The 51317-nt window shown below is 70.1% G+C and carries 41 protein-coding genes; 11 read left to right on the top strand and 30 right to left on the bottom strand.

Translation table 11 applies throughout. From position 1 onward, the window contains the following. The first annotated feature begins 19 nt into the window (after positions 1–19). Together ACFWF2_RS18150 and ACFWF2_RS18145 are read left to right on the top strand one after the other, a co-directional pair. Positions 20–874, top strand: a complete 855-nt coding sequence (locus tag ACFWF2_RS18150; RefSeq protein WP_379308586.1) for a carbohydrate ABC transporter permease — start codon at positions 20–22, stop codon at positions 872–874. Continuing rightward, complete coding sequence (locus ACFWF2_RS18145) at positions 864–1676, top strand: carbohydrate ABC transporter permease (RefSeq protein WP_379308584.1); 813 nt, start codon at positions 864–866, stop codon at positions 1674–1676. The genes ACFWF2_RS18150 and ACFWF2_RS18145 overlap by 11 nt, the downstream gene beginning before the upstream one ends. Here the strand turns inward: ACFWF2_RS18145 and ACFWF2_RS18140 are convergent. The 3 genes from ACFWF2_RS18140 to ACFWF2_RS18130 are packed head-to-tail and all read right to left on the bottom strand — an operon-like array spanning position 1669 to position 4562. After that, entirely contained in the window at positions 1669–2526 is an 858-nt protein-coding gene (locus ACFWF2_RS18140; RefSeq protein ID WP_379308583.1) for a sterol desaturase family protein, read from the bottom strand. The two genes, ACFWF2_RS18145 and ACFWF2_RS18140, sit on opposite strands and share 8 nt — an antisense overlap. Positions 2527–2530: 4 nt before the next feature. Next, on the bottom strand, positions 2531–3319 hold the full coding sequence (locus ACFWF2_RS18135; protein ID WP_379308582.1) for a helix-turn-helix transcriptional regulator: 789 nt from the start codon (positions 3317–3319) through the stop codon (positions 2531–2533). Positions 3320–3350: 31 nt separating this feature from the next. After that, positions 3351–4562 (bottom strand): pyridoxal phosphate-dependent aminotransferase, encoded by a 1212-nt coding sequence (locus tag ACFWF2_RS18130; RefSeq protein ID WP_379308581.1) that lies wholly within the window; start codon positions 4560–4562, stop codon positions 3351–3353. Positions 4563–4655: 93 nt separating this feature from the next. On the opposite strand from ACFWF2_RS18130, the gene ACFWF2_RS18125 reads away from it, so the two are divergent. Further along, entirely contained in the window at positions 4656–5207 is a 552-nt protein-coding gene (locus ACFWF2_RS18125; RefSeq protein ID WP_379308580.1) for a winged helix-turn-helix transcriptional regulator, read from the top strand. 12 nt (positions 5208–5219) lie between these two features. Here ACFWF2_RS18125 and ACFWF2_RS18120 read toward each other — a convergent pair whose 3' ends face one another. The 20 genes from ACFWF2_RS18120 to ACFWF2_RS18025 form a co-directional block, all read right to left on the bottom strand. Beyond that, the gene (locus tag ACFWF2_RS18120) at positions 5220–5963 is read right to left on the bottom strand and encodes a hypothetical protein (protein WP_379308579.1); all 744 of its coding nucleotides are present in this window, start codon (positions 5961–5963) and stop codon (positions 5220–5222) included. A 22-nt stretch (positions 5964–5985) separates the two neighbouring features. Beyond that, positions 5986–7740: an asparagine synthetase B family protein gene (locus ACFWF2_RS18115; RefSeq protein WP_379308578.1), complete on the bottom strand. Its 1755-nt coding sequence runs from the start codon at positions 7738–7740 to the stop codon at positions 5986–5988. Next, positions 7715–8200: a hypothetical protein gene (locus ACFWF2_RS18110; protein WP_379308577.1), complete on the bottom strand. Its 486-nt coding sequence runs from the start codon at positions 8198–8200 to the stop codon at positions 7715–7717. The genes ACFWF2_RS18115 and ACFWF2_RS18110 overlap by 26 nt, the downstream gene beginning before the upstream one ends. Positions 8201–8212: 12 nt before the next feature. Further along, complete coding sequence (locus ACFWF2_RS18105; RefSeq protein WP_379308576.1) at positions 8213–9031, bottom strand: hypothetical protein; 819 nt, start codon at positions 9029–9031, stop codon at positions 8213–8215. Beyond that, entirely contained in the window at positions 9016–10044 is a 1029-nt protein-coding gene (locus tag ACFWF2_RS18100) for a hypothetical protein (RefSeq protein ID WP_379308575.1), read from the bottom strand. Before ACFWF2_RS18100 ends, ACFWF2_RS18105 begins: the two co-directional genes overlap by 16 nt. A 237-nt stretch (positions 10045–10281) precedes the next feature. Further along, complete coding sequence (locus tag ACFWF2_RS18095) at positions 10282–11571, bottom strand: MFS transporter (protein ID WP_379308574.1); 1290 nt, start codon at positions 11569–11571, stop codon at positions 10282–10284. Further along, positions 11568–12707: a cytochrome P450 gene (locus ACFWF2_RS18090; protein WP_379308573.1), complete on the bottom strand. Its 1140-nt coding sequence runs from the start codon at positions 12705–12707 to the stop codon at positions 11568–11570. Before ACFWF2_RS18090 ends, ACFWF2_RS18095 begins: the two co-directional genes overlap by 4 nt. A 70-nt stretch (positions 12708–12777) precedes the next feature. After that, entirely contained in the window at positions 12778–12900 is a 123-nt protein-coding gene (locus ACFWF2_RS18085; protein WP_379308572.1) for a hypothetical protein, read from the bottom strand. Positions 12901–13101: 201 nt separating this feature from the next. After that, positions 13102–14475 carry an acetyl-CoA carboxylase biotin carboxylase subunit gene (gene accC, locus ACFWF2_RS18080; protein ID WP_379308571.1) on the bottom strand — a complete coding sequence of 458 codons (1374 nt, stop codon included), beginning with the start codon at positions 14473–14475 and terminating at the stop codon, positions 13102–13104. Then, complete coding sequence (locus ACFWF2_RS18075) at positions 14472–15014, bottom strand: acetyl-CoA carboxylase biotin carboxyl carrier protein (protein ID WP_379308570.1); 543 nt, start codon at positions 15012–15014, stop codon at positions 14472–14474. Before ACFWF2_RS18075 ends, accC begins: the two co-directional genes overlap by 4 nt. Before the next feature lie 110 nt (positions 15015–15124). Beyond that, positions 15125–16813 carry an acetyl-CoA carboxylase, carboxyltransferase subunit beta gene (gene accD / locus ACFWF2_RS18070; protein ID WP_379308569.1) on the bottom strand — a complete coding sequence of 563 codons (1689 nt, stop codon included), beginning with the start codon at positions 16811–16813 and terminating at the stop codon, positions 15125–15127. Further along, a complete protein-coding gene (locus tag ACFWF2_RS18065; RefSeq protein WP_379308568.1) occupies positions 16810–18378 on the bottom strand; it encodes a PfaD family polyunsaturated fatty acid/polyketide biosynthesis protein in 1569 nt (522 codons plus the stop codon). The genes accD and ACFWF2_RS18065 overlap by 4 nt, the downstream gene beginning before the upstream one ends. After that, positions 18375–20360, bottom strand: coding sequence for a beta-hydroxydecanoyl-ACP dehydratase (locus ACFWF2_RS18060; protein WP_379308567.1), 1986 nt, complete (start codon positions 20358–20360; stop codon positions 18375–18377). The genes ACFWF2_RS18065 and ACFWF2_RS18060 overlap by 4 nt, the downstream gene beginning before the upstream one ends. Continuing rightward, on the bottom strand, positions 20357–26842 hold the full coding sequence (locus ACFWF2_RS18055; RefSeq protein ID WP_379308566.1) for a beta-ketoacyl synthase N-terminal-like domain-containing protein: 6486 nt from the start codon (positions 26840–26842) through the stop codon (positions 20357–20359). Before ACFWF2_RS18055 ends, ACFWF2_RS18060 begins: the two co-directional genes overlap by 4 nt. A 16-nt stretch (positions 26843–26858) precedes the next feature. Further along, positions 26859–28007 (bottom strand): RNA-guided endonuclease InsQ/TnpB family protein, encoded by a 1149-nt coding sequence (locus ACFWF2_RS18050; RefSeq protein WP_379308565.1) that lies wholly within the window; start codon positions 28005–28007, stop codon positions 26859–26861. 127 nt (positions 28008–28134) lie between these two features. Further along, entirely contained in the window at positions 28135–28743 is a 609-nt protein-coding gene (locus ACFWF2_RS18045) for an SGNH/GDSL hydrolase family protein (RefSeq protein ID WP_189023284.1), read from the bottom strand. Continuing rightward, a complete protein-coding gene (locus tag ACFWF2_RS18040) occupies positions 28740–29990 on the bottom strand; it encodes an NAD(P)/FAD-dependent oxidoreductase (protein ID WP_379308564.1) in 1251 nt (416 codons plus the stop codon). The genes ACFWF2_RS18045 and ACFWF2_RS18040 overlap by 4 nt, the downstream gene beginning before the upstream one ends. A gap of 142 nt (positions 29991–30132) precedes the next feature. Next, positions 30133–31800: an AMP-dependent synthetase/ligase gene (locus ACFWF2_RS18035; RefSeq protein ID WP_379308563.1), complete on the bottom strand. Its 1668-nt coding sequence runs from the start codon at positions 31798–31800 to the stop codon at positions 30133–30135. Between the two features lie 87 nt (positions 31801–31887). Then, complete coding sequence (locus ACFWF2_RS18030) at positions 31888–32811, bottom strand: LysR family transcriptional regulator (RefSeq protein WP_379308562.1); 924 nt, start codon at positions 32809–32811, stop codon at positions 31888–31890. Positions 32812–33009: 198 nt separating this feature from the next. Further along, the gene (locus tag ACFWF2_RS18025; protein ID WP_379308561.1) at positions 33010–33681 is read right to left on the bottom strand and encodes an O-methyltransferase; all 672 of its coding nucleotides are present in this window, start codon (positions 33679–33681) and stop codon (positions 33010–33012) included. Between the two features lie 235 nt (positions 33682–33916). Between ACFWF2_RS18025 and ACFWF2_RS18020 the strand changes: the two genes are divergently transcribed. Beyond that, the gene (locus tag ACFWF2_RS18020) at positions 33917–35224 is read left to right on the top strand and encodes a lipase family protein (protein ID WP_379308560.1); all 1308 of its coding nucleotides are present in this window, start codon (positions 33917–33919) and stop codon (positions 35222–35224) included. Between the two features lie 49 nt (positions 35225–35273). Here the strand turns inward: ACFWF2_RS18020 and ACFWF2_RS18015 are convergent, their stop codons facing one another. From ACFWF2_RS18015 to ACFWF2_RS18000, 4 genes are all read right to left on the bottom strand, one after another. After that, positions 35274–36995: an urease subunit alpha gene (locus tag ACFWF2_RS18015; RefSeq protein ID WP_379308559.1), complete on the bottom strand. Its 1722-nt coding sequence runs from the start codon at positions 36993–36995 to the stop codon at positions 35274–35276. 27 nt (positions 36996–37022) lie between these two features. Beyond that, positions 37023–37334, bottom strand: coding sequence for an urease subunit beta (locus ACFWF2_RS18010; RefSeq protein WP_379308558.1), 312 nt, complete (start codon positions 37332–37334; stop codon positions 37023–37025). 8 nt (positions 37335–37342) lie between these two features. Further along, positions 37343–37645, bottom strand: a complete 303-nt coding sequence (locus ACFWF2_RS18005; protein WP_379308557.1) for an urease subunit gamma — start codon at positions 37643–37645, stop codon at positions 37343–37345. Between the two features lie 115 nt (positions 37646–37760). Beyond that, positions 37761–39266 (bottom strand): alpha/beta hydrolase, encoded by a 1506-nt coding sequence (locus ACFWF2_RS18000; protein ID WP_379308556.1) that lies wholly within the window; start codon positions 39264–39266, stop codon positions 37761–37763. Positions 39267–39475: 209 nt separating this feature from the next. Between ACFWF2_RS18000 and ACFWF2_RS17995 the strand changes: the two genes are divergently transcribed. Further along, the gene (locus tag ACFWF2_RS17995; protein ID WP_379308555.1) at positions 39476–40048 is read left to right on the top strand and encodes an exonuclease domain-containing protein; all 573 of its coding nucleotides are present in this window, start codon (positions 39476–39478) and stop codon (positions 40046–40048) included. Position 40049: 1 nt separating this feature from the next. Here the strand turns inward: ACFWF2_RS17995 and ACFWF2_RS17990 are convergent, their stop codons facing one another. Next, positions 40050–40433 carry a PaaI family thioesterase gene (locus ACFWF2_RS17990; protein WP_379308585.1) on the bottom strand — a complete coding sequence of 128 codons (384 nt, stop codon included), beginning with the start codon at positions 40431–40433 and terminating at the stop codon, positions 40050–40052. A gap of 382 nt (positions 40434–40815) precedes the next feature. On the opposite strand from ACFWF2_RS17990, the gene ACFWF2_RS17985 reads away from it, so the two are divergent. Further along, entirely contained in the window at positions 40816–41328 is a 513-nt protein-coding gene (locus tag ACFWF2_RS17985) for a L,D-transpeptidase (protein WP_379308554.1), read from the top strand. Positions 41329–41378: 50 nt separating this feature from the next. Here the strand turns inward: ACFWF2_RS17985 and ACFWF2_RS17980 are convergent, their stop codons facing one another. Further along, a complete protein-coding gene (locus tag ACFWF2_RS17980; RefSeq protein ID WP_379308553.1) occupies positions 41379–42269 on the bottom strand; it encodes a MerR family transcriptional regulator in 891 nt (296 codons plus the stop codon). A 44-nt stretch (positions 42270–42313) separates the two neighbouring features. Between ACFWF2_RS17980 and ACFWF2_RS17975 the strand changes: the two genes are divergently transcribed. The 3 genes from ACFWF2_RS17975 to ACFWF2_RS17965 all read left to right on the top strand — a co-directional run bounded on the left by ACFWF2_RS17975 (position 42314) and on the right by ACFWF2_RS17965 (position 44467). Beyond that, entirely contained in the window at positions 42314–42919 is a 606-nt protein-coding gene (locus ACFWF2_RS17975; RefSeq protein WP_379308552.1) for a maleylpyruvate isomerase family mycothiol-dependent enzyme, read from the top strand. Between the two features lie 9 nt (positions 42920–42928). Further along, the gene (locus ACFWF2_RS17970) at positions 42929–43741 is read left to right on the top strand and encodes an AraC family transcriptional regulator (protein ID WP_379308551.1); all 813 of its coding nucleotides are present in this window, start codon (positions 42929–42931) and stop codon (positions 43739–43741) included. A gap of 99 nt (positions 43742–43840) precedes the next feature. After that, positions 43841–44467, top strand: coding sequence for a LysE family translocator (locus ACFWF2_RS17965; RefSeq protein WP_379308550.1), 627 nt, complete (start codon positions 43841–43843; stop codon positions 44465–44467). Positions 44468–44543: 76 nt separating this feature from the next. Here the strand turns inward: ACFWF2_RS17965 and ACFWF2_RS17960 are convergent, their stop codons facing one another. After that, on the bottom strand, positions 44544–46118 hold the full coding sequence (locus ACFWF2_RS17960; protein ID WP_379308549.1) for an MFS transporter: 1575 nt from the start codon (positions 46116–46118) through the stop codon (positions 44544–44546). 129 nt (positions 46119–46247) lie between these two features. Here ACFWF2_RS17960 and ACFWF2_RS17955 point away from each other — a divergent pair, with 129 nt between their 5' ends. Continuing rightward, complete coding sequence (locus tag ACFWF2_RS17955) at positions 46248–49478, top strand: BTAD domain-containing putative transcriptional regulator (protein WP_379308548.1); 3231 nt, start codon at positions 46248–46250, stop codon at positions 49476–49478. 191 nt (positions 49479–49669) lie between these two features. Further along, positions 49670–50182 (top strand): pyridoxamine 5'-phosphate oxidase family protein, encoded by a 513-nt coding sequence (locus ACFWF2_RS17950; protein ID WP_379308547.1) that lies wholly within the window; start codon positions 49670–49672, stop codon positions 50180–50182. Positions 50183–51317 lie beyond the last annotated feature (1135 nt).

Here is a 51317-nt window from a genome sequence, read left to right as displayed (position 1 = left end):
GCGCAAGGCCCCCCGGCTCATCGCGCCCTATCTGTATCTCGCGCCTGCCCTGATCCTGCTGGTGGTGTGGACCTACCAGCCGCTGGTGCAGGCCCTGCAGTTGTCCACGTATTCGTGGAACCTGCTGCCGACCGCGCCCATGACGCCGGTGGGCACGGCCAATTACTCCCGGCTGCTGGATCTTCCGGCGTTCTGGGGTTCGCTGGGCCGCACCGCCACCCTGATCCTCGGTCTGCTGCCGTTCACGGTGCTGCTGCCGGTGCTGATCGCGCTGGCCAGCAGGCGGGTGCACGGCCGGGCTCGCACGTTCTACCAGGCGCTGGTGTTCGCGCCGTTCCTCGTCGCCCCCGTCGCGGCGGCGGCGGTGTGGCGGTGGCTGTTGCATCCTGGTTCCGGATTCGTCGACCAGCTCGCCGGCACCGGCCACAACTGGGTCTACGACGCCTCGACCGCGCAGGCCGTGATCATCGTGATCACCGGCTGGCAGCTGCTCGGTTTCGCGGTGCTGGTGGTGTGGGCCGGGCTGGCGGGCATCAGCGGCGACTACAGCGAGGCCGCGCAGGTCGACGGGGCGACACCGGGCCAGATCCGGCGCTGGATCACCCTGCCGCTGCTGTCACCGACCCTGCTGTTCCTGGTGCTCACCACCGTGCTGCTCAGTCCCACCCTGTCGTTCCCGCTCATCGACTCGATGACCCAGGGCGGACCGTCGCAGGCCACGACCAACATCTACTACCTGCTCTGGGACTACGCGTTCCACAGCTTCGACGCGGGCCTGAGCGCCGCGGCGGGTGTGCTGTTGTTCGCCGGGTTCGGCGCGTTGGCCGCGGTGCTGGTCTGGATCTCGGAAAAGGTTGCCGTTCATGATGATTGACCGTCTCCGCCTGGCGGGCAGCCATCTGCTGCTCGCCGGGACGGCGCTGGTGTGCGTGTTCCCGATCTACTGGCTGTTCGCGACGGCGCTGCGCAGGCCCGAGGACGTCACCTCGCTGTCGCCGCTGCCGTGGCCGCTGTCGATCGACAACTACCTCGACGCGGCGAACAAGGTCGATGTCACCGGCCTGATCGTCAACACGTTCGTCGTGGCGATCCTGTCCGCGGCGGGTCAGCTGCTGATCGCGCTACTGGCGTCGTACGCGTTCGCGATGTACACCTTCCCGCTGCAGCGGCTGATGTATCTCGCGTTCGTCGGTGTCTGGCTGGTGCCGTTCCAGGTGACCATGCTGCCCAACTACATCCTGCTCAACCGGATGGGCCTGATCAACACACTCATCGGCTGTGTCCTGCCGACCCTGTGCTCGGCACTGGGCGTGCTGCTGTTGCGCCAGCATATGAACGCCTTCCCGAAGGAGCTCATCGCCGCCGCCAAGATCGACGGCCGCTCCTCCTGGGCGATCCTGTGGACGGTCGTGGTGCCCAACCTGCGCCCCGCCCTGGCCGCCCTCGGCATCCTGCTGTTCATCAACGCCTGGAACGAATACTTCTGGCCCGCAGTGGTTCTGCGTCAGTCCAACGATGTCCTGCAGCTGGGCCTGCGGAGTTTCATGGGCACCGAGGGCGACCAGTGGGGCCCGATGATGGCGCTGGCCAGCCTGGCTTGCCTGCCGGTCCTGCTGCTCTACCTGGTGTTGCAGCGCCACATCGTCAACGCCTTCGTGCGGTCGGGTCTCAAGTAAGGCGGCGGAAGGGCTCGATCAGCTGGTCCAGGTAGCCGACCGGATAGTCGGGATGCGCTGCCATGCCGAGCTGTTCGGAGGTGAACCGGCGCCGCGGATCGTAGCTGTAGGTGCGCAGCAGGTGATCCCAGAGCAGCGTGAACAGGCCGAAGTTGACGTCGCCGACGCCCGCCCATTTGAGGTGGTGGAAGCGGTGTCCCTCGTTGAGGGCGAGCACGTACTTCAGCGGACCGACGCGGTAGTCGGCGTTGGAATGCTGGAGCAGCAGCTGGATGGCCACGGCCAGGGCCAGCGCGGCGGCGACGTCGACCGGCAGGCCGATCAGGATCAGCGGGGCCACACCGGCGGCCATCTCCGCGGTCTGGTGCAGTGGGTGTTTCATCAAGCCGTTGAGTCCGTAGAACCGGGTGACGCTGTGGTGCACGGCGTGGAAGCGCCACAGCACGCCGATCTTGTGACTGGCCAAGTGCACCAGCGTGATTCCGGCGTCCGCGATCAGGATGGCGAGGACCACCTGGAGCGGGAACGTCCAGTCACCCGGCCACAGGCTCGGGGCGGGCACGATCGCGGCGAGCAGCGGGATCACCGCCACGCTCACCAGGATCAGCGTCTCGTTCACGACGGCGTGCACACGGTCGCGGACGCTGTCGGCCTTGGCACCGTTCCAGGCCGGTTCGTACGGGATGACGCGTTCGACCGCGAACGAGGTGGCGATCGCCACGGCGAGCACGAGCAGCAGCCAGGGTTTCGGTGCATGGGCTGCGGCGAGGGCGATGCCGATTCCGTTGAGCCCCACCAGCATCAACGGAACGTATCCGTAGCGGGCGAGGTGGCGCAGAGCGATGTTCATGCCCTCAGCGTGGGCGCCGCTCCCCCGTCGGCGCTTGAACGATTCGGCTGCCGCCGACGTCCCAGGCCACGGCACCGGTCAGGGCCGACGGTGGCAGACCGAAGATCTCCCGGCAGGTCCGGGTGAGATGCGCGCTGTCGGCGAAGCCCGCCGCGTGCGCGATCGTGGTCAGGTCCTGTCCGTCCCGGGCCAGGTGGACGGCGTTCATCAGCCGCAGCCACAGAATGTAGCGACGTAGCGGCAGCCCGACCTGGGCGGTGAACAGGTGGGTGAGCCGGCTCGCCGAGAGGCCGACCGCAGCGGCGACCTCGCCGGGGCGCACCGGCCCGCGGGCCACCATCGCGGGCAGCGCGGCCACCGCGCCCACGACCCCAGGATGCCGCACGGCGACGGCACCGCCACTCGCCGTCGCGAGCGTGCTCAGCAGTCCGTCGACGAAGTCCGCCGTCGAGGTGGCCGGGCGGGCGGGATCGCGCAGGGCGGGCCCACCGGACCATCCCGCGGTCGCCACGCGGAGCACCGCACCGCGACCGGCCGCGGAATCGGGGTCGAGGAACACGACAATCCCTGTCGCGCCGCCGGTTTCGACGAGGTGCTCGGTGTCGGGTGGGATGACGATCTCGGCCCCGGTGTGTGGTCGGCCGTCTCCGTCGAGCACGGTCACCGGTGCGTCGGCCACCACGATCTGCACGGCGTGGTGCGCGTGGCTTCGCGTGCCGCCGATCGTCCCGGTGAAGGCGAGGACGCCGGGACGGATCAATGCCCCGGCACCGCGCCACGCGGTCTCGCTCACGCCGGATCCCCGGCGCCGGGCACCCGAGGTGTCACTGCCGGTAGGTCGCCAGGAAGCGGCCGATGCGTTCGATGATGGCTTCGAGTTCGTCGGCGTGCGGCAGGGTGACGATGCGGAAGTGGTCGGGGCGTGGCCAGTTGAAGCCGGTGCCCTGCACGATGTGGAGTTTCTCCTGCAGGAGCAGGTCGAGGACGAACTTCTCGTCGTTGTGGATGGGGTACATGTCCAGGTCGATGCGGGGGAAGGCGTAGAGCGCGCCCTTGGGCTTGACGCAGGAGACGCCGGGGATGGCGTTGAGGGCTTCCCAGGCGCGGTCACGCTGTTCGCGCAGGCGCCCGCCGGGGAGGGTGAGGTCGTAGATGCTCTGGTGTCCGCCCAGGGCAGCCTGGATCGCTTGCTGCGCGGGCACATTCGCGCACAGCCGCAGACCGGCGAGCATGGTCAGGCCCTCGAGGTAGCTCGCGGCGTGCTGGGTGGGACCGGAGACCACCAGCCAGCCCGAGCGCAGGCCCGCGGCGCGGTAGTTCTTGGACAGGCCGGAGAAGGTCAGGCACAGCAGGTCGGGGGCGAGCGAGGCGACGGCGGTGTGCTCGAGGTCGTCGTAGTAGATCTTGTCGTAGATCTCGTCGGCGAAGACGACCAGATTGTGCCTGCGGGCGATCTCGAGGATGTCGCGCAGTACCTCCGGCGGATACACCGCACCGGTGGGGTTGTTCGGGTTGATCAGCACGATCGCGCGGGTACGGTCGGTGATCTTGGCGGCGATGTCGGCCAGGTCCGGGTACCAGTCGGCGCCTTCGTCGCACAGGTAGTGCACCGGGGTGCCGCCGTTGAGGGCGGTCGCGGCGGTCCACAGCGGGAAGTCGGGGGCGGGGACGAGGACCTCGTCGCCGTTCTCGAGCAGCGCCGTCATCGCCATCATGATCAGTTCGGAGACGCCGTTGCCGAGGAAGACCTCCTCGACGTCGACATCGTCGACGCCCAGGGTCTGGTAGTACTGCACCACCGCGCGCCGGGCCGAGAGCAGGCCCTTCGACGAGGAGTAGCCGGTGGAACTCGGCAGCGTACGAACCATGTCCTGCAACAGGTCCGGGGGCGCGTCGAAGCCGAAGATCAGCGGGTTGCCCGTGTTGAGCTTGACCACGTGGTGCCCCTCGGCTTCGAGCCGGGCAGCCTCCTCCGCGACCGGGCCGCGAATCTCGTACGACACTCCCGACAGCTTGCTGGACTGCTTGACCTGCATGAACATCCCTCCGAACCGTGGTTGCCGCACACACTACTTGGTAATTCCAAGATTTCACTTGGTTTTTCCAAGCCTCTGGTTAAAGTAGTACACGTGCCACGCCGAAGCTACGACCACTACTGCGCGGTCAGCCGCGCGCTCGACCTCGTCGGGGACCGGTGGACCCTGCTGGTGGTTCGCGAACTGTGTGCCGGACCGCGCCGGTACAGCGACCTGTTCGCCGACCTGCCCGGGATCAGCACCGACATGCTCGCCACCCGGCTCAAGGATCTCGAGCGCGAGGGCATGCTCACCCACCACCGCAACGGCATGCGCTCGAGCTACGAGCTGACCGACGCGGGCCTGGCCTTGCGCCCGGTGCTCGACGCGCTGTCGGTCTGGGGCACGCCCCGGCTCGGCGACCGCAAGCCGACCGACGCGGTGCGCGCGCACTGGCTGGCGCTGCCGCTGGGCAACGCGGTCGCCGAGATCGTCCCGGCGGGCACGGTGACGGTCCATATCGGCGAGACCGTGCTGCACTACGTGATCACCGCCGACGGCGTCACCCACCACGACGGTCCCGCGGCGGCACCGGACCGGGAACTGCGGCTGGAACTGGCCGAGGCCACCGAGATCGCCACCGGCGTCCGGCCGCTGACCGTCTGACCGCGGCGCCCGTCAGCGTCCGGCGACCGAGACTTCGGCGCAGGTCGCGGCATCCGGCGCGGTCTCGGCCAGGAAGACGGTCTGCGCGGTCATCCGGAAGCCCGACATCCGTTCGCGGAAGACCTCGATGGATTCCTCCGGGTGCACCGAGTCGATCACCGCGTGCGGCCCGAAGGCATTGAACTGGTGACTCACTCCGCGCGGGATCTGCATGTCCACGAACGAACACGGCGGCACGATGAGGTTGTAGCGGGTGCGCTGCTGCAGTGGCGGTAAGCCGGGGAGGTCGTCGGTGAACTGTTCCGGCCGGAACGGGGTGACGCCCTCGACGTGGGTGACCTCGAACGGGGAGAGGCTGCTGACCCGGATGTGGGTGCCGGGTCCGGTCATCATCCGCACGAAGCGCAGGCCGGTGTGCAGGTGCATCCGCGAGCAGATCCCGCGGTCGGTGACGTCGTAGAAGTCCATCAGGTACCGGTCGGCGAAGAAGCCGTCGAAGGGCTTCTCGACCATGTAGACGTCGCCCTCCTCGAAGGTCTGCGCGCGGACGATGCCGTCGGCGTCGGGGGTGGTCGCGGCGTGGATCGTCTTGGCCTTGCGGACGATGTCGGCGAAGGTCCGCACCACCACCAGCGCGACCTCGGCGGGCAGACTCGCGACCGGTGTCACGGTGTTGCGGCCCGCGTCCGCGAAGCCGGCCACCTCGTGGATCTCGTTCTCGTCGTCCGCGGCGTGCTTGATCCTCGGTTCGGCCATGCGGTGGTGACTCCTCTGCTCATCAGACCTCGAACGCACGCAACCACAGTTCCAGCGACAGCACCAACCACAATTTCCCGCCCTGCCGGGGCAGCAGCGCGCCGTCGCCGCGCAGCCAGGCGCGGATGGTGTCCTCGCGGAAGAGCCCGCGCGCCCGCGCGGACCGGCCGAGCAGCAGCTCGTGCCCGAGATCGCGCAGCGGACCGGCCAGCCACTGCTGCACCGGAACCCGCATCCCGCTCTTGGGCCGGTCGACGATGGTGGCGGGCAGCAGATCCCGGACGGCTTCCTTGAGAATCCACTTCTCGGTGGCGCCGGCGAGTTTGAACCGCGGCGGGACCCGGAACGCGTGATCGATGACGGCGCGGTCGAACAGCGGTGCCCTGCCCTCGACTCCCGCTGCGGCGGTGAGCCTTTCGACCTTGGTGAGAATGTGGTGGGCGCCCTTGGTGCGCAGGTTCGTGTGCAGCAGCTGGTTGAGCAGGCTCGTCATCGGCCCCGGGGTGAGCAGGGGCGTGAGCAGGTCGGTGAGCGGCGGGGCGCCGTCGAGTGCGGCGAGCGCGTCGCGGCTGAGCAGGACCGGCAGGTCGCCGTGGCATTTGCGGTAACTGTCGAGGTAGGCGGCGGCGCGGGCCACCGGGTCCGGATCGTCGCGGGTGAGTTCGAAGACCAGCATCGGCAGGTTCTTGGGGCCGCCGAAGACGGGGTCGCCGCCTTCCCCGTTGAGGACCACGCGCGCGCCGTCGGCCGCGGCGGCCTCGGCGAGCAGCAGATTCGGGACCGTCAGCGGATCGCCGACGGGACAGTCGAGCAGGGCCACCGTGTCGGCGAGCCGGGCCGCGACGGTCTCCCCCGGCACTGTCAGCACCCGGTGTTCGGTGTGACAGTGGGCGGCCACCAAGCCCGAGTAGGCGAGTTCGTTGGGGGTGGTCCCGGTAAAGGCGATGGAGTAGGTCCGGACCGGCTGATCGTGGCGCTTGGCGGCCAGGGCGGTGACCAGACTGCTGTCGATCCCGCCCGAGAGCAGGACGCCGACCGGCTCGCCCGCGGGCAGCCGTCGCGCGGTCGCGTCGTCGAGCAGGGCGCGCAGGGTCAGCGCGTGGTCGGCGGCGGGCAGGTCGTCGACGGATTCGGCGGGCTCCCAGTAGGTTTCCTCGACCGAGGTACCGTCCGGGCGCACCCGGAGGCAGCGGCCGGGTAGCGCCTCACGCACGTCGCGGAAGAAGGTGTCGCGGCCGGGCAGGTAGGCGAAGGTGAGGAAGGAACGCACGGCGGGCAGGTGCAGTCCGGTCCGCAGGGCAGGCCACTTCGCCACGGCGCGAATCGATCCCGAGGCCGCCCACGCGCCGCCCGCCTCGGCATAGAACAGAGTGCGGGCGCCCACGTGGTCGCGGACCAGCACCAGATCCGGGCCGTCGATGATGGCCAGCGCGAACATGCCGTCGGCCCTGGCGATTCCGGCGGCGCCGAACTTCGCGTACATCCGCAGCAGCAACTCGCCGTCGGTGCGGTCCGGTGGCGGCGCGTCCGTGCCGAGCGCGGTGCGCAGTGCCCGCGCGTTGAACAGGGTGACCGCGCCGACGGCGCTGTACTCGCCCACGGTGAAATGCCCTGCCGCCGCGCCGGATCCGGCGAGCAGGCCGAGGGCGGACCGGGCGGTCACCGCGACCGGGTCGCCGCCCACGGCACGGACGGCCCCGGCCGGGTCGGCGGGGGTCAGGAAGGCGCACCAGCGCGACATCAGTGCGCCCTCACCCGAAATCGCCGCCGTCGTCACCGGAGTCGTCGCTCCAGGTGCCGTAGTCGCCGGAACCGCCGCCACCGGAATCGGTCGACTGGGACGCCGCCTGCCTGCGCAGTTCCTCCTCCTCGATCGGGGACAGGAATTCCGGCGGCATCACCAGGGCGCCGAGCAGCGCGCCACCGGCGACCGCGGCGAGGATGGTGCCGGCCCGGCCGCCGAAGGAGGACCGGTTGACGGTGAGGATGCCGTCGCCCCACAGGGTGCGGCCGTAGCCGGATTCCCGGCCGTACAGCACCCGGCCGTCGGCGAAGGTCCGTTTCACCAGGGTGCGGCCCAGTGGTTCGTCGCGGCCGGAGGCGCCCCGGTCGTCGCGCCAGGACACGAAACCCGATCCGCGCGTGCGCCATTCCCGGCGGCCGTCGGAGTAGTGCCGGTGCACGGTGCCGTCGGCGAGCAGTTCATCGTTGTAGGTGACTTGCTGTCGCACCGACATGGGCAGGTCCTTTCATGCGGTGGGCCAGGTGAGGAAACCGGTGGTGCGCAGGCGATTCCACTGCGTGGACGTCTCGCGGATCCGCACCTCGCGGACCAGGCGGTGCACGGTGCGCAGCAGGGCGGCCGGGCGCACCGCCGCGATCTCGACGCAGCGGCCGCGACGCAGCCAGTCCCGTTCCCACTGGTCGAGCGCGGAGTCGACGGTGTGGGGCGCGGCCACCGGGAGGTGGGTGGCGTGCAGGGTGCTCGCCTGCCGGGGACGCAGTCCCAGCGGGATCACGCGGACGCCGTCGGGAATCGGGGTCAGCTCGCGCACGCGGTCGGGGAAGGTCAGGCCGTGCGGGCTCGCGTCGTGGAGCAGGAACACCGCCGATCGCTCGACCAGCTCCAGCATGCCCGCCACGCGCGGGTCCAGCGGCAGTTCGTCGGCGCCGACCACCGGGCACGCCGATTCCATCGGAATGCCGTTGGCGCGCAACATCTGCGCGATCTCGGTGGATTCGCACACCAGCAGTCGTGGCAGGCCGTAGTCGAACAGATCCGGTTCGGTGGTGTGCCGACCTGCGGGCCGGGCCCGGGGCGGTTCGGGTGTGAGCAGGCCGGGTACCGGACCGTGTGCGGCCAGCGCCGCGCGAAAATCCGGGTAGCGCACGGTAGCCGGGACCGTGAAGGCGGGACGGCGGAGTCCGCCCGGCAGGGGCAGCAGGACGCGGCAGACCTCGTAGTAGAGCTGGCGTTCGGTGAATCGCAGATCGCCGGGCGCACCGGCCCGCCGCGCCGCGATCCGCACTGCCCGGCTCAGTACCGCCGATGTCACCGGGTCGGCCACGTCAGGAACCCCACCGCTTCGGCGCGCTGCCGATCCGGATCCAGCGCCCGCTCGACCCGCTCCACCGCGCTGCCCAGCGCCGCGAGGAGTGTGGCGGGCGGCACCGACGCCAGGGGCGTCTGCCAGCCGTCGGCCAGCCAGGCACGTTCCTCCGCCGTCAGTCGCTCGCCGCTGATCCGGGCCAGCTCATCGGCGGTGGGCCTGCCCTCGCGCAACCGCACCGCCTTCTCCTTGCCGAGCACCGCGCGTGGCGCGAGTCCGACCGGGACCACCCTGGCGCCGAGGGCGGCGCGCGCGTCGGCGACGAAGGTGATGCCTCGGACGCTGGCGTCGTGCAGCACCAGCACGGGAACTCCCGGCGGCAGCTGATCGATCCGGCCCACGGGCGCCATGCCCCAGAGTCCGGCTACATTGTTCGCCGAAAGACAGGTCAGCACACTGCTTTCCGGACAGAGCACCGCGAACCGCGGCCGTGCGGGCAAGGGCGGCAGTGGGGTTCGGCCATCGATCGAACCCGGGGGCGGCGCACCGTAGACCTGTGTCCACCGGGCGATCACCTCCTGCTGGAAGCGGTCGAAGCCGGCGGGCATCCTGACCGAGGTCGTCGCCAGGTACCGGGGCCGCACCGCGTTCAGCACCAGATTCGCCGCCACCAGGACGATCACCCCCGCCCCGATGCCGACGGCCCAGAAGACCAGGCCGCTGACGGCGACGACAACGGTCCCGATGATCGTCGCGATGACGATCAGCATCGAGACCGCCATCCGGAGGCCGAAGAACGTCTCGCGCGGGTCGGGCACCCGTCCCCGCGCCGCCGCGTACCACAGTTGCGGCAGCGTGTAGCGCAGATTCCGCCCGTCCCCGAGCCGGTCGATCAGCTTGCGCATCCGGATGTCGTGGAGCCGGAACGGGCTCTCCTTCGGTTCGAGCGCGAACACCCGCCTGCATTTCGCGCACGTGCGGTTTCCGCGTTCGCGGCGCAGCACCTCCTTGCTGCAATGCGGACAGATCATGGCGCACCACCCTGTCCGCTGACGCCACGGTCCGGCCGCGGACCACGCTGGATCCTCACAGGTACGGCTTACCGGATCAGCGGGAATTCCGCGACCGCACCACACGAACCGCCGGTGACGCCCCGGACAATTCCGGTGACGGCATCGAAAGCCCGCGGCCACCGGCAGGATCGGCCCGGGCACCGGATCCGGCGGGCTCTGCTCGCTCGGGACACCTGGGCCGCGCCCCGCGCGGCATCACGCGAGCTCGAGTACCCGGCCGGTGGCTGTCGGGTCGGCTTCTCCCGACCGTTCGCGGCCGGGGAGCCCGGCGGCGGCGAGGGCTCCGAGCCCGAGCACCGCGACGACCAGGACCCACACGGCGGTGGACGAGGCGTTCGCCGCGAGCAGGCCCGCCGCCAGCGCACCGACGCTGCCGCAGATCCGCAGGGCGAGCGACTGGACCGACAGCACCGTGGCGCGTTCCCCGGCGGTCGCGGCGCGGTGAGTCAGTGTGTCCAGCAACGGTTCCGGCGCTCCGAGCGCGAGGTAGACGCCCACGTATCCGGCAGCCACCAGGAGCAGGATCGGTGTCCCCAGCGCGGCGACGGCGACGGCGGTCAGAACCAGCGCGACAACCACCGTGCGCCGGACAGACCCGAGCAGCCGCGACAGCGTGGGCGATGCCGCCGAACCGGCCGCCATCGCGAAGCCGCCGAGCGCGGTGAAGACGGCGAAGGCGCCGACGGCCCGGCTGTCCCCGCCGAGACTCGCGGCGATCTGCAACGGCGCGAGCAATTCGACCGCGGCGAGCACGACCCCGATGACACCGCACAGCACCGTGATGCGGCGCAGCACGCTGTTGCGGGCGCAGGTGCCGATGCCGACCCGCACCGTCCGCGGGATATCGGCGAGCACGGCACTGACATCGGCGCGCGGGCGGCGGACCGTCTCGCCGACCCAGGCCAGCTGGACCAGGATCCGGATCACGATGACGCCCGCGGCCGCGAGGTAGGGCAGTGAGAGCGCGAGGATCGGCCCGGCACCGGTCGATGGCACCGGCGCCCACCCCGCCAGCGCACCGCCCACCAGCGCGCCGACGGCGAGGGCGATCGATCCGGCGGTGCGGCCGTGCGCGAATCCCGACGTCAGGTCCACGTCCTCGTCCACCGCGTGCACGGCGTCGACGTACCAGGCTTGCAATGGCCCGGAGTCCAGCGCCCGGCCCGCGGCCTCGAGCAGGATTCCGGTGGCGATGACGAGCACGCTCGTGCCGATCCCGAGCGACACCGCCGACACCAGGAACAGCAGGGAGGCGGCGATCAGCACCGGCCGCCTGCCGACGACATCGGCGAGCCCGCCGGTCGGCAGTTCCAGGGCGGCGGCGGTCAGGCCGTAGGCCGCGAGCAGGGCGCCCATGGTCGCCATGTCGATCCCGCGCGCGGCCAGCAGCAGGATCAGGACCGGTGCGCAGAGCCCGGTCGGCAGCCAGCCGAGGACGTTGAGCGCGACGTAGCGACGGGTGAGCGTGGTGACGGTCGCGTTCACGCGATGACCTCCGGGCGGGAGTCGATGACGGTTGTCCGCAGCGCGCGCGGTCGCTTGCTGAAGCGATTCCGATGCCAGCGCAATTCGGTGACGGGGACGGTGAGCCGGAGCTCGGACAGGCGCGGGAGCAGCACCCCGAGGATGACCTGCGCCTGCTTGCGGGCCAAGGTGGCGCCGGGGCAGTAGTGGGGACCGTGTCCGAAGGACAGATGCTTGGTGTCGGTGCGGGACGGGTCGAGGCGATCCGGGTGGTCGAAGCGGTCGGGGTCGCGATTGGCGGCGACGAGGTCCACCACGACCGCACTGCCCGCCGGGATGACGACGTCACCGACCGACACGTCGTCCATGGCGAACCGGGTCCACGTGCCCGCGGTGGGGGTGAGGTAGCGGAACAGCTCCTCGACGACCGAGGGCAGCGATTCCGGTCGCCGGGCCAGCGCGCACTGGAGCCGGGGCGCCATCAGGAGGGTGAGGGTGGCCGTGCTGACGAAGCTGACCGTCGTCTCGTAGCCGGCGACGATCATCAGCGCGGCGGTGCCGACGGCTTCGGCGGCCGAGAGACGGCCTGCCGCGGTGGCCGCGGCGAGCTCGCCGCACAGATCATCGCCGTGCTGCTCCGCCCTGGTGGCCAGCAGTGCGGCCAGGTAGGTGTCCAGCGCGGCGGCGCCGGCCGAGCTGACCTCGGGATCCGGCATGGTCGAGTCCTCGGCCCAGGCGAGCACGCGGTCACGGTCGGCTTCCGGCACCCCGAGCAGTTCGCAGATCACGGAGAACACCAGCGGAAGCACGAACTCGCCGACCAGGTCGCCGCCGCCGCGGCCGAACAGCGCGTCGAGCAGGTCCGTGGCCCGCGCCCGCATGCGCTCCACGGGGGCGTCGTAGCGGCGGGGCGTGAGCGTGGGCGCCACCGCCCGCCGGAGCCGGGTGTGCCGCGCCCCGTCGCACATCTGCATGCTCGTACTGTGGCGCTGATTCACCGCCGATCGCGCGGCGATATCCGAATGCAGGTCCGTGCCGTTGGCCGGATCATTCGACATCCGGCGGTCCGCGAGGAGCTGTATCGCCGCCTCGTATCCGGTGACGAGATATCGGTTGTCCGCCAGCTCGTGAACCGATTCGATATGCCTGACGCTCATAGGAATTCCCACCTTCACGGTCGGGGGGCGAAGCCGGCTGCTTCGCCCCCGGCGACGACCGAACGGGTGATCAGTACCGGTAGGCGTAGATGTGGCCGGACCGATCGGCATCGTCCGCGGGAAGGGCGAACAGTTCCTCGAGCGCGTCCAGCTCGAGAGCGATATCGGTGTCGAGGATGTCGATGGTGTGCATGTGGGTTGTTCCCTTTCTTCGTTTCCGTCGCCGTGTGCGTCGGTAATTAAAGTGTCGGGAACTACGGCTCGCCCGAATAGAAACCCTGGGGTGCGGAATTCATCACCCATTATTCGGGCGCCGGAATGCCGGAAACTGTTAACGGCGCGGGCAGCGAAACGTCCGGAACAGCCCGGCGGCACCGGGACTGTTCCGGGCGCGTCAGCGAGCGGCGGCGGTGGCCGGGGCCGTGTGGGTGCCGATGAGGGCGGTGTCGTGGGTGGCGGCGCGGAAGCGGGGGTGGTCGAGGATGTCGTGCAGGAAGTCGGTGGTGGTGGCGACGCCGGTGCCGGTGATCGTGGTCTCGGCCAGGGCGCGGCGCATGCGGGCGATGGCGGCCGTTCGGTCGGGTGCCCAGACGATGACCTTGGCCAGCAGCGAATCATAGTGCGGGGGAACGGCGTAACCCGCCGCGATATGGGTGTCGACACGGACGAACGGGCCTGCCGGTAAAACGCAGTCGGCGAGTGTGCCTGGGGCGGGAGCGAATTCGCGTTCGGGGTCTTCGGCATTGATGCGGCATTCGATCGCCACGCCGTCGGGCCGGATGTCGGTGCCAAGGCGCAGCGGTTCGCCCGCCGCGACGCGCAGCTGCTCGGCGACCAGGTCGACGCCGGTGACCATCTCGGTGACCGGGTGTTCGACCTGGAGACGGCAGTTGACCTCCATGAAGTAGAACTGGCCGTCGGGGGCGAGCAGGAACTCCACGGTGCCCGCGCCGACATAGCCCGCCGCCTCGCAGCCACGGACGGCGGCGGCGCCGATCCGTTCGGCGAGTTCGCTGGACAGGCCAGGGGCAGGCGACTCCTCGACGAGCTTCTGGTGCCTGCGCTGCAGTGAGCAGTCGCGCAGGCCGAGGTGAATGACCGTGCCGTGGGTGTCGGCCAGGATCTGGACCTCGACGTGCCTGGCCGATTCCAGGTAGCGCTCGAGGTAGAGCCTGCCGTCGCCGAAGACCGCGGCGGCGGTTGCTCTGGTGTGCTGCCAGGCGGCGCCGAAATCGTCGCCGTCGCGGACCACCCGCATGCCACGTCCGCCACCACCGGCGACGGCCTTGATGATCACCGGATAGCCGATCTCCTCGGCCAGTGCTCGTGCGGCGTCGGCGTCGTCGATGGGATCGCGGCTGCCCGGCAGCAGCGGCAGGCCCGCGTCAGCCATCAGCGCTCTGGCCGTGGACTTGTCGCCCAGCCGGGCCATGACGGCAGCGGGCGCACCGACGAAGACGAACCCCTCCGCCTCGCACACCTCGGCGAAATCCGGGTCCTCGGACAGGAATCCGTAACCGGGGTGGATCGCGTCGGCGCCGGTGGCACGCGCCGCCTCGATGATCGCGGGGATCGACAGGTAGCTGCGCTTGGCCGGGGCCGGACCGATCTGCACCCGTTCGTCGGCCAGCCGCACCGCCGCCGACTCGCGGTCGGCGGCGGAGTGTACGGCCACGGTCGCGATGCCGAGTTCGCGGCACGTGCGGATGACCCGCACCGCGATCTCACCCCGGTTGGCGACGAGGACCTTGCGGAGGGGGCGGCTCACCGCAGCGCCTCGAACACGATCAGCGGCTGGCCGTGTTCCACGGCATCGCCGTTCTCGACCAGCAGTTCGGCGACGACGCCCTCCTTGGTCGCGGTCACCGGGATCATCAGCTTCATCGCCTCGATGATGCCCACCTGCTGGCCCGCGCGCACCGGGTCACCGGCCGAAACGAACGGCGCGGCACCGGGTTCCGACGACCGGTAGAACACGCCGACGGTCTCGGCGGTCAGGGTGAAGGTGTTCGCGGCGGGCGCGCCGTCGGTGCGGCCCGCGGGCGCCGGGGCCGCGGCCGGGGTGACCAGCGAGAGCCGCCCGGCCTCGGCCCCGGCCGGTTCGTGGCCGACGGCGGGCGCCGAAGCGGGACGGTCGTCCCAGGTGATGCGGAGCAGCACGGGGCCGTTGGCGACGGTCACCGAGGTCGGGGCGGACGCGGTGGCGCGCACGGACATCGCATGCCGGGTGAGCACCGCGAGGCTGTGATCGGCGTCGGTGGCACTCACCGCCCGCTGGGTGGATTCGCTGGTCGCTGACTCGGTCATCGGGTCTCCTGGCTCTGGGTGCGGACGGCTCGAAGGGTCGGGGTCGGTACGTGCCGTGAGCCGCAGGCCCTGCCGCAGCACCGTCCACGGGTTGCGGATCAGGAAGTCGGTCATCGCGCTGCCGAGCTCTCCGGCCGAGTCAGCCCGTAGGCACGAAATCGGCTGTGGCGCTGGGCGAGCAGGTCGGCGGTCGGCCAGGCGCGCAGTTCGTGCACGGCCTGGCGCACGGCCCGCCGCAGCAGGGCGGCCGCGCCGACGGGGTCACGGTCGGCGCCGCCGTCCGGTTCGGGGATCACCGCGTCGGCGATGCCGAGTTCGAGCAGCGCGGCCGCGTCGACCCGCAGGGCGGCGGCGGCGCGCGGCGCGGCGGCCGGGTCCTTCCACAGGATGGCGGCGCAGCCCTCCGGGCTGATCACCGAGTAGACGGCGTTCTCGCACACCAGGACCCGGTCGGCCAGCGCGAGCGCGAGCGCTCCCCCGCTGCCGCCCTCACCGGTGATCACGGTGACCACCGGAACAGGCAGTCCGGCCAGCAGTTTCAGCGATTCGGCGATGGCGACCGCCTGGCCCTGTTCCTCGGCTTCGATGCCGGGGTAGGCGCCCGCCGTGTCGACCAGCGCGACGACCGGGCGGCCGAGTTTGGCGGCCAGCCGCAGCACCCGCACCGCCTTGCGATAGCCGGCGGGCGTCGGCATGCCGTAGTTGCGCTGGGTCAGTTCGGCGCCGGTATGGCCCTTCTGGGTGCCGATCACCACGACCGGCAGTCCGTCGAGCCGGGCCAGGCCTGCGATCATGGCGGGGCAGTCCGCCGACATGCGGTCGCCGTGCAGTTCGACGAAATCGTCGAACGCGGCGGCCAGGTAGTCCAGGGTGGTCGGTCTGCCGAGTCTGCGCGCGGCGCGCACGCGATCCCACGATTCACCGACGATGAGCGCGGCGGGGTCGGTGATGACCGCGTCCGCGTCACCGGGCTCGGTGCGGCGCAGCGGGCGGGTCGTCATCGCCACGAGTCGCGACAGCCGGGCCCGCAGCGCCGAGCGGTGGCAGATCATGTCGACGATGCCGTGTTCCAGGAGGAACTCGGCGGTCTGGAAGCCGGCGGGCAGGGTCTGCCCGATGGTCTGCTGGATGACCCGCGGCCCCGCGAAGCCGAGGCGCGCACCGGGTTCGGCGACGATGATGTCGGTGGAGGTGGCGAAGGAGGCCGCCACGCCACCGTAGGTCGGGTCGGTGATGATCGAGATGGTCAGCACGCCCGCGTCGTCGAGGCGCCGGAGTGCGCGGCTGGTCTTGGCCATCTGCATCAGCGCGAGGATGCCTTCCTGCATCCGTGCGCCACCGGAGGCCGTGACGAGCACCAGCGGCGCGCGATCGGCCAGCGCCGCTTCGGCCGCGGCGGTGACCGCCTCGCCGACGGCGCTGCCGAGGCTGCCGCCGAGGAAGCGGAAGTCCATGACCGCCAGCACGATCGGGGTGCCGTCGACGGTGCCGCGCACGCAGCGGATCGCCTCGGGCATGCCGGTCGCCTCGCGTGCCTGCGCGGCGCGTTCAGTGTAGGCGCGGGTGTCGGTGAATCCGAGCGGGTCGGTCACCGTCGCGGCGGTGGCGATCGGCTTGGCCGAATCCTCGTCGAGGAGCTGGTCGATGCGCTGATCGGCGGTGAGCATGCCGTGGTCGTCGCATTCCGGGCAGACCCGGTCGGCGCGTTCGTAGCGTTTGAGATAGATCACGGTCTGGCACGCCGGGCACAGCATCCAGGCGGTGCCGATGGTGGCGGTTCCGGTCTCGACGATGGTCATCGGTCCTCCAGCGGACGTGGGACGTAGCGGGCGCATGCCGCGGGCAGCCGGACGCCTGCGGTCCGCAACTGGGCGACGCGGGTGAGGTAGGCGGCGCCGAACATCAGCTGCCCCGCGATGTCGGCGACGGCACGGTTCTCCGGCGCGGCCAGATAGGTGCCCGCCGTCCAGGTGTTGAAGGCGCCCATCGCGGGGCCGCACCAGATCTGGTAGTCGGCGACCCGGTCGGCTTCGCCGCGGATGCTCCAGCCCGAGGACAGGCCGAGGTACCAGCGGAACACCAACGCCATCTTGGCTTTCGGGTCCTGTTCGGCGCCGGCGAGCTGGGCCGGGTCGCGTTCGGTGAAGTACCGGACGCACTCCTGCCATACCTCGTCGAGTGGCCTGCGGAACAGCGTGGACTCGAGCTCGGCGCGCAGCGTCGCGGGCAGAGTGTCGAGTCCGTCGTAGGCGCGGTAGGTGTCGTAGAGGCGCTGGGCGCGCGCGGCGAACATCGTGCCCCGGCGCAGGACCTGCACCTGCACACCGAGTTCGAACATGTCCGAGGACGGCGACATTGCGCAGTCGGCGAATTCGGCGCGGGCCAGCAGGTTCTTGGTTGCCGCGCACTGCGCGGCCTCCGTGGCCGACTGGTTGACCGACCCGGTCACCACGTACGCGGCGCCGAGCCCGAAGGCCGCCGCGACGGCATCGGGAGTGCCGAGGCCGCCCGCGGCGCCGATGCGGACCTGACCCGCTCCGGCGACCGAGGTGGCCAGGCGGTCGCGGGCCGCGATCAGTTCGGGCAGCAGGACAGTCAGGGGCCTGCGGTCGGTGTGGCCGCCCGAGTCGGCTTCGGCGGTGATGTCGTCGGCCATCGGCACCTGCTCGGCGAGGCGGGCCTGCTCCTCGGTGATCCGGCCCGCCCCGACGAGGTCGCGCAGCAGCCGGACCGGAGCGGGGCGCAGGAACAGGTCGGCCACCTCGACGCGGGAGACCTTGGCGATCACCCGGTGCCGCCGCTCGATGCCGCCCTGCCGGTCGACCGCGAGCCCGGCGGCGCGGTAGCGGACCACCTCGGCGGTGAGATCCATGAAGGCCGAGGCCTCCACGCAGCGCACGTCGTGGCGCAGGCAGGCGTCGATGATGGCGCGTTCCAGCGCGGATTCGCTGGGACTGTGGATGAGGTTGCAGGCGAACGGCTGTCCGTCCAGTTCCCTTGCCAGCTCGCCCAGTGCCGCGTCGACCGCGGCCGGCGCGACCCCCGCGGCGCCGTACGCGGCCAGATAGCCGTTGCGCGCCATGGCTTTCACCAGGGCGGGCGAGGCGATGCCGTTGGCCATCGCGCCGGCGGCGTAGGCGGCTCTGACACCGTGTGCGGTGCGGAAAGCGCTGTCGCCGAGGCGTTCCGGCGGCAGCGGCGCGACGGCCGCCAGCACCTGGGTGCCCGCCGCGACCGTCTCGTCGGCGGTGGCGCCGACGCGATCGTCCGCGCGGACGATCCAGACGGGGGCGTCCAGGTCGAGCAGCAGTGCGGTGATCTCCTCGGCGGTGCTCGCCACCGCGGCGGTGCGCATCGTGGTCATCGCGCCGCCCGATCGACGAGTTCGACGGCCAGGTCGGTCACTTCGTAGATCCGCAGGCCCGGCTTCCACAGTGAGCCGTCGACCACCGCGGTCACGCCGTGCGGGCCGCGGTGCAGCGCCTTGATGTGCGCTTCGAGTTCGACGGTGCCGTCGGTGGGCAGGAACTGGCCGCGGTAACGCCAGCTGAACGGGATATCCGCCGGAATGCGGAACACCGGATCGGTCATGTCGGCGGTGTGGCCCGCGTCGACGAGCCATTCCTGCACGGCGTGGATCACCGATTCGACGCCGAGCGAGCCGGGGATGACCGGGTCGAGGTGGAAGTGCCGGGTGAAGAACCAGTCGTCGGGGTCGATGGCGCGCAGCGAATGCAGGTATCCCGCACCGTATTTCCCGCCCCCGTCGACCACATCGACCCGATCGATGAGGGTGAGGGTGCCGCGCGAGCACAGTGGTGCGGCCGGGTCGGCGCGGCGGGCTGCCACGTCGATCGCGCGGACCGGTGCCTGCGGATTCTCGGCCAGCCAGGACGGAGCGGGGCGGCCTGCGTCGAGGCCGGTCTGGTTGGCCAGTGCCTCGTCGCTGAAGTAGCCGAACATGGTCTCGCCGGTGTAGAACGGCTCGCCGTCGACGCTGAGCGTGTAATCGAAGGTCTGCAGCGAGGATCCGGGCAGGATCGTCGTCGACAGCATGCGCGAGGACTGCTCGATCGTGCGGTCACGCAGGTCGACCTGACGCAGCACCGTGGCGGTGCCGCCCAGGTTGCGCAGGCTCAGGGTGACGCCCGGCTGGGTCAGGGTCGGCCCGGCGTAGTAACCCATGAGCAGCGCGGCCTGGAGCGAGGTCTCCATGTACACGAAGTGCGGCATGGAGTCGTTGGCCGTATCGGCGTAGTACCAGGAGTCGGCGGGCGAGTCGTACTCGGTGGTGTAGGACGCGGCGTCGAGAGTGCCACGGGCACCGTCGAAATCGCGGACCCGGTCGACCAGGAGCAGGCCGCCGGTGGGCAGCCGGGTCGCGCGCACACCGGTGTACTCCGCGAACTCCGGCCCCATCGCGATCGCCTGATCGCCGCGCGCCAGGTGCGTCATGTGGAACTCGTTGAGCAGCAAGCTCGGTACCGCCTGCCCGGGGCCGACGCCCGTACCCACGGACTCGGCGACGGTGACCTGCACCGCCACGCTCGGCTCGCCGCCTGCGAAGCTCGCGGTGGCGGTGACGTGCGGGCGGGGAACGAGATCCAGGCCGGTGACGACGAGTTCCACCGTGCCCTGGGTCGCGCCGGACACGGCCGGGGTAGCCCCGGTCAGCGTGCTGCCCGACAGGCACAGGTGCATGCCGGTGAACAGGGCGAACACCTCGGCCGCCTGCCGGGCGGCCACGCCGGGGGCACCGTCGTAGCGGGCGACGACCCGACCGTCGCCGGTCCCGCCGTAGAGCTCGATCGACTCGATCTCGGTGAGTACCAGGGGTTCTCCGGCGGCGAGTCGCGCCGCCACTGCGACACCGTCGCGCCGGTGGCCGAGTCCGAAGACCTCGGCGACCGCGCCCGCGGCCAGCTGTTCGAGTGCCGCGCGGTCGAGCCGGATGCGGTCGGTACGCGCCAGAGGCTTGAACGCACCTTCCCTGGCGACGACCCCCGCGAAGGCCAAAATCGACCCGTGACCGGCATTCGTCGTGGTGCCGACGCTGTGCGTCGCCGGGTCCTGGAGAGAGGTCGCGCGGGACCACAGCGCACGCTGCACGGCGACCTGTGCGGCGAGGGCAGAGCGGTGGGCCGTGACCACGCCGACGCGCAGCTCGGCGATCGGGCCGCGCTCCGAATCTCGCACCGGCGCAGAGGCATACACGGCGACCTCGGTAGTGGGCGCGGGCTTCGGTGCCTGCGCGATGGACGGGGTCGGCGCCGGCTGTGCCACGGCGTGCGCGGGGGCCGCGCCGACCGGGTCGAAGGCGATGCCGTCGAATTCGAGGATTGTCATCGGGTCCACTCCCTCACCGAGGTCTGGAACTTCTCCGTCAGATCGGGCGTCGTGAGGACGGTGACGTCCGAGAAGCGCTGCAGCACTGTGCCGTCGGTGGCCAGTGCGGTCGCGTCGATGCGGGCTTCGAGCCGCCCGGCGCGCGGGTTGTCGACCACCAGGACGAACGGTTCGGTGGTCGGCAGCGGGTGGTGATAGTCGATCCGGCCGACGCCGAGGGGCAGGCAGGCCGCGCCGAGCAGGCGGTGGCCGAGGACCGGCGGGCCCTGCAGGATCAGGTCGGCGGCGACCGGATCGTGCAGCCTGCCCGCGTAGGCGCCGTCGGCGACCGAGCCGGTGGGCAGGAAGCACTCCAGGACGATCGCGCTGTCGCTGTCGGACCGGATGGTGCGCAGGCCCTGCAACGCCGGCGCGTGAAACTGGATGGCCTCGGTGTAGATCCGCTCGGCGCCGGTTCCCGGACCGGCCACGATCGACTGGCTTCCCGCGTCCTCGGGCGCCGTCGCGAGCAGCAGGGTCGCCCGGAAGTGGGCCGCCTTGTCGCCGAAGACGGTGGCACGCACCGCGGTTCGGCCGTCGACGGCGGTGACGGGTTCGAGTTCGATCTCCAGTGCGGTGACCGGATGGTCGAACACCAGCCCCTTGAGGACCTGGTAGTCCCTGACCCCGATCACGGTGCGGCCCGGATGGGTTCGCTCCGCGAGATTGATCATCGCGCCGAGACCGAAGGTGGCGGGCAACACGATGTGCTCGCCGATCTGGTGCGCGGCGATCACGGGTTCGTCGACCAGATCGGTGACATCGCGGCGGGCGCGCACCCGTGCGGCGGGACGTTCGCCCGTCGACAGTGCGGTCGCGGCACCCACCAGCAGCACCGGCTCCGGTCGGCGGTCCTCGGTGAACTGCGTCGTGAACGCGGCGGCGCCTGCGGCGGGGGCCAGCAGCGGGATGCCGCGATCCCGGAAGTGCTCGCGCAGTTCGGCGGTCACCATGCCGCCGTCCCAGGCACCCCAGTCCAGCGCGGTGACCCGGTGGCCGGGATGTCTGCGCCGCCAGCTCACCGCGAACCGGCACAGTGCCTCGTTCGCGGCGGCGTAGTCGGCCTGCCCGGTATTGCCGAACAACCCGGCCACCGAGGTGAACAGCACCAGGTCCCTTGGCTCCCCCACCGCGGCCAGGACGGCGGCGAGACCACCGAGCTTGGGGCGAAGGACCCGCCCGATCGAGTCCGCGGTCTTGTCCGGGATCAGGGAATCCGCCAGCACACCCGCGCCGTGGACGACGCCGGTGATGGTCTCGCGCCACGGTGCGATCGCCTCGGCGAGCGCGGCCGCGTCGGTGGCATCGACGGCGAGGTAGTCGGCACGATCGCCGAGAGTGGCCAGGGTGGAACGAATTTCGCGGACCGCGCGGATCTCGCCGCACGCCCGATCGATGTCCTTCGGTGTCACCCCGGTCCCGGCCAGTGCGCGCACCGCCGCCGGCTTGAGGTCGCCGTCGGCGATCCCGATGGCCCAGGCCGGTTCGTCGGTGAGCTGGGTTCGTCCGAGCAGGACGAATCGCGCCGGGCTGTGTTCGGCGAGGGCGAGCACGCAGGTGGCGGTGACGCCCCTGGCGCCGCCGGTCACCAGCAGCACGTCGTTCTCGGTCAGCACCGTCGGCGCGAGTGTCGTTGCCGCGCTGACGACCTCGGTGGTGATCGCATCGCCGTGCCTGCTCGGCACCGGGGTGCGCCGCTGTCCCGATCCGTCGACGCCGACCTCGACGGTGTCGACGGCCGCATCACACAGCTCCTCGAGCACGATCTGCGCCACCCGCCCCGGTGTCGCCGCCGGGGCGATGTCGAGGGCACGGCAGAACAGTGCCGGTTCCTCGGCGGCCAGGGTCTTCACCAGTCCGCCGAGACCGCCGAGCAGGGCAGGCACCGGATCGGCGTCACCGAGCAGACCCAGGTGACCGTCGAGCCGGGTGACGGTGACGAAGCCGGCGCGGTCGGTCGCGCCGCGCAGGGCGGGCACCACCCGGCCGGTGAGCAGGATCGCCTCGGTCAGGATGCGCTCGGCCTGGTCCCAGTCCGACGCGACACCCGCCACGACCACACACATGTCCGCGGAGCCGGACACGGTGTCGGCGGGGCCTACCCGCTGCACCGTCCAGCTGCGTTCGCGCAGGGTCTCCTCGATCGCCTCGACGTCGGTCTCGGCCGAGGGATCAAGGCAGACCACCAGCGCACGACCAGCGAGGCGATACGGATCGACCGCCAGGTCGACCGGCGCGAGCTCGACGAGTTCGACGACGTGCCGCGGCGTTTCGGCCGCGGCCTCAGCTTTTGGGTGGACATCACCCCCGGCCAGCTCGGCCACGATCTGATCCAGTGATCGCAGGGTGCCGAGCTGCTCGGGTCCGAGACTGGGCAGGTTGGGGAACCGTTCCTGCAGCGCGCCGATCACCTGGACCCGCTTGATCGAGTCCACGCCGAGATCCGCTTCCAGATCCATTGTCGGATCGACCATCTCGACCGGGTATCCGGTTTTGTCGGCGACTACTTCCCGCAGCGCCTGCCGCAGGGTGTCGGCGGTCGCGGCGCCGTCGGCCGGGGCGGCCTCGGCGGTGGTGGATGCGGCCGCCACGGTGGCATCGGTGGCGTGCGCGGCGGTGGCAGGTGCGGCGGTGGCGCTGCCGGCCTCGGCGAGCAGGTCCGCGATCTGGTCCAGGGTGCGCAGGGTGCCCAGCTGCTCGGGGCCCAGGCTGGGTAGCGAGGGGAAGCGTTCCTGCAGTGCGCCGATGACCTGCACGCGCTTGATCGAGTCGACGCCGAGGTCGGCTTCCAGGTCCATGGTGGGGTCGACCATCTCGACCGGGTAGCCGGTCTTGTCGGCGACGACCTCCCGCAGCGCGGCGCGGACCGCATCGCCGGTGATCGCGCTGTCGGCGGCCGCGCCGGGAGTGCCTGCCTGCGGTGCGGTGGCAGCCTGCTCCGCCGGAGCGGCCTGCGGTGCGGCGACAGCGTGCTGAGCCGTTGCCGGAACTGCCACGGCGGCAGCACCATTCGCCGCGGGAGCGACCGGGGCAGCGTGCCCGTTGGTGGGCGCGGACGCCGGCGCGGCGATCGCGGGCACAGTGGGCGCGGCGGTGATCGCCCGCGGGGCCTGCCGGGTAGCGGTCACGGTGCGCGTGCCGGTCACCGGTGCGCCGGACTCGAGCTCCGCAAGCTGAGCAAGCACATCGCTTGCCCGCGAATGACTTTCACTGATCGCGATGCCGTGATCTTTCACCGCTTCGATGGCGCGCAGGGTGTTCTCGTCGAGCGTGCCGTTGCTCAGCGCGCCGGCCAGACCACGGGCCAGGTCGAGCTGGCCGTCCAGGTACTGCCGGTGGGTGTCCAGGTGCTGCACCAGGGCGGTGTCGAGCAAGTCGCTCGTCCGGTACTCGGACGAGCCGGGGGCGGGGATGGTCACGAGCTGTTCCTCCACGGTCGGGGCTACCACCGGTTGGTGCACCGCGAACGGCTGCGGTGCGGATGCGGATGCGGGGATCGAGGCGACGGCGGCCAGAGATTCGGTAACCGCTGCGGCCTGCGGCGCGGCGAGCTGGACCGAGTAGTCCCCGGACAGCGCTTCGGCGTAGGCGGCACGGCGACTGTCCGGCACGTATTCCGGCGCCGACAGGGTCACCGTCATCCTGTTGGCAGCCGGGGCGGGGGGCTGCGTTTCGGCGGCGGCGTAGCGGTTGATGTCTGTGATCTCGACACCGAGGACGGCCAGGCGCACCGCGGCGCGCTTGAGCGCCACGTCACCGTTGCCGATGGGACCGGAGTCGGTGGCGAAGGCGATCACGTCGTCGCCGAGGGTGCGCCGCACCAGCGAGGTGAGCACCTGCTTGGGACCACATTCGACGAAAACGGTGCATCCGTCGGCGTGCATGGCCCGCAGCGCGTCGACGAATTCGACCGGCTGGCTCAGCTGGGCCGTGAGCGTCGCCCGGTTGGCCGCGACATCGGCACCGTAGGACGCTCCCGCGGTGTCGGCGTAGACCGGAGCGTCGGGCTCGGTGATGTCGACCTCGTCGACGGCGGCGCCGAATTCGGTCACCGCGTGCGCGACATAGGGCGTGTGGAAGGCGGCTGCCACGGGCAGATCCCTGGTGGCCCAGCCTCTTTCGGCGCTGCGCGCGATGAAGGCGGCGATGCCCTCCGGCCCGCCGCCGACGACGATCTGGTCGGGGGCGTTGTGATTGCAGATCCACACGTCGTCGAGATCGGCCAGCGCCTCGGCGACGTCCTCGCGCAGTGCGTTGACGGCCACCATAGTGCCCGCCTCGGCATCGTCGGCCACCGTCATCGCCGCACCACGAGCCCGGGCGAGGGTGAAGAAGTCCTCGGTACTCAGCGCGCCCGAGGCCCACAGGGCCGTCAGCTCGCCGAAGCTGTGGCCGAGGTAGCCGTGCGCCCGCAGACCGAACTCGGTGAGCACCCGGAACTGACCGGCCGCGAGCGCGCCGATCGCGGGCTGCGCGAATTCGGTACGGCGCAGGGCGGATTCCTGCTCGGCGCGGGCCTGCTCGGTGAACGCGGGCGGCGGGAAGACCACCGCGCCCAGCCGCTGCCCGGCGCCGACGAACGCGGCATTGGCGGCGTCGAAGGCCGCGCCGACCGGCGGATTGTTCAGCGCCGCGTCCAGACCCATGTCCACGTACTGGCTGCCCTGGCCTGCGAACAGCACGCCGACCTTCGCTTCCGGAAGCGCCGCGGCGCGGAAGTAGACGCCTTCGGGGTGGTCCCACTGCGCCGCTTCGGGATTGCGCACCATCTCGTCGACGGCCAGCGCGCGCAGATCGGCGGCGGTGTCCTCGTCGACGGACACGAAACCGATGCGGGCGTGGTCGGCGGGGATGTCGCCGCCGTCGGTGCCCGGGGTGCTGCGGACGACGTCGATCAGGCCCGACACATCCGGCGCGTGCCACAGGTGCGCACGGGGCACGCGATGCAGCACCTGTCCGCGTTCGCCGTCGGCTTCTTCGAGCACAAGGTGGAAGTTGGTGCCGCCGAAGCCCATTGCCGACGCGGCCGCGCGGCGCACGGGGCGCTGCGGGTCGCGCACCCACGGCCGGGTCTTCGTGTTGACGTAGAGCGGGGTGTGCGCGGCGTCGATCTCGCTGTTGGGCGCGTCGACATTGATCGTCGACGGCAGGATCTTCTGGTGCAGGGCGAGCGCGAGTTTCATCACGCCCGCGGTGCCCGCGGCTCCCTTGGTGTGCCCGATCTGCGACTTGACACTGCCAAGAGCGGCAAATCCCGTCTCCGAACTCGCGTCGGCGAGCAGCCCTTTCAGCGCGGTCAGCTCGGTCTTGTCGCCCACCGCGGTGCCGGTGGCATGCGCCTCGATCAGCTCCACGTCGGCGGGCGAGCACTCGGCGTCGGCGTAGGCGCGCTCCAGCGCCACCCGCTGGCCCGCGGCGACCGGCGCGTAGATGCTCTTGGCGCGACCGTCGCTGGAGGAGCCGAGACCGCGGATCACCGCGTAGATGCGGTTGCTGTCGCGGCGGGCGTCGGCCAGCCTGCGCAGCGCCAGCATCGTGATGCCCTCACCGAGCAGCGTGCCGTCGGCCTCGGCCGAGAACGGGCTGATCCGGCCGGTCGGCGACAGCGCGCCGACCTTGCTGAAGCACAGGTAGATGAAGATCGAGTTCTCGGTGTCGACGCCACCGGTGATCATCATGTCGGCGCGGCCGTCCTGCAGTTCGGCGATCGCGGTGCGGATGGCGGCCAGCGAGGCCGCGCACGCCGCGTCGACGGTGCAGTTGATGCCGCCGAGCCCGAGCCGGTTCGCGACGCGGCCCGCCACCACATTGGCGAGCAGACCGGGGAACGAATTCTCCTCCCACGGCGCGAACGCGGCGACGAAGCGACGCGAGATCTCCGCGACGTCACCGTCGGACAGGCCGACCGAGCGGGCCGCCTCCTCGAGCACCGGGGTGGACAGGCGCGCGGCCAGCGGATGCATCAGCGGCACCGGTCCGGTGGTGCCGAGCACCACGCCGGTCCGCGCCGGGTCGTACCATTCCGAGCCGGTCGCGCCGGCATCGGCGAGCAGATCACGGGCGACCCCGAGGCTCAGGGTCTGCATGGTGCTGGTGACCTCGAGCTGGTTCGGCGGCATGCCGAACTCCAGCGGATCGAACTCGACATCGGGCAGGAAAGCCCCACGGCGCGAATAGGTCTTGTCCGGCGCCGAGCGATCGGCGTCGTAGTAGTCGTCCAGGCTCCAGCGCGACGCGGGCACCTCGGAGGTGCAGTCGACGCCGTCGATGATGTTCTGCCAGTACTCGCGGTGGGTGTGTGCCTTGGGCAGCAGACCCGACATCCCGACGATGGCGATCGGGTCGCGTGCCAGGCGTCGTTCGTCTTTGACGTCCTCCCGATCGGCGACGACCGGAATTCCGACCGTGGCGTGGTGCGCCACGTCGGTGGGTTCCTGTTTCACAGGGACTCGCTTTCCGCTAGGCGGAAAGACTGACAGTCCCTCCGCAGGCGTTTGACCACTCCGCACGTCCTGCGGCGTGAATATTCTTGGCAGCATTGAGGTCGCGATCGTGCCGAGCACCGCAAGACGCGCATTCCCATGCCCGCACCCGCAGCGGCTTGGGGCCGTCGTTGGCCCCGCACGTCGAGCACAATTGCGACGACGGGAAGAACCGATCGGTCTTCCCGAATATCCGCCCGTAGCGGGCGGCCTTGTCCTCGAGCAGTCGGATGAAGGTGCTCCATCCGACGTCGTATACCGACTTCGCCAACCGAGTCCGCGCCAACCCACGAACACACAAGTCCTCGACGAACACCGCTTGGTTGTCGCGGATGATTGCCGTGGTGTGCTTGTGTGCCCAGTCGTGGCGGGTGTCCTTGACCCGAGCGTGCAGTTTCGCTACTCGGACCCGCTGTTTCTCTCTGTTCTTCGACCCCTTGTCTTTTCGGGCGAGCGCCTGTTGAGCACGTCGTAGCCGCCGCTCGGCCCTGCGCAGAAATCTCGGCGTGGTGATCGTCTTCCCGTCCGACAAGACCGCGAAGGTCTCCAATCCCAGGTCGATACCGACCTCGGATGTCACCGTCGGCAGCGGCGAATCTCTCACGTCGACTACGAAGGACGCGAAGTAGCGGCCTGCCGAGTCCTTGATCACCGTCACGGACGAGGGCGCCGATGGCAGGTATCGCGACCACCGCACCGCGAGCTCGCCGACCTTCGCGATGTGCAGGCGCCCGTTCGCACGGAGCCTGAACCCGTTGCGGGTCAGTCGGATCGACTGGCGGTGATCTCTTTTCGATCGGAACCGTGGCGCTCCGAGTTTCCGCCCGTTCCGCCGTCCGGCGATCGAGTCGAACCAATTCCGATACGCCGTGCGAGCGTCCTGACACGCTTGCACCAACGCCACACTCGCGACCTCGGCCAGCCACGCGCGCTCGGGTGTCCGTTTCGCTGCAGTGACAACCTGCCGCTGAAGCTCGGTGTCGCTGATCTTCATTCCCGTCGCAAACGCGGTCCGCCGCGCACGCACACAGTCGTTGAACACCACCCGGGCGCAACCGAACGCCCTGGCCAACGCGGCTTGCTGCCCCGGCGTCGGGTAGACACGGAATTGATACCGCAGATACACGCCTCGACAATAGCGAATAGCTCTGACACGGCCGAGATGGATCGACCTGCATCACACCCGTGGAACACGTCTGCGCGCTGTCGGTCTCGGCCATATCAACTCCTTTCACTACGGGCCACGGCCCAATTCAGGCGGCGACGGTGGTGGCGGTGGCCGACGCGATCAGTTCGGCCGCGGTGGCGGCGAACAGGCGGTGGCCCACCGGACTCGGGTGCAGACCGTCCGCGGTCCACACCTCCGGCCTGGCCCATTCGGGCCGGGCGGCGATATCTAGCAGCAGGGTGCCGGTGTCGTCGGTGACCCGGGCAAGGACGTCGTTGGCGGTGGCGAAGCGCTCACGCAGCAGGGCGCGGAAACCGTCCGGCACGGGCAGGCGGGCGGGGATGTCGGGGTAGCTCGCGGTGAACACGGTGGCTTCCCTGGCCCGCAGGGTCGAGAAGATGGTGTGCAGGTTGTCGGCGAAACGATCCGCGTCGTAGGCGCTGACCAGGTCGTTCACGCCGACAACCACACCGTAGAGGCCGGCCCGGGCCGACGACGTCGCGTCCGCGAGCTGGCTCGCGACGACATCGCCGGTCGTGGCGCCGTGGGTACCGAAGTTACGAATCGTGGTGGGCCGCAGCCCGAGCTGACCGCCGAGGCGCGAGACCCAGCCCCGGTAACCACCCGCCGCGGCGGGGTCGCCACGGCCCTCCACGAAGCTGTCTCCGAGCGCCGTCAGGCCGGCCGCAATCATGCGGTGACCGCCGTATTCACCACGTGCCGATCGGCGACGGGGAAGTTCACCTCTTCGTAGAGCGCGCTCAGCTCGACCTCACCGAAGAACTTGTCCGGCGGGTACAGGCCGGCGATCAGTCCGAAGAACTTCTTGGAGTAGTGCGGGCTCAGGCTCGCCGCGCGGAACACCGAGTCGTAGTACGGGGTCAGCGTGAGGTCGGAGATGGACTGGGTCAGCTCGTAGGTGCTGGCGCTCTGCGCGTCGCGCTCCCGCTGGTATTCCGGCATGGTCTCCTCGAACGGGCGCGCGCCCGAGAGGCTTTCGTGCACCAGGTCGGCGAGCAGCTGGCTGTACTTGAAGGCGTCGGTGATGCCCCAGCCGGTGAACGGGTCCTTGTGGTAGCCGGCGTCGCCGACCAGCGCCCAGCCGGGACCGAAGGACTGGCGGCGGTAGTTGTCCGGGTACAGCATCGGGCGGAACGGCTCGACGCGCTTGCCGGTATCCCGCAGGCGCGCACCGATTTCCGGGTCGATCTGGTCGACGATCTCCTGCACGCCCGCATCGGGATCGGTGCGGAAGTCACGGAACCGGTCGCGCTTGCGCATGACCGCGACCAGAGCCAGGCCGTCGTTGGTCGGCCAGGAGGCGAACTGCTGCTCACCGAAACCGGTGCGGTGGTGCATGCCCCAGTCGACGCCCTCGTAGTACGAGTAGTAGATGAAGCAGGCCGCGGGCGAACCCTCGTAGGTGGCCGCGCCGACCTCCTTGGCGACGATCGAGTTCGAACCGTCGGCGCCGACAACCAGTTTCGCGCGGAACTCCTGCTCGGGGCCGTCACCGGCGCGGCCGCGGATACCGGCGACCCGGTCGCCGTCGCGCAGCAGCCCGGTGACGGTGAAGCCCTCGATGACCTCGGCGCCCGACTCCCCCGCCGCGTCGACCAGGATCTTGTCGAGCACGGTGCGGCGCGGGCAGTAGACGGCGTCGATGCCGTCGGCCGCCGGATCGGCCATGCCGGGGATCTCGATGTCGGTGTAGGTGAAGTTCAGGTGGCGGATCGGCGGGCAGCCGGTGGCCACCACGGCGTCGAGCAGGCCCCAGGACTTCAGAAAGCCGAGGCCTGCCTGGTGGATGTAGTGCGTGGACGGGGTGTCGCTGGGAAAGGTCGCGCGGTCCACGGCGAGCACCCGGTAGCCCTGACGGGCCAGCAGCATGGCCAGGGGCGAGCCCGCGACCCGGGTTCCGACGACGATGACGTCATACATGATGTGATCACTTTCGCTGGTCGAATTCCGATTTCGAGTCTGTCGCCGGTGCATTGCGGAAACCACGGCGGGCCATCGCAATTCATCGGCCGATCGGTCCCGGCTATCGTCGGCGAGACCATGGGAGGAATTTCGCGTCGCGTTACCCGCGCGACACGTACAGCTGATCTATTTCCGCGGAATAGGTTTCGGCGATCACGGCCCTGCGCAATTTCAGCGACGACGTGAGCAGACCCGCGTCGACGGTGAAATCGCCGTCGACGACACGGAATGCGCGAATGGATTCCGGCCGCGACACCAGCGAATTGGCGTCGTCGACGGCGGCCTGGATCTCGGTGGCCGGATCGTCGTCGGGATGGTCGATGCGCCACTTCGCCGCGCGGTCGGCGTCGAGGGTGATCAGCGCGGTCACGAACGGGCGCCCGTCACCGACCACCATGCAGTTGCTGACCAGTGGATGCAGCCGGACCCGGTCCTCGAGCGGCGTCGGTGCGACGTTCTTGCCACCGGAGGTCACCAGGATCTCCTTCTTGCGCCCGGTGATCCGCAGGTGGCCGTCGTCGAGTTCGCCGATGTCACCGGTGTGCAGCCAGCCCTCGTCGTCGACGGGCCGCTGGTCGGCGGCCGCGCCCCAGTAGCCCGGCGAGACGTGCGGGCCGCGGACCAGCACCTCACCGTCGGCGCCGATGCCGACCTCGGTGCCGGGGATCGGGCGGCCGACGGTGCCGAGCCGGTTGGTGGCCGGCGCGCTCACGGTGACCGCGGTGGCCGCCTCGGTGAGGCCGTAGCAATTCAGGATCACCACGCCGAAGCCCGCGTAGAAACTTGCCGTGGTGTCGTCGAGGGACGCGCCGCCGGAGATCACGTAGCGCAGCCGGCCGCCGAACGCGGCGGACACGGCGTCGTTGCCTGCGACCGGCGCCGAACCCTCGGCCAGCACCGCGAGGCCGCGTTCGACCGCCTCCGCCTCCTGCTCCTCGGTGAGCAGTGCGCGCGTGTGCTTGCGAATCTTCTCCAGCGCGTAGGGAATCAGGGCAAGGAAGGTCGGCCGCAACCGGGCGAGCGCGGGCACCAGGTCCGGAACCCCGGGCAGCAGATGGGTGCGGCTGCCGCCGTAGAGGCAGGCGAACAGGATCGTCTGGCCGAACACGTGCGAGAGCGGCAGCGCCAGCACCGTCGTGCCGTCGAACAGCTCGCCGGTCTGCCGGGAGGTGTTCGCGGCCGTGACGTACATGTTGCGGTGGCTGATCATGCAGCCCTTGGCCAGGCCGGTGGTGCCGCTGGTGTAGACGATCATCGCCAGGTCACCGGCCCGCACCGCGGCGATCCGCGCGTCGAGCTCCGGATGCTCCTTGCCGGTCGACCACGCGGCGAGGTCGTCGAAGGACCACACCGCGCCCTCGGCGGCGCCCGCGGCGACCAAACGGGCTGCGTCGTCAGCGGTTTCGGCCGCGAAGAAGCGGCTGCCGCTGTCGCGCAGGATGTGTTCGATCTGCGCGGGCGAGGAGGTCGGGTACACCGGCACGATCACCGCGCCGACGGCCAGAGCCGCACAGTCGAGCAGTGCCCACTCCAGGCTCGTGCGGCCGAGCACGGCCACGCGATCACCCGCGGCGACCGATCGGTCGAGCAGTGCCGAGGCGAGCGCGCGGACCCGGGTGTCGAGTTCGCCGGTGGTCAGCTGGGTCCCGTCGGCGGCGCAGAGGGAATGGCGCGCAGGGTCACGCCGTGCCGCGTCGGAAACAATCGCATACAGGCTGGAGGTATCGGATGGAACGAATCCGTTCGCGGTGACAGACACTGTGTTCACGAATTGAATTCTTCACGGCGGCAACCATTCCCGTCGCCGCCGCCATCGCTGTTCCTACCGCGCGACAGTCATGTCCTATCGACAGGTTCAGGCCGACAATACCCGGACATCATCTACCTGTGCCGATTCGATGCATTCCAGGAACAGCGACACGGCGGGATTCGGTTCGTCGGCACGCCACACCGCGTGCAAATCCAGTGTCGGCACCGGATCGAACAATTTCACCGCCACCGAACTACTGCCCGGCACGCCCATTCCCATCGAAATCGCCCGCGGGAGCGAGGCGAACCCGACGAGCGGGCGAACCGACACCATGTGCGCGGTGGCGCCGGGGTCGTCGGCCGAATGCGTGACGTTGAGCGAGATCCTGGTCTCGGCCGCCGAGCGCAGAATCGTGTCGTACATCGCGGGACATTGCTCCCGCGCGAACAACACACAGTCCTGGTTCTGTAGTTCGGCGAACGGCACACCCGGCCGGTCCGCCCACCGATGTCGTCTCCCGACGACAGCCACCAGCGGAACCCGGTGCAGCAGACGGCGATACCGGAAGTCCGCGGTGCTCGGGTGACCGTAGACCAGGGCCAGATCGAGTGAGCCGTCGGCGAGGCCGGCCAGCTGTGGCCCGGTCCGCTTCTCCCATAACGAGACGACGATGTCGGGATGTCGCTCGGTCATCCTGGTGAGCGCCTCCGGCAGCACGTGCCTGCTGGCCGGCAGGTTGTATCCGATGTTCAGGCTGCCCGCGCGACCTTCGGCGGTCGCCTTGGCCGCCTGGGCGGCACGGTCGAGCTGGGCGACGATCTGGCGGGCCTGGAGTTCGAACTCCCGCCCCGCCGGGGTCAGCCGCACCTCATGGGAGTTACGGGCGACCAGTTGGACGCCGAGCGACTTCTCCAGCTTCTGGAGCTGGGCACTGAGACTTGGCTGGGTCAGATGAAGGCGCTGCGCTGCGCGACCGAAATGCAACTCTTCGGCGATGGTGATGAACGAAATCAGGTGTCGGAATTCCATGACGCCGGGCTCCTTCCGAGTACCACCACGCTATCGAGGGCGGATAACCGGTGATGAATACCGATCGCCCAGTAGTCGCCGCGCGCATTGCCGGTGGGTGAACCCGTCCCGGGCGCGGCGTGGCCGCGGCGGCGCGCCGTCGATACGCCTGCTCGGGGAGCCTCCCACTCTACCGCGCCCGCCGCCGCCCCGCCGACTTCAGGAGCGAGGCCCGTTGACGACCGCGTAGGCGAATCCGTCCCAGCCTTTGGCACCGACCGTCTGGACAACCGTCGCGTCCAGACTCGGCTCGGCGGCGAGCAATTCGACGAGTTCGCGGCTCGCGCGGACGTTCGGATCCTCGGAGTGCTCGTCGGCCAGTCCGCCTTGGCGGACGACATTGTCGACGATGATGACCGACCCCGGACGGGTCAGCCGCAGCGCCCACTGCACATAGTTGGGGTTGTTGACCTTGTCGGCGTCGATGAACACCAGGTCGAACGGTTCGGCCATGTCCTCGGCGACCTCAGGCAGGGTGTCCAGCGCCGCCCCGACCCGAATGTCCACCCTGGCACCGACTCCCGCCCGATCCAGATTCTCCCGCGCGACCTTCGCGTGCCGCGGCTCGAATTCCAAGGTCACCACGGTGCCCTCGTCCCCGACTGCGCGCGCCAGCCACTCGGTGCTGTATCCGCCGAGGGTGCCGATCTCCAGCACGCGCCGCGCGCCTGCGCTGCGGGCGAGCAGGTGCAGGAACTTGCCCTGCGGCGGGGAGACATCGATCGCGGGCAGTCCGGCATCGGCGTTCGCGGCGAGCGCGGGAGCGCCGTCGTCCCCGATGAGCGAGTCCACGATGTAGCGATCGACACTGGCCCAGTCGTTGTCAGTCATAGGCGCCAGTGTGCCACCATCGGCCGCCGTTTCGCGGTGCCTACCTCGGCGAACTCTTGATCTTCGCGCGTCGGCTCGCCCGGTTGCGCCCGACAGCCGGGCCCGAACTTTTCGGCGTTTGGTAACCGTGTTACCGTTCGGTACGCCGCTGCGCCGTGACCTGGGTCATGATCTACCTCCGCTGCGGCTCAGCACACATCCGCGACGGCGCGGAGGTGGCATCGATGGGAGTGGTATGGGGCAATCACGATCGCTGGCGCGCCGGGCGGCGCTGACGGCGGTGGCATGTCTGGCGGCGGTGGCGGGTCATGGAGCAGGAGCCCTGCCGGTGGCGGCGGAGCCGATGAGCGCCTTCTACACGCCGCCCGCGGCGATTCCGGAGACGCCGGGTGCGATCGTGAAGACGCAGCCGATGACGATTCTCGCGACGCCGCCGACCGCGGCGGGCTGGCCGACGCAGGCCGAGCACGTCATGTACACCTCGCGGTTGCAGGACGGCTCCCCCGTCGCGGTGAGCGGCACCTACATCGAACCGAAGAATCCCTGGCAGGGTGCCGGGCCGCGGCCGACCGTGGTCATCGGGCCCGGCACCTCGGGTCAGGCGGACCGGTGCGCGATGTCGGTGGCGTTCTCCACCGGCGTCTCGGTGACCGCCGATCCGCTCGGCTTGTCGGCGAATCAGGAGCTGCCGTCCTCGGCCGTGTGGACCGCGCTGGGCGCGCGGGTGCTGATCACCGATTACATCGGTCTCGGCACGCCGGGAATCCACACCTACGCCAACCGGTTCGAGAGTGGTCACGCGATCCTCGACGGCGCGCGCGCCGCCCATGCCCTCGGCGGTGTCGGACCCGAGACTCCCCTTGTCCTGTGGGGCTATTCGCAGGGCGGCGGCGCCACGGCGGCGGCCGCGGAGATGCAGCCCGAGTACGCGCCGGAACTGAATCTGAAGGGCACCTGGGCCGGTGGTCCGGTCGCCGACCTCTCGACGATCCTGGAACGCATCGACGGTGCGCTGATCGGCGGTGCCATCGGGTTCGCGGTCAACGGCATGCTCGCCCGCTACCCCGAGCTCCATCAGGCGGTGGACCGGGTGATCAGCCCCGAAGGCCGCGCCATGCTCGCGACGCTGAGCGAATCGTGCGTCGCCGACCTGATCACCTATCACCCGTTCCTGAAGACGAATTCGCTGACCATCGACGGCCGCTCGCTCACCGAGCATCTCGCCGAGATCCCCGAAGCGGCGCCGGTGCTCGCGGAACTGCGCATCGGCAGCTCGAAGCCGGCCACCCCGGTCCTGATCACCAGCGGCCGCAACGACGACACCGTCCCCTACGGGCAGGCCCGTCGCCTGGCCGAGGACTGGTGCGGTCAGGGCGCCACGGTCACCTTCCGCACCAACGAGCTGCCGCCGATCCTGCCCGGCACGACCATTCCGAACCACTTCGGCCCGGAACTGATCGACGGCTTCGGTCCCGACAACGCGGTGACCTACCTGCTCGACCGGCTTGCGGACAAGCCGGTCGGCGGCTGCTCGTTCGACTGAGCGCCGCACCCGAAACCCCGCCGACACCGTGGTCGGCGGGGTTTCGTCGTCAGAACAGGAAGTAGCGCTGGGCCATCGGCAGTTCGGTCGCCGGTTGCTCGGCCCACACCTCGCCGTCGACGCGGACGGTGAAGGTGTCGGGGTCGACCTCGATGTGCGGCATGGCGTCGTTGTGCGGCATATCGGCCTTGGTGACCCGGCGAACGTTCTTGACCGGCACCAGCTTTCGGCGCACGTTCAGCCGGTTCGCCAGGCCGTCGTCGATGGCCTGCTCGGAGACGAAGTGCAGTGACGTGGCCGCGGCGGCGGGGGCCGCGGCGCCGAACATCGGGCGCGGCAGGACCGGCTGCGGGGTGGGGATGGACGCGTTGGCGTCACCCATCGCGGCCCAGGCGATCATGCCGCCTTTAAGGACCGCGTGCGGGCGGACCCCGAAGAACGCGGGCTCCCACAGCACCAGGTCGGCCAGTTTGCCGACCTCCACCGAGCCGATCTCGGCGTCCAGACCGTGCGAGATCGCCGGGCAGATGGTGTATTTGGCGATATAGCGCCGCACGCGGGCGTTGTCGGCCGCCCCGTCGCCGGGCAGGGCGCCGCGGCGGCGCTTCATCACGTGCGCGGTCTGCCAGGTGCGCAGCACCACTTCGCCGATGCGGCCCATGGCCTGGGAGTCGGAGCCGATCATGGAGATGGCGCCCAGGTCGTGCAGCAGGTCCTCGGCGGCGATGGTGGACGGGCGGATCCGCGATTCGGCGAAGGCGAGGTCCTCGGGGATCGACGGGCTCAGATGGTGACAGACCATGAGCATGTCCAGGTGCTCGTCGAGGGTGTTGATCGTGTGCGGCCGGGTGGGGTTGGTCGAGCTGGGCAGCACGTTGAGATGCGAAGCGACGGTGATGATGTCGGGCGCGTGCCCGCCGCCCGCGCCCTCGGTGTGATAGGCGTGGATGCCGCGACCGGCGATGGCGGCGACGGTGTCCTCGACGAAACCGGCCTCGTTCAACGTGTCCGAGTGCAGTGCCACCTGCACGCCCGCCGCGTCGGCCACGGTGAGGCACGCATCGATCGCGGCGGGGGTCGACCCCCAGTCCTCGTGCAGCTTGAAACCCGAAGCGCCCGCGCGCAACTGCTCCCACATGGATTCCTGGCTGACCGTGTTGCCCTTGCCGAGCAACACGATGTTCATCGGCCAGTGATCGAGGGATTCCAGCATCCGCGCCAGATGCCAGGAACCGGGGGTGACGGTGGTGGCCTTGGAGCCCTCGGCCGGGCCGGTGCCGCCGCCGATGAGCGTGGTGATGCCGCCGCCGAGCGCCTCGTCCATCAACTGCGGGCAGATGAAGTGCACATGACAATCGATGGCCCCCGCGGTGAGAATGCGCCCGTTGCCCGCGATGATCTCCGTCGACGGGCCGACGACGAGGTCAGGGTGCACGCCCGGCATCGTGTCGGGATTACCGGCTTTGCCGATGCCGCAGACGCGGCCGTCGCGGATGCCGACGTCGGCCTTGATGATCCCCCAGTAATCGATGATCACCACGCCGGTGATGACGGTGTCGGGTGCGCCCTCGGCACGCGTTGCCCGCGACTGACCCATCGATTCGCGCAGCACCTTGCCGCCGCCGAACACCGCTTCCTCACCGGCGAGACCCGGTCCGCCGCTGCGGTCTTCGGTGATCTCGATGATCAGGTCGGTGTCGGCGAGCCGGATGCGGTCGCCGGTGGTCGGCCCGAACAGTTCGGCGTAGCGGGCGCGGCTCAGTTCGGTCATCGGATCTCTCCCGAAGGGTTCGTGTGGTCACGCATCGAGGCGCCCCGGCGGGTTGGCGCTGATCCCGTACACCTCGCGGGTGCCGCCGAGCGGGACGAGCGAAACACACTGCGGCAGACCGGGTTCGAATCGGACGGCGGTGCCGGCGGGGATGTCGAGCCGGTGGCCGTGCGCGGCCGCGCGGTCGAAGTCGAGGGCGGCGTTGGCCTGCGGGAAATGCACGTGGCTGCCCACCTGCACCGGACGGTCGCCGGTGTTGACGACCTCGAGTTCGATGCGGATCGCGCCCGCGTTGAGCTCGATCGTGCCCTCGGCACAGAGGTATTCACCGGGAATCATGGCCTCGCCTAACCGATCGGGTGGTGCACGGTGACCAGCTTGGTCCCGTCGGGAAAGGTCGCCTCGACCTGCACGTCGTGGATCATCTCCGGCACGCCCGCCATCACGTCGTCCCGGCTCAGCACCGACCGCCCCGACGACATCAACTCGGCCACGGTCCGCCCGTCCCGCGCACCCTCGAGCACATGATCGGTGATCAGCGCGACCGCCTCGGGATGGTTGAGCTTGAGTCCCCGCGCCTGCCTGCGGCGGGCCAGCTCGGCCGCATAACTCAGCAGCAACCGTTCCTGCTCGTGCGGCGACAGGCGCATCGGGTCTCCTCACCGATCGTGGACAGGTGTCCGACATTCTGGCATGCCCGCCGACCGCTCGCCTGTCCACCCGTCCCGGGCTCCGACCGTTCGGTTTACCGATCCGGATGGCACCTCAGCACACGAATCCGTCCGGCGGCAGCACCAGGTCGATCAGGTACCGCGTCACCGCGTAATCGATGCACAGCACGCCCTGGAAGGCGACCGTGTGCTGATCGCCGCGGTAGGTGAGCAGCACCGCGTCGAGCTGGCGCGCCAGGGCGATGCCCTCCGTGTGCGGGGTGGCCGGGTCGCCGGTGGTCGAGATCACCAAGGTCCGCGGCAGTTCCGGGATCGAGAGGGTGTGCGGCTCGAAGGTGTTGGGCACCGGCCAGAACGCGCACAGGTCCTTGGGCGCGGCACCCGTACCGAGGCCGTCGTCGAGGAACGGCGCCGCGCGGCGGTAGTCGGCATCGAGCTGGGCGACGGCGCTGCGGTCGTGCATGGGTGGACCGTCGACGCAACGGATGGCCGGAGAGGCGTCGGCTGAGCGGGGATAGGTGCCGTCGTCACGGCGGCCCCAGGACCAGTCGGCCAGCCGGAGCAGCATGTCACCCCGGCCTTCACGCAGTTCGGCCAGGCCGGCGGCCAGCTCATCCCACGAGTTCTCGTGATAGAGCGACACCACCACCGCGTCGACGGCATCGCTGTAACTGAGGCCGCGCGGATCGGTGGTCGACGCCGAACCGGTCAGCAAGGGTGCGAGCAACGCGCGCAAGACATCGGACGCCGCGAACTCGTCGTCACCGAGCGCACATTCGGAGCGCAGCGTCACGCAGTCGAACGCGAAGGCGTCGAAGGCCTCCTGAAAGCCGGCGATCTGGGAGACAACGCTCTGCGCCGGAGTCAGCGAGGGGTCGACCGCGCCGTCCAGCACCAAGGCGCGCACCTTGTCGGGGAACCGCTCCGCGTAGGCCGACCCGAGCAGGGTGCCGTAGGAGTAGCCGACGGCAGTCAGCTTCTCCTCGTCGAGCACGGCCCGGATGACATCGATGTCCTGCGAAACTTCCCGGGTGCCGACATGAGCCAGCAGATCCGTGCCGTTGTGCCGGGCACAGAGCTCGGCGTAGTCGCTGAATTCTTGTTCGGAGACGGCGATTCCGTCCGGTGTGTTCGTCGAGGACAGCTGCGCGCGCCAGGCATCGATCTCACGGCCGGTTCGGCAGAACAGCGCGGGCCGCGAGGCACCGATGCCGCGAGGATCGAAGCCGATCCGGTCGAATCGCCGCGCGATCTGACTGCCCGCAGCGTCGTTGGCCATCCACAGCCCGGATTGGCCAGGCCCGCCGGGCAGGAACAGCACTGACCCGATCCGGTCGCCCGCGGCTTCGGTCCGCGAGATCGCGACCTGGATGACCCGCCCGTCCGGATCCGCGTAGTCCAGCGGGACGTCCACCCACGCGCACCGGACCGGCGGTCCGTCCTCCCGCTCCGTCACCTCGTACGCGGCGCACGACTGCCAGGTCAGCTTCTGCTGATAGAACCTGGCCAGCGCCGGGTTCGGCGGAGTCTTCGCCGGCACCAGTTCTTCCGCCGCCGAACCACCACACACCACCACACCGACACCGATCGCGATGACCATCGCGACACGCCACACTCGCCACACCCGGCGGAATCATGCCAGCGGCGTCCGATATTCGCGCTCGCTGTGATCGACTCCCCTTGCGCAGCCCCGATCCGCGATCCGGCTCGTCGATGTAACCGGGGGCATGAGCGCCCGTGTGACGCATGAGTCGGCGAGTACGAAATTCGGTGGCATGGGCGGGGATCGGCGCTCTAGCGTCGCCGTTCATGGAGGAATGGAGCGGGCTGCTCAATGTGGTCGATGTGGAGGCGACGTGCTGGGCGGGGGCGGCGCCCGCGGGGCAGAGCAGTGAGATCATCGAGATCGGGCTGACTGTGGTCGATCTCGCGACGCGGACGCGGGTGAGCAGGCACGGGATTCTGGTGCGGCCTGCCCGGTCCGCGGTGAGCGAGTTCTGTACCGAGCTGACCGGGCTGACGCAGGAGCAGGTCGACGGTGGGGTGGAGTTCGACCTGGCCTGCCGGATGCTGGCTACCGAGTTCGCGGCGGGGTCGCGGGCGTGGGCGAGCTGGGGTGACTACGACCGCAAGCAGTTCCGGGCCCAGTGTGCGGCGACGGGGGTGCGGTATCCGTTCGGGCGGCTGCACACCAATGCCAAGCAGGTGTTCGCCGAGTCGTACGGGTTGCGGAAGCGGCCGGGGATGGCCGGTGCGCTGCGGATCGCGGGTCTGCCGCTGGAAGGCCGCCACCATCGCGGCGAGGACGACGCCTGGAATATCGGCGCGCTGGTCGCCGACGTCCTCGGCCGCGATGCCTGGCGGATCACCACCGAAGCCTGAGTCAGGCGGCGAGGTTCTGCAGACGGACCTGGCCGCGGGCGACGGTGCGGCCCTCGGCGTCGGTGATCACCACGACCCATAGCTGCTGGCTGCGGCCGCGGTGGATGGGGGTGGCTTCGCCGGTGAGGATGCCCTCACGGACCGCGCGCAGGAAGTCGGTGTTGTTGTTGACGCCGACGACGGAGCCACGCTCGCCGAACCAGACACCGGCGCCGACGCTGGCCAGGGTTTCGATGACCGTGCAGTAGACGCCGCCGTTCTGGATCCCCGCGGGCTGGTGCAGCTGCGGGCGCACCTCCCATTCGCCGCGCACCCGGTCGGGGCTCACCTCCGTGTAGCGCAGTCCGATGAGATCGGTGAAGGTGCCTTCGCTGGCCTTGGTCATCAGCTCCGGGGTGATCTCGGCCAGGGACAGGGTGTTGTCGGTCATGCGTTCCGGTCTACACCATCACATCGGGCGCCCTGCACCCCGGGAGACGAAGCGGCGGACCCCGTCACTGGGACAGGGCCCGCCGCGGCAGGAATGAGGGGGTCGACCGCAGCCCTCGGGACCACCGGCTCATCCATACGCCAAGATGAGCATAGGTCAGGCTTACCTAAGTGGTCAAGTGCCACGCCGAATGCGCCGCCGCGGGCTTGCTCAACACGATCGCAATACTTCATGATCACTGATACCTCTATGTTTCCGAGGCTTGTGTCGATGTTGAAAGCTCACGTTCTGGGCGCACGACGGCCAGGGGTGGGCGCGGCGAGAGAGGCAAGATTTCGTGAGTACTAGTCGTATCCCCCGCTGGGCTGTGCAGGCGGCGATGTGCGCGGCGGTGGTCGGCGCGGCCGTCGCGGCGCCGGTGCAGGCCGAACCGCTGTGGCCCGGCGGGCCCGATGTTCCCGGTGTTCCGGCCATCATTCCGGCTCCCCCGCCGGAACCGGTCGTCGCGCCGTGCAGTGAGAAGGCGCGGGCCTGTCTGCAGTTGTCCACCAACAATGCCTGGCTGATGGACAACGGCAAGGTGACCTTCGGGCCGAGCCCGATGTCGCACGGCAGGCCCGGGTACGAGACCCCACCCGGTGTCTTCAAGGTCGCGTTCAAGAAGCCGTTCCACTGGAGCACCCTGCACAACGCGCCCATGGAGTACGCGGTGTTCTTCAACGGTGACATCGCCTACCACATCGGACCCACCGAGGAGCAGTCCCACGGCTGTATCCGGCTGACACCCGAAGGCGCCAAGGCGCACTACGAGTGGCTGGAGCCGGGCGACATCGTCGAAGTCGTGCCGTGAGTTCGTCGCGGTGAGCGAAAGGGGAGGCCGGATCGCCGGCCTCCCCTTTTTCATGGGGCCGAGGCGGCGAGCGCGTCGAACAGCCACAGGTGTGCGGCGCCGGAGGTCACCGCCTCGCCGGTGAGGATCGCGGTGAGCTGCCAATAGCGCCGGAACTGGTCGGCGCCTTCGGCATCCGCCAGGAGCTGCCGCCGGAAGGCGGGAGTGTCGGCGAGACCGCGTGCGGTGGCGTGGGCGTCGACGTAGTGGTCGAGTTCGGCGCCGGGTGTGGGCGCGTGGCCCGCGGCGACCAGCGGCGCCGCCGACAGGCAGGCATCGGCCACCTCGAACAGCAGACGGCGTTCGTCGCGGACGCCGGGGGTGGCGCGGTGCCGGATGGTGTCGAACATGGCCGTACTGAGCACCGGATTCGTCACGGTGGCAACGAGTTCCGCGTAGGCGACGAGATGTTCCGGGCGCGCGTCGGCGGCGGGTTCGGGGACATTCATGTCGATGAAGTCGTCGATCACCGCGGCGGGCAGCGGCGTGAGCTGACGGCGCCAGAAACGGCCGAGCGCGTCGCGGGCCGCCTGCGGATCTGTCACGGCGGCAAGCAGATTCATGCTCTCGGGCGCGCAGTGTTCGACCGCGCGGAGCAGCGAGCGGCGGCGGCTCAGCGCGTCCAGCTCGTGGTCGAGGGCGGCGCGTTCGGCCGCGATCACCTCGTCGATCGACCGCGCGCCGGCCAGCACGTCACCGATCGCGGCCAGGCCGATGCCGAACGAACGCAGGCGGCGCAGCAGCATCAGGCGTTCGGCGGCCGACGGGTCGAACACGCGATGACCGGCCGAGGTGCGCCGCACGTCGAGAAGTCCCTCGTCGCAATAGAACCGAATCGTGCGGACCGCGACGCCCGTGCGCGTGGCGAGTTCACCGATCGTCAGACGTGTGCTGTCGGTCACAGTCGCTGGCACCTCCACCTCGGTGGAGTTCCTACGGTACCCACATGACTGAACAGCACACCACCGCCGAGACGATCTGGCAGGCGGTGGCCGCGGAACGCGCGAGCCTCGTCGACATGCTGCGTGACCTGCCCGAATCGGCCTGGGACACCGCCTCGCTGTGCGACGGCTGGCGAGTACGGGATGTGGTCGCGCATCTGGTGCTGGCCACGCAGGTCACGATCGGTTCGCTCGTCGTGAACCTGATCAGGGCCCGCGGGAATCTCGATCGCCTCATCCACGACACCGCTGTCCGGCTGGCCGACCGGACGTCGACCGCCGATCTGCTGGACGACCTGCACGCCACCGTCGGCTCCCGGATCACGCCGATCGGGACGACGCCGATCGACCGGCTGATGGACCTGCTGGTGCACGGTCAGGACATCGCGATCCCGCTCGGCATCGACCGCGTCATGCCGGCGCAGGCCGCGCAGTGGTCGCTGGAACGAGTGTGGACGATGGGTACGCCGTTCCACGCCCGCAAGCGACTCGCCGGGTACGCCCTCACCGCGACCGACACCGGCTGGACCGCAGGCTCCGGCACTCCGCTGTCCGGTACGACGGCGGAACTGCTGATGGTCGTCACCGGACGCACCGCCCCGGGCCGCTAGGCTTGCACCGTGGTGGAGGCGGAGTTCTGGCGGGACGCCGCGCTGCCCTTTCTCGAGAGCAGGCGGGCCTGCCGCACGGTCTCCTGCTACAAACCGCACACCCACGATTCGATGTCCATCGGTGTGGTCGACGAAGGACGCAGTGTGTTCACCGGCGCACCCGGCGGTCCCCTGCAGCTGACGGCGAGGAGCGTCGTGGTGATCCCCGCCCACCGAGTCCACGCCTGCAACCCCGTCGAAGGCCGGTGGAGCTACCAGATGCTCCACGTGGACGAGACCTGGCTCGGCGAATCCCTACCCGAACTCGATACGGGGGTCGATCGGAGCCCGCGGGCGGTGCGCATCGTCCCCGAGCCCGGCGGATACGCCGCGTTCTGCCGCCTCAACGAGATGCTGTTCTCCGGCGCCGCCCCGCGCGACAAGGAAGAACTGCTCGTCACCGTCCTCGACGAGATCCTGACCGCACCCGCTGATTTCGTCGCCGGCGCCAGGGCCCGTGCGTCCGACGTGGCCGTCGTCGCGCCGATTCTCGAGTACCTCCGCACCTCGGATATGCAGGTCTCTCTCGGCGACCTGGTCGTGGACACGGGCCTGAGCCGGTTCCAGCTGGTTCGGCGGTTCCGCGCCGTCACCGGGCTGCCTCCCCTCGCCTGGCAGATCAACGAACGCATCATCAGAGCGCGCTCCCGCCTCCGCGAGGGCTGTGGCCCGGCCGAAGTCGCCTGCGACCTCGGTTTCGCCGACCAGAGCCACTTTCACCGGACCTTCAAACTCCGCACCGGGGTCACGCCCGGCGAGTACCGCACCTGCGCCACCCACTGAAACGGGCGAACCGGTCCCGCAATTTCGTTCAAGACACCGCTGCGGCGACTCCGGCACAGTGGCTCGGTCCCCTCCGCATCCGAGCACAACAGAGGAAGAATGAACCAATTCGCTGCCGTGGCCGGTGCCCACTTCCTCGCCCTGTTGTCCCCTGGCCCCGATTTCTTCCTCATCGCGCATACTTCGATGACCCAAGGATGGCGTCGCGCGATCGCCGCGTGCGCGGGCATCGCGGCCGCGAACGCCGTCTTCATCGCGACCGCGTTCGCGGGCCTGTCGATACTGCGGCCGGGCGGTATCGCCTTCACCATGGTCCAGATCGCGGGCGCCGCCTTCCTCCTCCATCTCGGCGTGGGCCTGCTGCGCTCGGCCGGTGCCGCCTCGATCGAGTCGGCACCGGCCGGCGGTACCGCGCGCACCGCCGGAAGCCGGTGGAAACTTGCCGCGATGGGGTTCGCCTCGGCCGCCCTCAACCCCAAGAACGCACTCTTCTACGCGGGCCTCGCCACCATTCTCGCGGTCGGCGCGAGCTCAGGACACCTTGTCGCATACGGCATGTGGATGTTCGCTGTCGTACTCGGCTGGGACGTGCTTGTCTCTGTCCTCATCGGCAACCGCGTCGTCCTGACCAGATTCGCTCGCGCGCTCCCGGTTCTCGAACGCGCATCCGGCGTAGCGCTGATCGGGCTGGGTCTCGGCATCGTCCTGACAGCGGCGTTCCACTGAGAATCGCCTCCGCGGCGCCGAAAGATCGGCGCCGCGGATCGCGTGGTCGGCGGGTTCTGGCGACAGACGATGGTGATCAGAGCGCGACGGTGGCGCGCTCGGCGACACCGTCACCCGGGATATCCACTGCCGCATCGGAATCCGGCACCGATGTCGCACCGGCCGGGATCCGGCGCAGCAGCGCGACCGCCAGTACCGCACCCGCGGCCGACAGCACGGCGGCGGTCCAGGCCGCGGCATTGAGCCCGTTGGTGAAGGCCTCACGCGCCGCCGCCACGACGGATTCGGCGACCTCGGCGGGCAGCGACTCGGCCGAACTCAGCGCCCCTGGCAGGGTTTCCGCGGCCGCGCCCTCGGCATCCGACATGCCGCCGCGGTACACCGCCGCACCCACGCTGCCGAGCAGCGCGACACCCAGTGCCACACCGAGGTCGCTGGCGGTGCTGTTCACCGCCGACGCCGCGCCCGCCTTCTCCGCCGGGGCCGCGCCGATGACCAGGCCGGGGATCAGCGCCATGGCGGGCGCGATGCCCGGGTACAGGACGTAGAACCCGACGATGAGCAACGGCAGGCCCGCGACGCTGTCGACCTGGGTGAGCACCAGGTAGCCGACGGTCGAGACCGCGAGCCCCGCGGCGATCAGGTAGGCGGGACGCACCCGGCGGGCGATGGCCGGGGTGACGGTGGAGACGATGACCAGGCCGATCGCGGCGGGCAGGATCCACAGGCCCGCCCGCAGCGGCGACTGGGCGGCGACCAGCTGCAGATACTGCGTGAACAGCAGGTACACCCCGCCGAGGGCGATGGCGGCGAGCATGTAGACGCCGAGCGACCCGCTGAAGGTCCGGTTCGCGAACAGCCGCACGTCGAGCAGCGGGTCGGCCAGGCGCAGCTGCCTGCGGACGAAGATCACGGCGAACAGCACACCGGCCGGCAGGGTGAGCACCGATTCGGCGGCGAGTCCGGTCTCGGCGAGCTTCTTCACGCCGTACACGAACGGCAGCAGCGCGGCCAGCGACAGCGCGACGCTGACCGGATCGAGGCGACCGGCCTCCGGCGCACGGTATTCGGGCACCAGGACCGGCACCGCGAGCACGACGAGCAGCATCACCGGCACGCCGATCAGCATGGACGCGCCCCACCACAGCGAGGCCAGCATCAGCCCGCCGAGCAGCGGACCCAGTGCCACACCCGCCGACACCGACGCCGCCCACAGCCCGATGGCGGTGGCACGCTGCCGGTCGTCGCGGAACATCGTCGTGATCAGCGACAAGGTGGCGGGCATGACGGCGGACGCGCCGAGACCCATCAGCGCCCGCGAGGCGATGAGCAGGTCCGGGCTCGGCGCGAACGCGGCCACGACCGAGGCCACGCCGAACAGTGCTGCACCGGCCAGCAGCAGTCTGCGGCGGCCGAGCCGGTCACCCAGTGTGCCCATGGTGACGAGGAAGCCCGCCATCACGAACCCGTAGATGTCGTTGATCCACAACAGCTGGCCGCTGCTCGGCGACAGGTCGGCGGCGATGTAGGGGGTGGCCAGGAACAGGACGGTCATGCTGAGGAACAGCAGCACCGTCGGCAGGAGCAGGACCGCCAGCCCCAGCCATTGGCGGGCTCCGGCCCGCTCGGGGACATCGGTGAACGCGGACATCAGGAGGTTTCCCTTCGAGGAGGATTCGAACGAGACCCACCGTGCCGACCCGCCCTTCGGGAACCCTTCGGATCGACTCAGGATCGCCTCGAGCGCACCGTGTCCCCGCCCCCGTTTAGGGTGGGTGACATGCGTTTCGGGGTGCTTGGACCATTGGCGGTGTGGACCGACGATGGGCAACCCGTCCGGGTACCCGAGCTCAAGGTCCGGGTGCTGCTCGGTGCGCTGCTGGCCGAACCGGGCCGGATCGTGCCGGCCGACCGGCTCGTCGAGGACATGTGGGGCGGGGCGGCGATGCCGGCCAACCCGGCGGGCTCCTTGCAGACCCGCGCCTCCCAGTTGCGGCGCGTCCTCGGTGACGCCGAATCGGGCGGTCGCGATCTGCTGGTGTCACGCTCCCCCGGCTATCTGCTCGACGTCGCCGCCGACGCGGTCGATTCGCAGGTCTTCCAGGAACTGCTGCGCCAGGCGCGCGCCACCGAGGACGCCACCACCCGCGCACCACTGCTCACCGAAGCGCTGGCGCTGTGGCGCGGGCCCGCGCTGGCCGACCTGGCCGACCACGACTTCGCCCGAATTCCGGTGGTGCGGCTCGAGGAACAGCGGCTGACCGCCGTCGAGGAACTCGCGCAGGCCAGGATCGCGCTCGGCGAACACGATCAGGTCGCCGACGAACTCGGCGCGCTCACCGAACGGCATCCCCTGCGGGAACGGTTGCGCGCGGCGCACATGCTCGCGCTGTACCGGTCGGGCCGCCACGGCGAGGCCCTCGACTCCTACCGACGGCTCCGTGAGCATCTTGCCGAGGAACTCGGTCTCGATCCGAGTCCCGAGCTGGCCGCCCTGCATCGCGCTGTGCTGGAACAGGATCCTGCTCTCGGCGCCCCGGTACGCCCCGCGCCCGTCGTGCCGGTGACGCCGCGCCCGACCGTGCCGGTTCCACCGACGGCACTGGTCGGACGCGAAGACGACCTCGCCGGGATCGATGCGCTGCTCCGCGCCGAACGGCTGGTGACACTCACCGGGCCCGGCGGGGTCGGGAAGACCCGGCTGGCGCTGGCCGCCGCGGCCACCCATCCGGCGCGCGACGGTGTCCTGTTCGTCGAGCTCGCCGGTCTGTGCCTGGGCGCCGAGCAGGACAGTGCTCTCACTGCCCTCACCGAGGTGGTGGCCGCGGCATTCGAGGTCCGCGATGATTCCGCCGGGTCGAGTCCGTTCCCGGTGCCCGACAACGGAACTCAGCTGAACAGGCTCGCCGAGGCGGTGCGCGCCAAGCAGGTACTGCTCGTGCTGGACAACGGCGAGCACGTCGCCGACGCCGCCGCCGCGCTGGTCTCGCGGCTGCTCGCGGCCGCACCCGAGCTGCGGGTGCTGGTCACCAGCCAGGTGCCGCTGGCCATCGCGGGCGAGCACCTCTGGCCGGTGGCACCGCTGGCGGTGCCCGCCGCCGATGCCATCGCGGCCGAGGTGGAGACATCGCCCGCCGCACGGCTTTTCGCCGATCGCGCCCGCTCCGCCGCACCGGATTTCGCCGTCACCGACGACAATGCCGCCGCGGTCGCCGCCATCGTCGCCCACCTCGACGGTGTGCCGCTGGCGCTGGAACTGGCGGCGACCCGGGTTCGCGCGCTGGGCGTGCACACCCTGGCCGAGCGGATCGAGGACCGGTTCACGCTGCTCTCGGCCGGTTACCGGGACGCACCGGACCGGCAGCGCACGCTCCGCGCGGTGATCGACTGGAGCTGGGAACTGCTCGACGAGCCCGAACGCGCTGTGCTGCGGCGGCTTTCGGCGCACGCGGACGGCGGCACGCTGGAGTCGGCCGAGGCGGTGTGCGCGGATGGTGACGTGGACGCGTCGGATGTCGCGGATCTGCTCGCTCGCCTGGTCGACCGTTCCCTGATCATCACGCCCGCCGCCGAGGCGCGGCCGCGCTACCGGCTCCTGAAATCGGTCGCGGCGTACGGGGTCGACCGATTGCGCGACAGCGGCGAGGAATTCGATACCCGGCTGCGCCATCTCGCGTTCTCCCTCGACCTGGCCGAACGCGCAGACCAGCAGCTACGCACCGCCGATCAGCGGCGATGGCTGGCCAGGCTCGACGCCGAGTCGCCCGATCTGCGCCGGGCACTCGAAACAGCCAGGGCCGCAGGCCGATCCGCCGACGCGCTGCGCCTGGTCAACGCGCTGGCCTGGTACTGGGTGATGCGCGGACGGCTGGCCGAGGGCATCCGGTCGATCGGTATCGCGCTGGCACTGCCCGGCGAGACCGGCTCGACCGCGCGCCGAATCGCCCTGCTCTGGCGCAACGCGCTGGAACTGGGCCGCGGCCAGACCGTCGAGACGCTGCCCGCCGTCAGCGCCAGGCCGACGCCGGACGAACTGCGCGCCCGCTGGTATCTCGCGCACGCGCACACCGGTTTCTCCGCGCAACAGCGCATGGACAGCGCCGCCGACCTGCGCACCGCCTTCGCCGACGCGGGCGACGAGTGGGGTGTCGCCGCGGCCTCGGCCTCGCTGGCCCGTGACGCCTTCGGGCGCGGCGATCTGACCGGCCTGCGCGAGCACGCCGAGCACAGCCGCGCGCTGTTCGCCAGGATCGGCGATCGCTGGGGGCAGGGCATCGCCGGCTACCTGCTCGGCAGCCACGCCGAAGTCACCGGGGATCACACCACCGCCCGCGAACACCATCGGACGGCACTGACGACCGCCGAGGAGCTCGGGCTGTGGACCGAGGTCGGTGAGCGGCTCACCTCGCTGGGCCGGATCGCGTTGCTGCGCGGCGAATTCGAGCACAGCGCCGAACTGCACGAACGCGCCAGACAGGTCGCGGTCGAGCAGGGTCACCTCGTCGGGGAGGAATCCGCCGTACTCGGGCTCGGGCTCGTCGCCCGGCGCCGCGGCGATCTGGACGCGGCCCGCGAACACCTCGGCGCGTGGCTGGACTGGCACCTGCGCACCGGGTCGCATTTCGGCGCCGCGCTGATCCTCGCCGAACTGGGCTTCACCGCTGAGCTGGCCGGTGACGCAGGCGAAGCCGAACGGCTACAGCTCCGTGGACTGGACTCCGCGCTGCGCACCGGCGATCCACGCGCCCACGCACTCGCGCTCGAAGGTCTCGCCGGATCGCGTTCGCTCGCCGGGGATTCCGCGTCCGCCGCCCGGTTACTCGGGGCTGCCGACACACTGCGCCGGTCGGCGGGCGCACCGCTGCCCGACGCCGAACGCGGGGATGTCGCCCGCATCGAGGCGCGCATCGTCGGCGACATCGGCGCCGGACCGTTCGCGGCCGATTTCGCCGACGGTTGCCGTGCCGACCCCCACACGCTGCACGACGCCGAGGCTTCGACTCGACCCTGAACCCAGCGAAGCGTGCGGCCCACATCGGCGCAGGCGCCGAGCCGGCGGCCTCGAGTCCACCCTGAGTCCATCCGAAGCCGGCCCGGTCACGGTGGACCCATGAACCACACCGTGACCGACAGTCCCGACCCCTCGGTGACCGACCATCTCCGCCGCTACCTCGTCGTGCTCGACCGCATCGAGGAGCAGCAGTGAGCAACCGCACCCGCGCCCAGGTCCACACCTTCGCCGATATCAAGCCCGACTTCGACGCGATCGTCGGCTCGATCAACTACGCCACCATGACCACCATCGACGCCAAGGGACGGCCGAGGTCGCGCGTGCTGATCCCGGTCTGGGAGACCGGCACCGAGCAGCCGATCGGCTGGCTCGGGACCTACCGCACCCCGGTGAAAGCCGCCCATATCGCGGGAAATCCGCATGTGACGTTCTCCTATTGGAGTCCGGCGCAGAACACCGTCGCCGTCGACACCGTGGCCGAGTGGACCGACGATCCGGATGAACGCGCGCACGTGTGGAACCTGTACCGCCACGGCAGCCCGCCCGGCGCGGGCTACGACCCAGGCCAGTTCTGGCAGGGCCCGGACGATCCCGCCTTCCAGGTCCTTCGCCTGTCTCCGTGGCGCATCCAGGTCCTGCGGCGCCGCGATCTGGTCAGTGGGATTCCGGCGCGCATCTGGCGCGACCCGCTCCAGGGGGATTGACAGTCCCTACGGCGAACGCGGTCGTTCGCCGGTGGAGCTGACAGGACTGGACGTCCGTACAGGTCACGGCGCGATCCGCTGTGACGGGTACCAACACCGGCCAGTATTTCCACCAGGAAGGATGTGGTGCCGAATTCGCCGAATCGGGCGATTTCCTTGCCGGAGGAAATGAGCGGAGCTACGTTACCCACATCCCGGCCGTGGGTTCCCCTCTTTTCCGGCGGGATGCTTACCAATCATGCAAGGAGATTCACCATGGGTTCATTGACCGAGTTGATGATGGCCGCCATTGCGGGAATAGGTTCCGCAGCCGAGGGCGATGGACTACTCGCCGTATTCCTGGGCTCGGTCGAGGCATTCTTCCCGTAAAGGAGAAGATGCGTTCACGGTCCGCACCCGGACCATTTCCACGAGCTCGCCGAGCCGTCATCGCGCCATATTGATAGCCGTACAGCATGATGCCGGAGTTCTGCCAGGCCCGAAAAAGTGGACGGTCGAGTCGTCTCGATCCCCCCAAAAATGGGGTCTGTCTCACCAGCCAGCAACGCGCAGGTTCACTGCCACTCACCGCCTTGTCGCCCCAGAAAGTCGCGGTATACGCAGGTCACATGCAGTGCGGTTGCGCGTCATGGCAATCGGCGAGCAGTTTCCATCGGGAAAGAAAAATATGAACGAATCGCAGTGTGTGAAACACCGCCTTGCCACACAATGGAAGTGGCGCTACGTTACCGGCATCACAGACTGCGATTCACGACCACGCAAGGAGATCGACCATGGGTTCACTGACCGAGATTATGCAGGCGGCGATCGCGGGCCTCGGTTCCGCGGTCGAGGGCGACGGCCTCCTCGCCGTCTTCCTCGGCTCGGTGGAAGCATTCTTCCCGTAAATCGCACACTCGCCCGCAACACCCGATTCTTCGGGCTGATTCACCAGCATATCCAGGAGTAAAAATGGGTTCTCTCTACGAATTGATGCAGACCGGCGCCGGTAGCCTCAGCGAAGCCGCCCTGCCTTTCATTCAGGCACTGATCACGGTGAGCGGCGGAACTCCCACACCGGGAAAGTAGATTCGTCACCGACGATGAAGGGGCGGGCCGTTCGACGGCCCGCCCCCCCTCCCAATTCGTCCCCCAG

Source organism: Nocardia sp. NPDC060259, assembly GCF_042728775.1.
In the GTDB taxonomy this organism is placed as follows: domain Bacteria; phylum Actinomycetota; class Actinomycetes; order Mycobacteriales; family Mycobacteriaceae; genus Nocardia.
Note: the sequence above shows the minus strand (reverse complement) of the source record. Positions and strands in the feature narration are given on the sequence as shown.

Bases quoted from the DNA above. Each gene is read 5' to 3' on its own strand.
- ACFWF2_RS18030 (WP_379308562.1), bottom strand. From the start codon at position 32,811: ATGGAATTCCGACACCTGATTTCGTTCATCACCATCGCCGAAGAGTTG.
- ACFWF2_RS18020 (WP_379308560.1), top strand. From the start codon at position 33,917: ATGGGGCAATCACGATCGCTGGCGCGCCGGGCGGCGCTGACGGCGGTG.
- ACFWF2_RS17955 (WP_379308548.1), top strand. From the start codon at position 46,248: ATGCGTTTCGGGGTGCTTGGACCATTGGCGGTGTGGACCGACGATGGG.
- ACFWF2_RS18090 (WP_379308573.1), bottom strand. From the start codon at position 12,707: ATGAGCGTCAGGCATATCGAATCGGTTCACGAGCTGGCGGACAACCGA.
- ACFWF2_RS18075 (WP_379308570.1), bottom strand. From the start codon at position 15,014: ATGACCGAGTCAGCGACCAGCGAATCCACCCAGCGGGCGGTGAGTGCC.
- ACFWF2_RS18145 (WP_379308584.1), top strand. From the start codon at position 864: ATGATGATTGACCGTCTCCGCCTGGCGGGCAGCCATCTGCTGCTCGCC.
- ACFWF2_RS18000 (WP_379308556.1), bottom strand. From the start codon at position 39,266: ATGGTCATCGCGATCGGTGTCGGTGTGGTGGTGTGTGGTGGTTCGGCG.
- accD (WP_379308569.1), bottom strand. From the start codon at position 16,813: ATGACCATCGTCGAGACCGGAACCGCCACCATCGGCACCGCCTGGATG.
- ACFWF2_RS18065 (WP_379308568.1), bottom strand. From the start codon at position 18,378: ATGACCACGATGCGCACCGCCGCGGTGGCGAGCACCGCCGAGGAGATC.
- ACFWF2_RS17975 (WP_379308552.1), top strand. From the start codon at position 42,314: ATGACTGAACAGCACACCACCGCCGAGACGATCTGGCAGGCGGTGGCC.
- ACFWF2_RS18110 (WP_379308577.1), bottom strand. From the start codon at position 8,200: ATGTCGGTGCGACAGCAAGTCACCTACAACGATGAACTGCTCGCCGAC.
- ACFWF2_RS17990 (WP_379308585.1), bottom strand. From the start codon at position 40,433: ATGACCAAGGCCAGCGAAGGCACCTTCACCGATCTCATCGGACTGCGC.
- ACFWF2_RS18040 (WP_379308564.1), bottom strand. From the start codon at position 29,990: ATGTATGACGTCATCGTCGTCGGAACCCGGGTCGCGGGCTCGCCCCTG.
- ACFWF2_RS17960 (WP_379308549.1), bottom strand. From the start codon at position 46,118: ATGTCCGCGTTCACCGATGTCCCCGAGCGGGCCGGAGCCCGCCAATGG.
- ACFWF2_RS18025 (WP_379308561.1), bottom strand. From the start codon at position 33,681: ATGACTGACAACGACTGGGCCAGTGTCGATCGCTACATCGTGGACTCG.
- ACFWF2_RS18010 (WP_379308558.1), bottom strand. From the start codon at position 37,334: ATGATTCCCGGTGAATACCTCTGTGCCGAGGGCACGATCGAGCTCAAC.
- ACFWF2_RS18045 (WP_189023284.1), bottom strand. From the start codon at position 28,743: ATGATTGCGGCCGGCCTGACGGCGCTCGGAGACAGCTTCGTGGAGGGC.
- ACFWF2_RS18130 (WP_379308581.1), bottom strand. From the start codon at position 4,562: ATGCAGGTCAAGCAGTCCAGCAAGCTGTCGGGAGTGTCGTACGAGATT.
- ACFWF2_RS18085 (WP_379308572.1), bottom strand. From the start codon at position 12,900: ATGCACACCATCGACATCCTCGACACCGATATCGCTCTCGAGCTGGAC.
- ACFWF2_RS18060 (WP_379308567.1), bottom strand. From the start codon at position 20,360: ATGACAATCCTCGAATTCGACGGCATCGCCTTCGACCCGGTCGGCGCG.
- ACFWF2_RS17995 (WP_379308555.1), top strand. From the start codon at position 39,476: ATGGAGGAATGGAGCGGGCTGCTCAATGTGGTCGATGTGGAGGCGACG.
- ACFWF2_RS18015 (WP_379308559.1), bottom strand. From the start codon at position 36,995: ATGACCGAACTGAGCCGCGCCCGCTACGCCGAACTGTTCGGGCCGACC.
- ACFWF2_RS18140 (WP_379308583.1), bottom strand. From the start codon at position 2,526: ATGAACATCGCTCTGCGCCACCTCGCCCGCTACGGATACGTTCCGTTG.
- ACFWF2_RS18120 (WP_379308579.1), bottom strand. From the start codon at position 5,963: ATGGCCGAACCGAGGATCAAGCACGCCGCGGACGACGAGAACGAGATC.
- ACFWF2_RS18100 (WP_379308575.1), bottom strand. From the start codon at position 10,044: ATGATCTGTCCGCATTGCAGCAAGGAGGTGCTGCGCCGCGAACGCGGA.
- ACFWF2_RS18005 (WP_379308557.1), bottom strand. From the start codon at position 37,645: ATGCGCCTGTCGCCGCACGAGCAGGAACGGTTGCTGCTGAGTTATGCG.
- ACFWF2_RS17965 (WP_379308550.1), top strand. From the start codon at position 43,841: ATGAACCAATTCGCTGCCGTGGCCGGTGCCCACTTCCTCGCCCTGTTG.